46 protein-coding genes, 2 tRNA genes and 1 rRNA gene (1 of these 49 running past the window's edge) are annotated in these 57,671 nt (G+C 34.3%); 29 read left to right on the top strand and 20 right to left on the bottom strand.

All coding sequences use genetic code 11. From position 1 onward, the window contains the following. The 3 genes from H600_RS0110905 to H600_RS0110890 all read left to right on the top strand — a co-directional run. On the top strand, positions 1–1,282 hold the 3' end of the coding sequence (locus tag H600_RS0110905) for an amidohydrolase family protein (RefSeq protein WP_026728818.1). 1,718 nt of this gene lie to the left of the window's left edge; only the last 1,282 of its 3,000 coding nucleotides appear in the window; the start codon falls outside the window, past its left edge; the stop codon is at positions 1,280–1,282. Between the two features lie 37 nt (positions 1,283–1,319). Then, on the top strand, positions 1,320–2,627 hold the full coding sequence (locus tag H600_RS0110900) for an amidohydrolase family protein (protein WP_026728817.1): 1,308 nt from the start codon (positions 1,320–1,322) through the stop codon (positions 2,625–2,627). 338 nt (positions 2,628–2,965) lie between these two features. Further along, positions 2,966–4,291 (top strand): ammonium transporter, encoded by a 1,326-nt coding sequence (locus H600_RS0110890; protein ID WP_026728816.1) that lies wholly within the window; start codon positions 2,966–2,968, stop codon positions 4,289–4,291. Positions 4,292–4,397: 106 nt separating this feature from the next. Here the strand turns inward: H600_RS0110890 and H600_RS0110885 are convergent, their stop codons facing one another. The 4 genes from H600_RS0110885 to H600_RS0110870 all read right to left on the bottom strand — a co-directional run bounded on the left by H600_RS0110885 (position 4,398) and on the right by H600_RS0110870 (position 9,462). Beyond that, positions 4,398–4,622 carry a hypothetical protein gene (locus H600_RS0110885; protein ID WP_026728815.1) on the bottom strand — a complete coding sequence of 75 codons (225 nt, stop codon included), beginning with the start codon at positions 4,620–4,622 and terminating at the stop codon, positions 4,398–4,400. Positions 4,623–4,625: 3 nt separating this feature from the next. After that, on the bottom strand, positions 4,626–6,719 hold the full coding sequence (locus H600_RS0110880; RefSeq protein ID WP_051234404.1) for a protein-disulfide reductase DsbD family protein: 2,094 nt from the start codon (positions 6,717–6,719) through the stop codon (positions 4,626–4,628). Continuing rightward, on the bottom strand, positions 6,719–8,029 hold the full coding sequence (gene tilS / locus H600_RS0110875) for a tRNA lysidine(34) synthetase TilS (protein WP_026728813.1): 1,311 nt from the start codon (positions 8,027–8,029) through the stop codon (positions 6,719–6,721). The genes H600_RS0110880 and tilS overlap by 1 nt, the downstream gene beginning before the upstream one ends. A gap of 134 nt (positions 8,030–8,163) precedes the next feature. Beyond that, entirely contained in the window at positions 8,164–9,462 is a 1,299-nt protein-coding gene (locus H600_RS0110870) for an anthranilate synthase component I family protein (protein ID WP_026728812.1), read from the bottom strand. Between the two features lie 335 nt (positions 9,463–9,797). Between H600_RS0110870 and H600_RS0110865 the strand changes: the two genes are divergently transcribed. Continuing rightward, the gene (locus tag H600_RS0110865; RefSeq protein ID WP_026728811.1) at positions 9,798–10,691 is read left to right on the top strand and encodes a DUF4349 domain-containing protein; all 894 of its coding nucleotides are present in this window, start codon (positions 9,798–9,800) and stop codon (positions 10,689–10,691) included. Positions 10,692–10,899: 208 nt separating this feature from the next. Next, positions 10,900–11,277, top strand: coding sequence for a DoxX family membrane protein (locus H600_RS0110860; RefSeq protein ID WP_026728810.1), 378 nt, complete (start codon positions 10,900–10,902; stop codon positions 11,275–11,277). Between the two features lie 58 nt (positions 11,278–11,335). Here the strand turns inward: H600_RS0110860 and H600_RS0110855 are convergent, their stop codons facing one another. The 3 genes from H600_RS0110855 to H600_RS0110845 all read right to left on the bottom strand — a co-directional run bounded on the left by H600_RS0110855 (position 11,336) and on the right by H600_RS0110845 (position 14,302). Then, on the bottom strand, positions 11,336–11,878 hold the full coding sequence (locus H600_RS0110855) for a lipocalin family protein (RefSeq protein ID WP_026728809.1): 543 nt from the start codon (positions 11,876–11,878) through the stop codon (positions 11,336–11,338). Positions 11,879–12,047: 169 nt separating this feature from the next. Next, on the bottom strand, positions 12,048–13,451 hold the full coding sequence (gene lpdA / locus H600_RS0110850) for a dihydrolipoyl dehydrogenase (RefSeq protein ID WP_026728808.1): 1,404 nt from the start codon (positions 13,449–13,451) through the stop codon (positions 12,048–12,050). Between the two features lie 392 nt (positions 13,452–13,843). Beyond that, positions 13,844–14,302: an Lrp/AsnC family transcriptional regulator gene (locus H600_RS0110845; RefSeq protein WP_008462051.1), complete on the bottom strand. Its 459-nt coding sequence runs from the start codon at positions 14,300–14,302 to the stop codon at positions 13,844–13,846. Between the two features lie 351 nt (positions 14,303–14,653). Between H600_RS0110845 and H600_RS0110840 the strand changes: the two genes are divergently transcribed. Continuing rightward, complete coding sequence (locus tag H600_RS0110840; RefSeq protein ID WP_026728807.1) at positions 14,654–15,898, top strand: aminotransferase class I/II-fold pyridoxal phosphate-dependent enzyme; 1,245 nt, start codon at positions 14,654–14,656, stop codon at positions 15,896–15,898. Positions 15,899–16,092: 194 nt separating this feature from the next. Here the strand turns inward: H600_RS0110840 and H600_RS0110835 are convergent, their stop codons facing one another. From H600_RS0110835 to H600_RS0110805, 7 genes are all read right to left on the bottom strand, one after another. After that, positions 16,093–18,024: an amino acid permease gene (locus H600_RS0110835; RefSeq protein ID WP_026728806.1), complete on the bottom strand. Its 1,932-nt coding sequence runs from the start codon at positions 18,022–18,024 to the stop codon at positions 16,093–16,095. 301 nt (positions 18,025–18,325) lie between these two features. Further along, a complete protein-coding gene (locus H600_RS0110830; RefSeq protein WP_026728805.1) occupies positions 18,326–21,235 on the bottom strand; it encodes an FAD-binding and (Fe-S)-binding domain-containing protein in 2,910 nt (969 codons plus the stop codon). 185 nt (positions 21,236–21,420) lie between these two features. After that, complete coding sequence (locus H600_RS0110825; RefSeq protein ID WP_026728804.1) at positions 21,421–21,711, bottom strand: hypothetical protein; 291 nt, start codon at positions 21,709–21,711, stop codon at positions 21,421–21,423. A gap of 481 nt (positions 21,712–22,192) precedes the next feature. Further along, positions 22,193–22,771: a hypothetical protein gene (locus H600_RS0110820; RefSeq protein ID WP_026728803.1), complete on the bottom strand. Its 579-nt coding sequence runs from the start codon at positions 22,769–22,771 to the stop codon at positions 22,193–22,195. Between the two features lie 189 nt (positions 22,772–22,960). Beyond that, positions 22,961–23,617 carry a hypothetical protein gene (locus H600_RS0110815; RefSeq protein ID WP_026728802.1) on the bottom strand — a complete coding sequence of 219 codons (657 nt, stop codon included), beginning with the start codon at positions 23,615–23,617 and terminating at the stop codon, positions 22,961–22,963. Between the two features lie 35 nt (positions 23,618–23,652). Then, positions 23,653–24,159 (bottom strand): hypothetical protein, encoded by a 507-nt coding sequence (locus H600_RS0110810; RefSeq protein WP_026728801.1) that lies wholly within the window; start codon positions 24,157–24,159, stop codon positions 23,653–23,655. Then, positions 24,156–24,986 carry a DUF4747 family protein gene (locus tag H600_RS0110805; RefSeq protein WP_026728800.1) on the bottom strand — a complete coding sequence of 277 codons (831 nt, stop codon included), beginning with the start codon at positions 24,984–24,986 and terminating at the stop codon, positions 24,156–24,158. The genes H600_RS0110810 and H600_RS0110805 overlap by 4 nt, the downstream gene beginning before the upstream one ends. A gap of 235 nt (positions 24,987–25,221) precedes the next feature. On the opposite strand from H600_RS0110805, the gene H600_RS0110795 reads away from it, so the two are divergent. From H600_RS0110795 to H600_RS0110710, 18 genes are all read left to right on the top strand, one after another. Next, positions 25,222–26,430: an anhydro-N-acetylmuramic acid kinase gene (locus H600_RS0110795; protein WP_026728799.1), complete on the top strand. Its 1,209-nt coding sequence runs from the start codon at positions 25,222–25,224 to the stop codon at positions 26,428–26,430. Positions 26,431–26,646: 216 nt separating this feature from the next. Then, positions 26,647–28,221, top strand: coding sequence for a glycoside hydrolase family 10-like protein (locus H600_RS0110790; RefSeq protein WP_026728798.1), 1,575 nt, complete (start codon positions 26,647–26,649; stop codon positions 28,219–28,221). Continuing rightward, positions 28,208–29,530, top strand: a complete 1,323-nt coding sequence (locus tag H600_RS0110785) for an MFS transporter (RefSeq protein WP_026728797.1) — start codon at positions 28,208–28,210, stop codon at positions 29,528–29,530. Before H600_RS0110790 ends, H600_RS0110785 begins: the two co-directional genes overlap by 14 nt. Before the next feature lie 22 nt (positions 29,531–29,552). Continuing rightward, complete coding sequence (locus H600_RS0110780) at positions 29,553–29,894, top strand: hypothetical protein (protein ID WP_026728796.1); 342 nt, start codon at positions 29,553–29,555, stop codon at positions 29,892–29,894. 98 nt (positions 29,895–29,992) lie between these two features. After that, positions 29,993–30,439 carry a GNAT family N-acetyltransferase gene (locus H600_RS0110775; RefSeq protein ID WP_026728795.1) on the top strand — a complete coding sequence of 149 codons (447 nt, stop codon included), beginning with the start codon at positions 29,993–29,995 and terminating at the stop codon, positions 30,437–30,439. A gap of 2 nt (positions 30,440–30,441) precedes the next feature. Then, positions 30,442–32,055 carry a glycoside hydrolase family 3 protein gene (locus H600_RS0110770; RefSeq protein WP_026728794.1) on the top strand — a complete coding sequence of 538 codons (1,614 nt, stop codon included), beginning with the start codon at positions 30,442–30,444 and terminating at the stop codon, positions 32,053–32,055. A gap of 125 nt (positions 32,056–32,180) precedes the next feature. Beyond that, positions 32,181–32,819, top strand: a complete 639-nt coding sequence (locus H600_RS0110765; protein WP_012024184.1) for a peroxiredoxin — start codon at positions 32,181–32,183, stop codon at positions 32,817–32,819. Positions 32,820–33,036: 217 nt separating this feature from the next. Then, the gene (locus H600_RS0110760) at positions 33,037–33,345 is read left to right on the top strand and encodes a thioredoxin family protein (protein ID WP_008462030.1); all 309 of its coding nucleotides are present in this window, start codon (positions 33,037–33,039) and stop codon (positions 33,343–33,345) included. A 68-nt stretch (positions 33,346–33,413) separates the two neighbouring features. Beyond that, a complete protein-coding gene (locus H600_RS0110755; protein WP_008462029.1) occupies positions 33,414–33,671 on the top strand; it encodes a DUF6952 family protein in 258 nt (85 codons plus the stop codon). A gap of 402 nt (positions 33,672–34,073) precedes the next feature. Beyond that, positions 34,074–34,571, top strand: coding sequence for a thiol peroxidase (gene tpx, locus H600_RS0110750; RefSeq protein ID WP_026728793.1), 498 nt, complete (start codon positions 34,074–34,076; stop codon positions 34,569–34,571). Between the two features lie 13 nt (positions 34,572–34,584). After that, positions 34,585–34,959 (top strand): diacylglycerol kinase, encoded by a 375-nt coding sequence (locus tag H600_RS0110745; RefSeq protein ID WP_026728792.1) that lies wholly within the window; start codon positions 34,585–34,587, stop codon positions 34,957–34,959. 15 nt (positions 34,960–34,974) lie between these two features. Beyond that, complete coding sequence (locus H600_RS0110740; RefSeq protein WP_026728791.1) at positions 34,975–37,431, top strand: DNA translocase FtsK; 2,457 nt, start codon at positions 34,975–34,977, stop codon at positions 37,429–37,431. Positions 37,432–37,483: 52 nt separating this feature from the next. After that, positions 37,484–38,131 (top strand): outer membrane lipoprotein periplasmic chaperone LolA1, encoded by a 648-nt coding sequence (lolA1, locus tag H600_RS0110735; protein WP_026728790.1) that lies wholly within the window; start codon positions 37,484–37,486, stop codon positions 38,129–38,131. 8 nt (positions 38,132–38,139) lie between these two features. Then, the gene (locus H600_RS0110730; protein WP_026728789.1) at positions 38,140–39,591 is read left to right on the top strand and encodes an LptF/LptG family permease; all 1,452 of its coding nucleotides are present in this window, start codon (positions 38,140–38,142) and stop codon (positions 39,589–39,591) included. A 4-nt stretch (positions 39,592–39,595) separates the two neighbouring features. Next, the gene (gene ribB / locus H600_RS0110725; protein ID WP_157509902.1) at positions 39,596–40,726 is read left to right on the top strand and encodes a 3,4-dihydroxy-2-butanone-4-phosphate synthase; all 1,131 of its coding nucleotides are present in this window, start codon (positions 39,596–39,598) and stop codon (positions 40,724–40,726) included. Positions 40,727–40,729: 3 nt separating this feature from the next. Continuing rightward, on the top strand, positions 40,730–41,128 hold the full coding sequence (locus tag H600_RS0110720; protein WP_026728787.1) for an acyl-CoA thioesterase: 399 nt from the start codon (positions 40,730–40,732) through the stop codon (positions 41,126–41,128). A 151-nt stretch (positions 41,129–41,279) separates the two neighbouring features. Next, a tRNA-Ser gene (locus H600_RS0110715) sits at positions 41,280–41,367 on the top strand. Positions 41,368–41,628: 261 nt separating this feature from the next. Then, positions 41,629–42,852 (top strand): site-specific integrase, encoded by a 1,224-nt coding sequence (locus tag H600_RS0110710; protein WP_026728786.1) that lies wholly within the window; start codon positions 41,629–41,631, stop codon positions 42,850–42,852. A gap of 173 nt (positions 42,853–43,025) precedes the next feature. Here the strand turns inward: H600_RS0110710 and H600_RS22010 are convergent, their stop codons facing one another. Next, positions 43,026–45,074, bottom strand: a complete 2,049-nt coding sequence (locus H600_RS22010; protein ID WP_035108569.1) for a DUF4365 domain-containing protein — start codon at positions 45,072–45,074, stop codon at positions 43,026–43,028. A 304-nt stretch (positions 45,075–45,378) separates the two neighbouring features. Between H600_RS22010 and H600_RS0110700 the strand changes: the two genes are divergently transcribed. Further along, positions 45,379–48,321 (top strand): type I restriction enzyme HsdR N-terminal domain-containing protein, encoded by a 2,943-nt coding sequence (locus H600_RS0110700; protein ID WP_026728785.1) that lies wholly within the window; start codon positions 45,379–45,381, stop codon positions 48,319–48,321. Positions 48,322–48,437: 116 nt separating this feature from the next. On the opposite strand, the gene H600_RS0110695 is transcribed toward H600_RS0110700, so the two are convergent. Continuing rightward, the gene (locus H600_RS0110695; RefSeq protein ID WP_157509901.1) at positions 48,438–49,253 is read right to left on the bottom strand and encodes a hypothetical protein; all 816 of its coding nucleotides are present in this window, start codon (positions 49,251–49,253) and stop codon (positions 48,438–48,440) included. Positions 49,254–49,888: 635 nt separating this feature from the next. On the opposite strand from H600_RS0110695, the gene H600_RS0110685 reads away from it, so the two are divergent. Both H600_RS0110685 and H600_RS0110680 read left to right on the top strand, forming a co-directional pair. Beyond that, positions 49,889–51,169, top strand: coding sequence for a hypothetical protein (locus H600_RS0110685; protein ID WP_026728783.1), 1,281 nt, complete (start codon positions 49,889–49,891; stop codon positions 51,167–51,169). A gap of 680 nt (positions 51,170–51,849) precedes the next feature. Beyond that, positions 51,850–51,934, top strand: a tRNA-Ser gene (locus H600_RS0110680). 219 nt (positions 51,935–52,153) lie between these two features. Here the strand turns inward: H600_RS0110680 and H600_RS0110675 are convergent. Together H600_RS0110675 and H600_RS0110670 are read right to left on the bottom strand one after the other, a co-directional pair. Continuing rightward, positions 52,154–52,948, bottom strand: coding sequence for an SDR family NAD(P)-dependent oxidoreductase (locus tag H600_RS0110675; RefSeq protein WP_026728782.1), 795 nt, complete (start codon positions 52,946–52,948; stop codon positions 52,154–52,156). Position 52,949: 1 nt separating this feature from the next. Further along, positions 52,950–53,771, bottom strand: a complete 822-nt coding sequence (locus tag H600_RS0110670; protein WP_035108574.1) for a helix-turn-helix domain-containing protein — start codon at positions 53,769–53,771, stop codon at positions 52,950–52,952. Positions 53,772–54,131: 360 nt separating this feature from the next. On the opposite strand from H600_RS0110670, the gene H600_RS0110665 reads away from it, so the two are divergent. Continuing rightward, on the top strand, positions 54,132–54,896 hold the full coding sequence (locus H600_RS0110665) for a hypothetical protein (RefSeq protein ID WP_026728780.1): 765 nt from the start codon (positions 54,132–54,134) through the stop codon (positions 54,894–54,896). Positions 54,897–54,908: 12 nt separating this feature from the next. Here H600_RS0110665 and dcm read toward each other — a convergent pair whose 3' ends face one another. Beyond that, positions 54,909–55,871: a DNA (cytosine-5-)-methyltransferase gene (gene dcm / locus H600_RS0110660; protein WP_026728779.1), complete on the bottom strand. Its 963-nt coding sequence runs from the start codon at positions 55,869–55,871 to the stop codon at positions 54,909–54,911. 274 nt (positions 55,872–56,145) lie between these two features. On the opposite strand from dcm, the gene H600_RS0110655 reads away from it, so the two are divergent. Further along, positions 56,146–57,165, top strand: a complete 1,020-nt coding sequence (locus H600_RS0110655; protein WP_026728778.1) for a proline iminopeptidase-family hydrolase — start codon at positions 56,146–56,148, stop codon at positions 57,163–57,165. A gap of 225 nt (positions 57,166–57,390) precedes the next feature. Here the strand turns inward: H600_RS0110655 and rrf are convergent. Continuing rightward, positions 57,391–57,500 (bottom strand): 5S ribosomal RNA (gene rrf, locus H600_RS0110645). Positions 57,501–57,671 lie beyond the last annotated feature (171 nt).

Here is a 57,671-nt window from a genome sequence, read left to right as displayed (position 1 = left end):
AGTTTGGACAAATGAAAAAGAAGGGATTCTGACTGAAACTGACGTTTTGATCAAAAACGGAAAAATCGCTGCTGTCGGCAAAAATCTTTCTGACGCATCTGCAACTGTAATTGATGCAAAAGGAAAACACATTACAAGCGGTATTATTGATGAACACTCACACATCGCGATTTCTAAAGGTGTAAACGAAAGCGGGCACAACTCAACTGCAGAAGTTACCATTCAGGATGTTGTGAACTCTGAAGACATTAATATTTACAGAGATTTGGCTGGTGGTGTAACGATTTCACAATTATTGCACGGATCTGCAAACCCAATTGGCGGTCGTTCTGCAATCGTAAAATGGAAATGGGGTTCTGCCGCAGATGATATGTTGTACAAAAACCAACCGAAGTTTATCAAATTTGCTTTGGGTGAAAACGTAAAACAAGCTAACTGGGGAATTGACAATCCAACGCGTTTTCCTCAAACCAGAATGGGAGTTGAGCAAGTTTTTACAGATTATTTCCAATTAGCTAAAGAATACGACGAAAACTGGAAAAAATTCAACGCTGGAAATAAAAAAGGAAAAGCACCAAGAGTTGATTTAGAATTACAGACTCTTGCTGAAATTTTAAACAAAGAGCGTTTCATTACTTGTCACTCTTATGTAGAATCAGAAATTTTAAATTTGATGAATGTTGCTGAAAAATTCAATTTCAGAGTAAATACTTTCACTCATATTTTAGAAGGTTACAAAGTTGCCGATAAGATGAAAGAACATGGTGTTGGAGCTTCCACATTCTCTGACTGGTGGGCTTATAAATTTGAGGTAAACGATGCAATTCCATACAACGGACCAATTATGCACAACGAAGGTGTAGTAGTTGCTTACAACTCTGATGATGCTGAAATGTCGAGAAGATTAAACCAAGAAGCGGCAAAAGCGGTAAAATACGGAAATGTATCTGAAGAAGATGCTTGGAAATTTGTGACTTTAAACCCTGCAAAATTATTACACATTGATGATAAAGTAGGAAGCTTGAAAGTGGGCAAAGATGCTGATGTTGTTTTATGGAGCGAAAATCCATTGTCTATTTATGCTAAAGCTGAAAAAACAATTATTGAAGGTGTAGTTTATTTTGATATCGAAAAAGATGCTCAAAAACAATTGGCCATCACTAAAGAAAGAAACGAATTGATTGGACAAATGCTGCAAGAAAAAAACAAAGGAAACAGCACGCAGACGCCAACAAGAAAAGAAAAAAGAGAATATCACTGTGATACTTTAGAACAGTTATAATAGCTTTAGAAAATTCATAATGATAAAAAGAGACAACATGATAAATAAAAACATATATAAATTGCTGTTATTATTTTGTGCTTCTGTACAACTAAATGCACAGCAAATTCCAGCGCCAAAGCAATCAAAATCGGTTTTGATTTTAAACGCGACCGCACACTTGGGGAACGGAAAAGTGATTCAAAACAGCGCCATTGGATTTAAAGATGGAAAACTGACTTTAGTAGCCGATGCAACCACTATCAGACTTGCTGCTGATGCTTACGACACTACAATTGATGCCGCCGGAAAACACGTTTATCCAGGTTTTATTGCATCAAATACTACTTTAGGTTTAGTAGAGATTGATGCTGTAAAGGCATCAGATGATGAGGAAGAAATTGGAACTTTTAATCCGAATGTGCGAAGTATTGTTGCGTATAATTCAGAATCAAAAGTAGTCGAAACCGTTCGTCCTAACGGAATTTTAATGGCTCAGGTGACACCGCGTGGTGGAACAATTTCTGGAACTTCATCAATTGTACAATTAGACGCTTGGAGCTGGAAAGATGCTATTTTAAAAGAAAATGACGGAATTCATTTAAACTTTCCATCAAGTTTCAAAAGATCAGGATCTTGGTTTGAGCCTGGAGTTATTGAGCCAAACAAAGATTACGCAAAACAGTCTGAAGAAATAAATGCATTCTTGATTAATGCAAAAGCGTATAATCAAACAGCGCCAAAAGAAAGAAATATTGTTCTGGAAGCTACAAAAGGATTGTTTGACGGAACTCAAACACTTTACATCCACGCTGATGAAGAAAAACAAATTGTAGACGCCATTCAATTAGCAACCGATAATCAAATCAAAAAAATTGTGATCGTTGGCGGATTTGAAGCTTACAAAGCTACTGCTTCACTTTTAAAATATAATGTAGGCGTACTTTTAAGACGTGTACACGATATGCCAACAAGCGCCGATCAAGATGTAAACCTGCCTTATAAAATGGCAAAAATGCTAACCGATAAAGGTATTGTTGTAGGATTAGAAAACAGCGGTGATCACGAGCGTATGAGCGTGAGAAACTTACCTTTCTTGGCAGGAACTTGTGCTGCTTTTGGTTTAGACAAAGAAATTGCTGTGCAGTTAATTACCTTAAATACAGCGAAGTTATTAGGAATCGATGCAACTTGTGGCACGCTAGAAACGGGCAAAGATGCGACTTTATTTATCTCGGAAGGCGATGCTTTAGATATGCGTACAAATAAATTGACAACTGCTTTTATTCAAGGAAGAAATATCAATTTAGATACTTTCCAAAATAAATTGAACAGAAAATTTAAAGAAAAGTTCGGACAGAAATAATTCTTTTCTTCACTTAAAAAAGGCATCATTTGAAAATATTCATTTGATGCCTTTTTTATTTAAAACAAAACAATTTAAACATTCAATTGATTATTTGAGCAGAAAAAATCATTATTTTAAGAATAATATTATCTTTTTTTCAGCATAAACTGCACAAATGGCAAACTTTAGCCATTTCAAGTTTAATAAATTGTAAATTTTAAGTCTTTTTTAAGATATACACGCAAAATTTAGGGGGTCAAATTTTAAAATTAACAAAAATTAAACAATAGACTCTATTTTTTATAGGGGTGTCGAATGATTTTATACTTTTATAAAAAATTTAAAACTAAATAACTATGCGAAAAATTATTTTAAGTGTGATCCTCATCACGATTTTGTTACTATCTATTTTTTCTATCTCATTTGTTACTGAATCAAAAACATTAGGCGCTCATGTTGTTGAATTAAAATTAGACACGGGTGATACAGCATGGATGGTTGTTGCTACAGCATTTGTATTATTAATGACTCCGGGATTAGGATTTTTCTATGGCGGTATGGTAGGCAAGAAAAACGTAATCAGCACAATGCTTCAGAGTTTTATGGCAATGGTAATTGTTACAGTTCTTTGGGTAGTAATTGGTTTCGGTTTATGTTTTGGACCATCTATAGGCGGTTTCATCGGAGATCCTTCTTCAAATATATTTTTCCAAGGAGTAAGCGCAAACACAGCATGGGAATTAGCACCAACAATCCCGATGATTCTTTTTGCTTTATTTCAAGCAAAATTTGCGATCATTACTCCAGCCTTAATTACAGGAGCTTTCGCAGAGCGTGTACGTTTCTGGGCTTACTTATTATTCATGGTTTTATTTATCTTATTCATATATGCTCCATTATGCCACATGACTTGGCATCCTGATGGAATGTTCTTCAAATGGGGAGTTCTTGACTTCGCTGGTGGTACAGTAGTACACATGAGCGCTGGGTGGGCTGCTTTAGCCGGAGCAATCTTTTTAGGAAAACGTAAAGTTCAAAAGGTAAATCCTGCCAGAATCACTTATGTATTATTAGGTACCGGTTTATTATGGTTTGGATGGTTTGGTTTCAATGCAGGTTCTGCTGTAGGAGCTGGAAGTCTTGCTGCTCAAGCTTTAGGAACTACTACAATTGCTGCAGCTTCTGCTGCTATGGCTTGGGTTTTCCTTGACAAAATTTTAGGGCACAAATTATCTGCTATGGGAGCTTGTATTGGGGCTGTAGTTGGTTTAGTTGCCATCACTCCTGCTGCTGGTTTTGTAACTATGCCTCATGCTTTAGCAATCGGTATTATCGCTGCTGTAATCAGTAATATTGTAGTAAGCAAATTCCCTAAAGGAAAAATCGATGACGCTCTTGACGTATTTGCTTGCCACGGTGTTGGTGGAATGGTAGGAATGTTATTAACTGGAGTTTTTGCTTCTAAAAGCGTTAACTCAGTTGTTGGTGACAACGAAGGTTTAATCTATGGAGACGCAACTTTGTTCTTAACACAATTAAAAGCTTTAGTTCTTGTATCAATATTTGCTTTTGTAAGTTCTTACGTTTTATTCTTCATTGTAAACAAAATTACTCCACTAAGAGTTACTGAAGAAAAAGAAGAATTAGGATTAGATATTTCTCAACACGGAGAATACCTATAAGACTTTAATTTTCAAACTTTCCTTCTTGATAAAAAAATCCCTCTAAGCTAAAACTTAGAGGGATTTTCATTTGAATTAATATTAATCCTTATTTATTATGTTTTGATTAAAAAGTAAGCGATCCTATAAAAGAGAAAAAATACACCAGAGAAAATATAATAAAAAAGACAATCAATATCCAAGATTTAAAAATCTCAGACTTCGTACTCATTTCATCATCCCCTCTTTCTCGACGTGTTTTCACTTGGTCTTTTTTTGCCAAATACCATAAAAATGCCAGTAAGGCAAAAGCGCCACTTATTATAAAATCTAAAAAATCAGAAAACTTCATTTACTATTTAAAATTCGCAATTCCTTCTTTAAGCCATTGCAAATATTCTTCTGTTCCAACATAACTAATTGTTGGCTTAGATGTATGCAAATTATTACCGTCTAAATCAGTAATTACATATAATGGCTGTGTATTGGTTTTATATTTTGAAATCATAAAATCGGTCCATTTATCGCCTACAGTTATGATTTCATCACCAGCTTTTGTAACAAATTGTTCGTTTTTTGGAAGCTCTCTTTTGTCGTCAACATAAAGTGAAATCAAAACAACGTCTTTTTTTAATATTGACAAAACTGAAGGATCCGACCAAACATTATTTTCCATTTTTCGACAGTTTACGCACGCATATCCCGTAAAATCAAGCATAATTGGTTTGTTGATTTCTTTTGCGTAAGCTAATCCATCTTCATAATCATGGAAAACTATTATTCCGTGAGGGCCTAATTCTGCACCTGCCGGCAAACCTTTTGCTTCTGCAACATTCGAACTTGAAGAACCACCCACTCCAAAAGGACTTTCACTATATTGTGGCGGCGGTGGAAATGCGCTAATTAATTTCAAAGGCGCTCCCCAAAGTCCTGGTATCAAATAAATTGTAAATACTAAAGAAATTATCCCTAAATATAATCTTCCAACAGAAATATGCTGAATTGGGCTATCGTGAGGCAATGTGATTTTTCCAAATAAATATAAGGCCAAAGCTCCAAAAATCGCAATCCAAATAGCAAGGAAAACTTCTCTTTCTAAGAAATGCAGTTGCAATACTAAATCAGCATTTGATAAAAATTTGAATGCTAAAGCCAATTCTAAAAATCCTAATACAACTTTTACTGTATTCAACCATCCGCCCGATTTTGGCAATGAATTTAGCCATCCTGGAAACAATGCAAACAACATAAATGGAAGTGCCAATGCAGAAGAAAAACCTAACATTCCAACGATTGGAGCGATCCCTCCATTTGAAGCCGCCTCAACTAATAAGGTTCCAACGATTGGTCCTGTGCATGAAAACGACACAATTGCCAATGCCAATGCCATGAACAATATTCCAATTATACCGCCTTTGTCTGCCTGTTGATCGGCTTTGTTTGCCCATGAATTTGGAAGCATAATTTCGAAAGCTCCCAAAAATGAGGTAGCAAAAATGATTAAAATCACAAAGAATATTAAATTGAACCAAACATCTGTTGACAACGCATTTAAAGCATCGGCACCGAAAATCTTAGTTACAATTAATCCTAAAATCACATAAATAGCAATGATTGATAATCCGTAAATAATCGCATTTCTGATTCCTTTTGCTCTGCTTTTGCTTTGTTTTGTAAAAAAGCTAACCGTCATTGGAATCATTGGGAAAACGCAAGGTGTAAATAAAGCCGCAAAACCTCCTAAAAATGCAAAGAAAAAGATCGACCACAAGCTTCTTGGCGATGCTGGCGCAGGCATATCTTCCTTAGAAACTGGCTTTTCAATATTTGATTTTACTACTTGAGTTTTTGCTGTATCAGCTGGTTTTGCAATTGTATCAACCGCAATTCCAGACACTTTTGTCTCATCCACTTTAGCCTCTGTAATTGCAGGAACTTCTGCCATATTAAAACTCGACGGAATAGCAATTGAGAATTTTTTATTCGAATTGATGCAAACCTCTTTACAAACCTGAAAATCAAACTCTACCTCAACTGTTTTTAAATTTGGATTAACAATTTTGATTTCCTGCTCGATATGCGCTTTTCCTTCAAAGAAAGTTTCGTTAACACCAAAAACGTCATTAAAAGCCGTTCTGGTTTTTCCTTCCTTTGCCTTCCCCACTAATTCGTAGTTTCCTTTTTGATTTTTAAAAGCAATTTCCAACGCAAGCGGACCACCATCTGGTGTAAACTGCGAATACATATGCCAATCTTTTTCAATAGTTCCATCAAAAATCAACACGGCATTATTTCCGGATTTTTTTTCAATTTTTGAAGTCCATTTTACAGGCTCAACAATCTGAGCGTTGCTATTTGCAATAGAAAAAAGGAAAAAAAGCAAAAATAAAAGAGATTTGCTCCAGTAGTTTTTTAGCATTATCGCTTGACGGTATTGATTAAAGTTCATTATTGCAGTTCTATTTTAAGTATTTTATTTGTGGTATTTTCAATTTTAAAACGTTCGTCTTGCCGAATTCCAACAACCCATACGATCTGGTTGCCCGAACACAAAATCCATGTTTTTTCTTTTTCAATCAGAGACAATTTTTCGTCTTTAAAAAGCTTGCTCACTTTTTTTGACTTTCCCTGCATCCCAAAAGGATGAAAAACATCACCTTCAGCCCATTTACGTAGAATCAAAGGAAACTGGATTTTTTCAGCATCCACAAATATAGACTTATTTGATTCTATTGTTATGTGACCTACGTTACAAAGTCTCATTTTTAAGGGAAAATTAACTTCTGTCTCATTTTCATGAATTTCAAACTCATCATCTTTAGGCTCATATGAAATGGGACTCAAAATCAAAGTTTCTCTGTTTTTAAGCAACCTGAATTCTTCCGAAAGCACTTGTTTTCCCGATTGCCCGCTTACCAAATCGTAAATATCATTCCATGCTGAAAATCCAAATTCATTCAGCCATTGGTACAGATAAGATTTATAATTGGGTAATTTTTTAAGCTGGTTTAAATCAAAATGAATATCTTCTCCTTCTTCTTTTGCTACTTGCTGATAAACCATAATCGATGCATCCTCAGCCATTTCCTGAGATTCTTGCAAATAGGATTGCGTTTTCTGAAAAGCATTCAAAAAGTTGGGATTGATTTCTTTTAAAATCGGAACCAAATCATGGCGAATTTTATTCCGTAAATATTTATTCGAAGCATTGCTGCTGTCTTCACGCCATTGAATTTTACTCTCTTCGGCATATCTCAGAATTTCTTCTCTTGAAAAAGGCAAAAGCGGACGAATTATTTTCTCGTTTTGTTCTGGAATTCCAGTTAAGCCGTCCAACCCAGTTCCTCTTGTCAAATTGATGATAAAGGTTTCTAAATTATCATCGGCATGATGTGCCGTTAAAATATAGTCGAAGTTTTCTTCTTCTAAAAGTTCATAAAACCAACTGTAACGAAGTTCGCGCGCCGCAACTTGTGTCGACAATTTATAATCTTCGGCAAAAGCTTTGGTATCAAATTGAGTGGTAAAAAACGGAATATTGTTTTGCTTGCAGTAATTTTGAATGAATTCCTGATCGCCAAAACTTTCTAAACCGCGAAGCTGAAAATTACAGTGCAACACCGCAATTTCATAAGGCAGTTTTTTCAACAAATGCAACAAAACCATACTGTCTAATCCGCCGCTTACAGCCAGAAAAAGCTTTTTTTCTGCTAAAAATGGAAAGCGGGAAACGATATGATTTTGAAAGTTTGAAAACATTTGATAAATGTAAAAAATTAAATTCTATCTATTTTTAAACGAAATGTTAAGTATGTTTTTTTCGCCACGAATTCACGAATTATTTATGATCGAACCGTATTAAAATAAATTCGTGAATTCGTGGCGGAAAAAATTTATTGCAAAACTTCGTGCATTGCTTTGGCTTTCAGCAAACATTCTTCGTATTCTTTTTCTGGATCTGAAAGCGAAGTTATGGCACTTCCGACAGAAAATGAAACATATTTATTTTCCTGATTATACAAAATGCTTCGAATCACAACATTAAAGTCAAAATCACCTTCGGGATTAAAATATCCAATTGCTCCACTATACAGACCGCGTTTGGTTTCTTCCAGATTTTCGATAATTTTCATCACTGAAATTTTTGGTGCACCCGTCATACTTCCCATTGGGAAAGTTGTTCTTAAAACATCAACTGGCGAATATTGTTTGTCTAATTTTGATGTTATCGTTGAAATCATTTGATGCACTTGAAGAAAAGAATAAATTCCACAAAGTTCTTCTACCTCAACAGAGCCTTTTTGTGCAGTATGCGACAAATCATTTCGAACCAAATCGGTAATCATTATATTTTCGGCACGTTCTTTTGGGTCGTTTTCTAAAAAATGCTTTGATTTTTCGTCTTCCGAAGGATCCGCAGAGCGTTTTGAAGTTCCTTTTATAGGTTGCGAAATTATTTTATCTCCCACTTTTTTCAGATATCTTTCTGGTGAAGCTGAAAGCAAAAATTGTTTGTTATTTTTAAAGAAAACCGAAAAAGGCGCCTTCGAAATTTCATTCAGTTTCTGAAATTTTTCGAAGGGATAAATAGTTGCATTTTCAGCAAAAAATTCCATGCAAAAATTGCCTTCGTACATATCGCCTTTATGAATATGTTCTAGCATTTTTGTCACTTTTTCAACGTACAAATCTTTCGAAATTCGCTGTTGAATTTCTAAAGACGAAGCACTTTCGACTTTCGTCCCGAGGCTTCCAGATTCACTTTCGACTATTTCCTTAAAATCATCTTCAACTTCATCATCGCACAGAAATAAATACTCGATTTCGAGTTCATTTCCTTTCAACAAAAATATTTTTTTTGGTTGAAAGAAAAACAAATCCGGAAAATCTAGTCCATCAAAATTATCTGATTTTAAGTCTTCAATATCATTTTTTAAATCATAGGAAAGATAGCCAAAGAGCCAATCTTTTGTCGTTTGCTGATATTGTTTTAAATCTTCAAAAGCATTTTGAAAATCAGTTTTTATAGACGTAAAAGCGTCCACAGCCAGCAAACAATCAAAACTTGAATATTCTTGTGGATATGAATTGCTGTCCAAAAAAACAATCTCGCGAAATTGTTGCGACCAACTTAAAAGCTGCAATTTGAATTGTTCTGGGTTGGAAATATGTTTATGAATTGAAACTCTCAAAGAAGTATAAATTTTAAGCTTCAAAATTACGACAAAAAAATCCTTCATTAATTTTTTTTTACCATTAAGACATTAAGAAAATTAAGTTCTAAATCCTAAGCTTAATTCCCTTGTATGGTCAAGAAAATTAAGAACACCGCTTTATGAAGCTTAATGCCTTAATGGTTTAAAATAAATTAACAAAAAAATATTGGCACACTTTTTAGTATATCGATTTTAACACTAATTCATAAAAATCATGATTTGATTAAAAAACTACTCTTAAAAACCTTAAAAACAAAATCGTATTTACATCGTGTAACTATTTTATTTATTAATCAAATTTTTAAACTTTTATGAAAACAACTGCAAAATTAGGTTTGGCTACCTTAATTCTTATTCTTGTATTATTTTCCTGCAAAAAAGCAGATTATGCAACCGCTGAAGCTTCGGCAAATGTTGCAACTATGGATAGCACTGCAATTTCGTCATCGGCAGCAGTCGAGCAAAAAGACAGCAAACAGAAATTTATTCGAACTGCTGCTATAAAGTTTAAGGTTAAAAATGTCGTCAAATCTACTTATGCAATTGAGAATGCCACTCAAAAATTTGGAGGATTTGTGACTTATACAAATCTTCAAAGCAATATTCACGATCAGATTAAGACAAAAATCAGTCAAGACAGCACGTTGGAAACCACAAAATATTCGGTTGAAAATAATATCACCATCCGCGTTCCCAATACACAGCTTGACACTGTAATTAAAACGATTGCCAAGCAAATTGATTTTTTGGATTTCAGAGTCATCAAAGCCGATGATGTTTCTATAAAAATGCTAGCCAATCAGCTTTCGCAAAAAAGAAACAGTATTTCTGAAAAAAGAGTCGCAAATGCAATTGATTCAAAAGGCAAAAAAATCAATGATATTGTAGAAGCTGAAAATACATTAGCAAATAAAATTGCAGAAAAAGACAATAGCACCATTGAAAATCTCTCTTTGCAGGATCAAGTCAATTTTAGCACCATTACATTGCAACTTTATCAAAACGAAACCATCAGACAAGAGGTCATGGCAAGTGAGAAAGACAGTGCGGCCTACAAGCCTAACTTAGGAATTCAAATTATTGATGCTTTAAAAAGCGGTTGGTACATACTGCAATCCATCTTAATTTTCTTTATTAATCTGTGGCCAATTATTTTAATAAGCATTGGAGGATTTTTTCTTTACAAAAAATACATCAAGAAATAAGAAAAGTGTTAATAAAACTGCAATTTAATAATGAAAAAATCGTTATATTTGATATAGATTTCAATTAATCCCAAAACAAGGTAAGATCAATTGAAAAATCCTCAATTAAACAGAGTCAAAATACCAATTCTGTTTTTGAGAAATTTACATTAGACGATTTCCAAGCACATCATTTATATTTTTTAACTTTTTAAAAATCCTGAGTATTATGAAAATTGCTACTATTATTGTCCGTGTTTTAATTGGTCTTTTGCTGTTATTTGCTTCTATTAGTTTTTTCTTTCACTTAATGCCAGCAGAACCAGCAACCAATAATGATTTTAAAGCCTTTAATACAGGTTTGATGGCTTCTACTTATTTAATGCCCTTGGCTAAATCAATTGAATTGCTTTGCGGAATTGCATTTGTAACGGGACGTTATGTAACATTAGCTAATATTTTGATCTTGCCTATTACGGTAAATATCTTGTTCATCAACTATTTTTTAACGCCAGAAGGTCTGCCAATCGCCGGACTATTATTCCTAGGCAACTTATTTTTGATCTATAGATATTGGGATAATTACAAAAGTGTTTTTACAGCTTAATTTATTTTCAATTAAAAATAAAAAAACCCGACACAATTTTAAGTGTCGGGTTTCTTTTTTAATTTGTTTTGTCATGTTTTACCCAAACTAAATCAGAAATTTTATAACCAATTTCTTGGGCTTTAATCAGAAAATCAGCTTTAACACTTTCAGGAATTGTAGTTTCCCTTGAAAGTATCCACATATACTTCAAGCTTTCGCCAGCAACAAGAGCATATTTATAATCCTTATCTACTGCGACAACATTATACCCAGAATAAAAAGGACCAAAAAATGAGACCTTAAGCATACCAACATTGTCCTTTTTGACAAACTTGGCTTTCCCGATACTTTCCTCCCATTTGTCTTTTTTGACATCATAGCCCTTATTATCAACCTTTATAGTGCCATTGTCATTCAGCGAATATTCGGCGGTGACGTTATTTAAATCTTTTTCCCATTTATAATCTAACCTTGCGATTTCATACCATTTTCCCAGATATTTTGCCTTGTCAAAGTTGGTGACGGCAACAGCTTTGTCTGGAATAGTAGAACCGCAGGAATAAAGTACTGCTGCAATTCCTGCCCCTAGAAGAATTGGAGCTATATATCTATTTTTCATAATGTTATCTTTTTAAATTTAAGTAAAGATAGCATCTGAAATACACATCTAATTTACAAAATTTTTCTGAAACTTTATATTTTTTCAAATATTTTAAAACCGATTAAAACGAAAAAACCGTCCCGTCAAAACTGACGGGACGGTTTTTGAAATATGATTTACGTAAAAATTATACGTGTAAAGCTCTATTTTCAGTAGCTGCCAAAGCCGCTTCTTTTACCGCTTCCGCGAAAGTTGGGTGTGCGTGGCTCATTCTTGAAATATCTTCAGCAGAAGCTTTAAATTCCATTGCTGTAACTGCCTCAGCAATTAAATCTGCTGTACGAGCACCAATCATGTGAACTCCTAAAACCTCATCAGTTTTTTCGTCAGCAAGGATTTTTACGAATCCGTCTAAATCAGCACTTGCTCTAGCACGTCCTAACGCTTTGAATGGGAAACTTCCTGATTTGTATTTTACTCCAGCCGCTTTCAATTGCTCTTCAGTTTGTCCAACCGCAGCAACTTCTGGCCAAGTGTAAACTACACCAGGAATTAAGTTATAATCAATATGTGGTTTTTGACCTGCTAAGATTTCGGCAACCATTACTCCTTCTTCCTCTGCTTTGTGTGCTAACATCGCTCCACGAACAACGTCACCAATAGCGTAGATATTTGGAGTACTAGTTTGTAAATGATCGTTTACTTCAACTTGTCCTCTGTCTGAAATTTTAACTCCAGCTTTGTCAGCGTTTAATCCGTCTGTGTAAGGACGACGACCAACAGAAACTAATGAATAATCTCCTTCAAGAGTGATTGTTTCTCCTTTTGCATTTTCAGCCTGAACTGTAACAGCATCACCGTTTCTTTCTACTGATTTTACTTTGTGAGAAACGTAGAATTTCATTCCTTGTTTTTTCAATACTTTAGTCAATTCTTTCGAAAGCGCTCCGTCCATTCCTGGAATGATTCTGTCCATGAATTCAACTACAGAAACCTGAGCGCCTAAACGAAGGTAAACTTGTCCAAGCTCGATTCCGATAACTCCTCCACCAATAATTACTAAGTGTTTTGGAACTTCTTTTAAAGCTAAAGCTTCAGTAGAAGTGATGATTCTTTCTTTATCAATTTTGATGAATGGCAAAGAAGATGGTTTTGATCCTGTAGCAATTACAGTATATTTTGCTTCGATAGTTTCTGAAGTCCCATCAGCTTTTGCAACCGCAATGTGAGTTGCATCAACAAATGAACCTAAACCATTGAAAACAGTAATTTTATTTTTATCCATTAGGTAGTTGATTCCACCTACGGTTTGATCTACAACAGCTTGCTTGCGCGCGATCATTTTCTCTAAATTGATTTTTACATCTCCAGAAACTTCGATTCCGTGATCTGCAAAATGAGCAATTTCTGAATAATGGTGTGAAGATGATAATAATGCTTTTGAAGGAATACAACCTACGTTAAGGCAAGTTCCGCCCAATGAATTATATTTTTCTACAATTGCAGTTTTGAAACCTAATTGTGCGCAACGAATTGCTGATACATATCCTCCAGGACCTGAACCTATAATGACTACGTCAAATGAACTCATAGTATTTTGTTTTTATTTTAGCGGTTACAAAATTAAGGAATAAAGTTTTGTTTGAAGTTTAATTTTCAATGTTTTTTGTGTGAAATTTTGTTGTGAAGTTTTACCGCAAAGGGCGCTAAGAATTACGCGAAGGTTCGCAAAGTTTTTTCTTTTTTTTAGTCTCGCAAAGACGCAGAACCGCAAAGTTTTTGTTTTTATTAAGTTCACAAAGTATGTCATTTCCACTGAAAGGAGAAATCACACTAGTGAGTCGACAAAGATTGGAAATATACTTTGCGGAGTTTCGTGTGCGATTTCTCTTTTCAGAAATGACAAACTGGACGTTAGACGCACTGCTGTGCGCCTCTACAGAAAAAACCTTAGAACCTCAGCAACTTAGAATCTTAGTTCCTCTAAAAAGAAATCACCGTCGAATTCTTCACTTCACTAATCATAAACATACTTTGTGTACTTCCAATATGCTGTAACGAAGTTAGTTTTGTGACTAAAAACTCTCTGTACGCTTCCATATCTTTTACTAAGACTTTCAGAATATAATCGTAATCACCACTTACGTGATGGCATTCCAAAACTTCGTTTAATTTAATGACTTCACTTTCGAATTTGGTTAGAAATTCTTTAGTATGCTGAATCAATTTTAAATGGCAAAAAACCACAAATCCTTTTTCGATTTTAGATTTATCGACTAAGGCAACGTAGTTTTTAATTATTCCTTCTCTTTCTAATTTTTTGATTCGTTCGTATACTGCTGTAACCGAAAGATCCAATTTCAAGGATAATTCTTTGGTTGTTTTTTTACTATCGGTTTGAAGTAAAACCAGAAGTTTTTTATCTATAGCGTCTAAAGTCATTTTGGTTGATGGTTTTTAGTTGATAGTTGATGGCGTCTTTGTAAATGAAAGAAAATCTGTTCAACAATACTTTTAGATTCAAATTTAGATTAAAAATCAATATAAATACATTTTTATAGTTTTAAAATCTAAATATAAAATCACATGTTGATTATTTTTCTAATTCAATCTTACTTTGAATAGAATTTCTTTTGAAAACGAGTGCCCTAGCCCTGATAGAAGTGAAAATCCTTTTGTGTCTCGTTTCTTTAACGAGACACAAAAGATTGAAACGGATAGCAGGAAACAGCTCCTAATCTCTACAATAAGAACTTGAAACTTGAAACAAATAAAAACTTGAAACTCACTACTATGAAAAACTTCAATCCAGCAGATAAAATTCAGGATTTGCAATACTTTGGTGAATTTGGCGGTGTGAATCCGTCGATTTCTGATTCCTCGACTTATACTTTTCTTTCGGCTAAAACTATGTTTGATACTTTTGAGGGAAATATGGAAGGCTGTTATTTGTATTCGCGCCATTCTTCGCCAAGTAATTTGTATTTAGATCAGGCTTTGGCTGCGATGGAAGGAACAGAAACAGCAAATGTTTCGGCTTCGGGAATGGGAGCGATTACACCTACTCTATTGCAATTGTGCGGCGCGGGTGATCATATCGTATCAAGCAGAACAATTTACGGCGGAACTTATGCTTTTTTGAAGAATTTTACGCCAAGATTCGGAATTGAAACAAGTTTTGTTGACATTACAAAATTGGATGTTGTAGAAGCTGCAATTACACCAAAAACCAAAGTTTTGTATTGCGAAACTGTTAGCAATCCGTTATTAGAAGTTGCCGATATTCGTGGTTTGGCTAAAATTGCCAAGAAACATAATTTGAAACTAGTCGTCGATAATACGTTTTCGCCTTTATCGGTTTCTCCAGCAAAATTAGGTGCTGATATCGTCATTCACAGTTTGACGAAATACATTAACGGAAGCAGTGATACAGTTGGCGGCGTAACTTGTGCTTCGAAAGAATTTATCAACTCACTGAAAAATGTAAATTCGGGTGCGAGTATGCTTTTGGGACCTACAATGGACAGTTTGCGTTCGGCAAGTGTAATGAAAAACCTGAGAACGCTTCATATCCGAATTAAACAGCACAGTCATAATGCGCATTTTCTAGCCGATCAATTTGAAAAAGACGGTTTAAAAACGGTTTATCCGGGATTGAAAAGCCACCCGAGTCATGAATTGTACAAAACGATGATTAACCCTGAATATGGTTTTGGAGGAATGCTGACTATTGATGTTGGAAGTTTGGAAAAAGCCAATGAATTAATGGAATTGATGCAGGAACGAAACTTAGGATATCTGGCCGTAAGTTTAGGTTTTTACAAAACGTTATTCAGCGCGCCGGGAACCTCAACTTCTAGTGAAATTCCGTTAGAAGAACAAAAAGAAATGGGATTGACTGATGGCTTGATTCGTTTTTCGATTGGTTTGGATAATGATATTCAGCGCACTTATGAAATGATGAAAGCTTGTATGGTGGAGCTTGGGGTTTTAGATTCCGCAAAGATTCGCAAAGAAATTTACGCAGAGGTTCGCTAAGGTTTCCTCTCGCAGATTTGGCTGATTTAAACAGATTAAAATTTAATCTAAAATTAAAAATCCGTGTTTATCTGCTTAAATCTGCCAAATCTGCGTGAAAAATCATTTTAATCTTTATAATCTGTGGCAAAAATAAAAAGCCGTTCTGATTTAGTTTCAGAACGGCTTTTCCATTTATAATTTATAATTCACAATTAATAATTTCCTACGTTTAGTTTACTATTTTTTCTACTGTAAGTAAAATAAATTACTAATCCTATTATTAACCAAATCGTGAAATAAATCCAGTTCCAAACGCTTAATTCAGCCATCATGTAGAGACAGCAAATTAATCCTAAAAGCGGAATCAAAGAAAGGTTTTTTCTGAATGCCCAAACCGCTAATCCAAGTAAAACAAAAAGGAAAATCCACATTGGGATTTTGTGCTTGAATAATTGGAAACCTGATTCATATTTTAGAGAATCATCAATTGGCAATCCTTTTACCACCTCTGCATATTTAACCTCATCATCTTGATATTGGCTCAATAAATGTTCTAAATCCGAAGTTTCGGCCGTTTTATTATTTGCTTCAATACTTTCTAAATAAGTAAATACTTGTGCTGATTCTTCTTTGTTCAATGAAGTTACAATGGTTGTAGCATCATTTATCTGCGCTTCATTATTTACAAAAGCCATTGTCGCTTTATTGTTTATTGCAAAAGCATAATACAGCCCCGCAATAATTAAAACTGGCAAAATATATTTTGAATTGATATAAGGTGTTTTGAATTTTCCTCTCGGAATCTCAGGTTTATTTTGAAGGACCAAAACTCCCGCACAAACTAATACAAAGGCAAACAAAGTTCCGATACTGCATAAATCGGTTACCATTGTCAAGTTTAAAAATAATGCTGGAACTGCTACTACAAATCCTGTTACAATAGTTGCAAAAGATGGTGTTTTGAATCTTGGGTGAACAGTTGAGAATTTCTTTGGAAGCAATCCGTCACGGCTCATACTCATCCAGATACGAGGCTGTCCCATTTGAAAAACCAATAAAACGCTCGCCATTGCCACTACCGCACTCACGGCAATAATTCCCGACATCCATTTTAAGTCCAATTTATCGAAAACAAATGCAAGAGGATCTCCAACATTCAATTCGTGATATTTTACCATTCCGGTTAAAACCAAGGCAATTGCAATATACAAAAGGGTACAAATGATAATAGCCCACATCATACCTCGCGGTAAATCACGCTGTGGATTTTTACATTCTTCGGCAGTTGTAGAAATTGCATCGAAACCAATATAAGCAAAGAAAACTGCTGATACGCCTTTTAAAACACCACTAACCCCATTTGGTGCAAACGGATCCCAGTTTGCTGTATCCACATAAAATACTCCCACTGCAATTACCAAAAGAACCACACAAAGTTTTACAACAACCATTAAGTTACTTGCATTACGAGATTCTTTCATTCCTCTGTAAACCAAAGCTGTAATCAGAATAATAATAAATAAAGCAGGCAAATCAGTTACAAAATGAAAAGATCCTATTGTTGGTGCTGTTGTCCAAGCTGTATGAGCTTGCTGTAGCGCCGTACTTAAATTTTCGAATGTTTTTCCGCCTCGCATTAAAGCCTCGGCATCGTTAAATCCGTTTGAAGCGGTTAGATAATCCATCTGAATCCATTGTGGCAAATGAATTCCGCCACTCTGAAGCAGTCCGGTAAAATAATCACTCCACGATATCGCGACGGTTATGTTTCCGACGGCATATTCCATAATTAAAGCCCATCCTATTATCCAAGCGATAATTTCTCCAAAAGCCACATAAGAATAGGTATAAGCACTTCCTGAAACCGGAACCATTGAAGCAAATTCGGCGTAAGCAAAAGCAGCAAAACTACACGCAAGAGCGGTAAAAAGGAATAAAAATATTACAGCTGGCCCTCCGTCTGCACTCGCTTTTCCTATGGTGCTGAAAATACCCGCACCAACAATTGCAGCAATTCCGAAAGCAGTTAAATCTCTGGTTGTAAGATGCTTTCCTAATGCTTCATGTCCGTCTGCCTCATTTTTTGCAACCTGTTTCAGAATATCCTGCACCGTTTTCTTTCGGAATAAACTTGAAAATGCCATATATTTTTTGCTATTAAAAATTGATTTATTTCAGTCGTTCTGGTTTTATTTTGCAAATAATGCAAAAATTATCTTTATTTCAAATATAATAGAAGATTTTGTTTTCTAATGTTTTTTTTTGCCGCGAATTCACGAATTATTTTTTCTATCTGTGCCTATATTTTCTCTCGCAGATTTAGCAGATATAGCTGATTTTTATTCAGCGAAAAAATTACACCTATCTTTAATAAAAAACAAATCTGCTTAATCTGCCAAATCTGCGTGAAAAAAAATCTAAAATCTACATTCTAAAATCTAAAATTTAAAATTTAAGGCAGCTTTTCAAAATACTAACAGGATGCTGCGCTTCACGTTTTGTTCCATCATAAATTTGATGGCGACAGCTTGTTCCTGCAGCGGCGATTTTCACATTTTCGGCAGTGTTGCGTACTTTTGGGAAAAGCGTATCTTCTCCCATTTGCATACTCACTTGATAATGTTCTTTTTCATAACCAAAAGAACCCGCCATTCCGCAGCAACCCGAATTATAAATCGTAACCGTATTATTTTTTGGAAGATTCAGCATAGCAAAAGTCGCTTCAACAGAGCTTAAAGACTTTTGATGGCAATGTCCATGAATTTTGATTTCTTTTGTTTCTTCAGAAAAAGAATCTGGCGTTATTTTTCCGTCGATGATTTCTTTTTTGAAGAATTCTTCAATGGTGAAAGCGTTTTGCGAAATACGTTCAGCATTTTCTTTATCCGAGGCCAATCGTAAATATTCATCTCTAAAAGTCAAAATCGCCGAAGGTTCAATTCCTATTAATGGCGCTTTCGCGGAAATCAAATCTTTGAATATATTAATATTGATGTCAGTGATCTTTTTGGCTTCTTCCAAAAATCCTTTTGATAAATAAGTTCTTCCGCTTTCTTCGTGATTTACGATTAAAACTTCGTAGCCTAATTTAGTCAATAATTCGAAAGCATCAATCCCGATATTGACATCATAATAATTCGTGAATTCGTCAACAAACAAATACAATCTTCCATTCGGAAAATCTGTTTTTGTTGGTTTATTATTGACAAACCATTTTCTAAAAGTCTTTTTCGCTAACAATGGAACTTGTCTTTCAGGCGCAATTCCCATTGTTTTTTTTACCAAAGATTGATTCGAAATAAAATTCGTAATTGACGGGAATTTGCTTCCCATTTTGTTCAATTTTGCGTTGTTGGCGAAAATCTTGTTTCGGGTCGAAAATCCGTTTGCTTTTTGATATTGGTATAAAAATTCGGCTTTAAGAGTCGCAACGTCAACATTACTCGGACATTCGCTAGCGCAGGCTTTACAGCTTACACACAACTCAAAAACTTCGTATAATTCTTTCTGGTCAAATTTGTTTTCTTTTTCAGAATACGTCAAATATTCGCGTAAAGCATTGGCTCTTGCACGAGTCGTTTCTTTTTCATTTCGCGTCGCACGATAACTCGGACACATTGCTCCTCCTGCCGATGGCATTTTTCGACAATCGCCAGAACCATTGCATTTTTCAGCAGCACGCAAAATGCCTAAACTGTCTGAAAAATCCTGAAACGTTTTAATATCCGGTTCTACTCTGCCCGAAACCACACGATGGTTTTCATCCATTTTCAAAGCGTTGACAATTTTCCCGATATTGAAAACCGAATTCGGGTCAAACGCTAATTTGATTCTTTTCAGCAATTCGTAATTCTTATCGCCAATCATAAACGGAATAAATTCCCCGCGCACGATTCCATCGCCATGTTCACCGCTCAACGAACCTCTGTATTTTTTCACCAAATGCGCCACATCGGTCGCAATGGTTCTGAATAATTTTAGATCTTCCGTTTTCTTCAAATTCAAAACCGGACGCAAATGCAATTCTCCAGCACCGGCATGAGCGTAATAAATCGCTTCCTGTCCGTGGCTTAACATCATCGCAGAAAACTCCGCAATATAAGCTGGCAAATCACTTAATTCTACCGCTGTATCTTCAATAGAATCTGCGGCTTTGTTGTCGCCAACAATACTTCCTAAAAGTCCGAGTCCGGCTTTTCTAAGTTCGTTGGCTTTATCAATATCAGAACCGTAAATTTTTACTAAAGCATAACCAAAATTGTGTTTTTCTAAATCGGCAATTAAAGCATTCGCTTGATTTTCGGCATCTTCTAAAGTGTGCGAAGCCACTTCAAACAGCATAATCGCTTTGGGTTCTCCAACCAAAAAGAAACGGTTTTTAATGTGTTCGCGATTTGTTTTGGTGCAATCCAAAATCGTGTCGTCGATCATTTCGCAAGTATACAAATGATGTTTCATCGCCACCACAACAGATTCCAAAGATTCCTGAATCGTATGATAATGCCCAACGACCATTATACTGTGCGCTGGCGGTAAATCGTCAACTTTTAAAGTGATTTCGGTTGTAAAAGCCAAAGTTCCCTCGCTTCCGCAAAGTAGTTTCCCTAAATTTATTGTCGGTTCTGTTCCGCCAAAGATTTCTGATTTTAGCAGAATATCAACCGCGTAACCTGTATTTCGTCTGTGAATTTCTGGTTTCGGGAACTCTTTTATAATTTCTTCCTGATTTTCTTTTACCGAAAGTTCGTCGTAAACGCTTTTGTAAATTTTATTTTCTAAAGAATCGCCTTTGGTTTTCTCGATAAATTCCGCCGATGTCAATTCGCCAAAAACTACTTCTGTTCCATCGCTCAAAATCGCTTTTACTTCAGCAATTTTATCGCGCGTAACGCCATACCGAATCGAAGTGGTTCCAGAAGAATTATTTCCCACCATGCCGCCAATCATCGCACGATTTGAAGTCGAAGTAATTGGCGCGAAAAATACACCGAAAGGTTTTAAATATAAATTCAGTTCATCGCGAATAACACCGGGTTGAACCGTAACTGTTTTTTTCTCGGCATCATAACCTAATATTTTGGTAAAATGCTTCGAAACATCAATCACAAGTCCGTCGCCAACGGCTTGTCCGGCAAGTGAAGTTCCAGCCGTTCTTGGTGTAACCGAAATATTGTGTTCTCTCGCAAAGCGAATCAACCTACTAATATCAGCCACAGATTTAGGCAAAGCCACTGCATTTGGCCGAATCCGGTACACCGATGCATCTGTCGAATAAAGTGTTTTATGAAGATCATCGTATAAAAGTGTGCCCTCGAGTTCGCCGGCTAATTGCTCTAAATCTTTAAGTAGTGACATTTTTTCTGAAATATGATTTCACAAAAATACTTATTTTTTTAGGTTCTGAGGTTCTAAGATGCTAAGGTTCTAAGGTTTTTTTGTGATTGTTTTTGACATTAGAATTGAAGTTTTAACTCGCTTGTCATCCTGAGCGTTCCCGATGGCTATCGGGAGAAGGCATATGAAAACGCAAATTTTCTCTTTTACTCAATAAGTCCTTCCGTAAACTTTACAGCAATACTACCAAAAGTCGGTTTCATGAAATCTTGGAAAGCATTTGCCTCTTCAAGAGTTTTAAAAGATATCGAATGTTCCTCAACCAATGCATTTAATGTAAAGTTTAGGTGCATGATGTAATCTTGAAAACCATCAAGATAGTGAGATTTTGCATCTACTAGTTCCATGCCTGATAATTTCTCAAACGGCTGGCGCTTTGCGTTTATATACGCTTCCGCACTTTTAATAAATTCTTCTTTGATTTTTTCGTAACTCATGCCTTGAAGATTTATGTATGATACTATTTTGCCATCTGTTTGAAAATCCCGTATAGATAATTTCCCGAATAACTCTAACGGACAACATGAGTGTGTGACTTTCTATTTTGAGTATTTCATTTACTCAAATTTAAAAAAAATTAGCGAGTATAACAAGATTTTGAAATGTCCTAAGCTTCAAAAACGTATTTGGAATTTTAAATTTAATTAGGAGCTATTTCCTGCTGTCCTCTATATCTTTTACGCCGAACCCCGGCGCAAAAGGATGTCGCTTCCATCAGGGCTAGGGTGTTTAGGTTTCAAAAGGCAATTTATTGAATAAAAAACGATTCTTGAATAATTCAGTCGCTAGCGCGAGCATCTTGCTCGTGAACGCAAAGTGCAAAATTCTATAGCAAGAATTAAAACAATTATATCTAGGTAAACTTTTCATGCGGGCACGAGAGGAACACTCACTAGCATGGCAGTTTCGAAGAAAATATTAATTCACTTCCACCAAACTAATAATTTTTTCTTCAAATGCCCCTACAGGATTTAAATTTTGCCACACATTTGAAATGTTTTTACATTGGTATTGCTTTTGTTTAATCCAACGACCATGAAGCTTAACGTATAAAGTTAATTTTACATTAAATTTAACTGGTATCATTTCCTGATTTATTTTTGGAATAGCTTGAAAACCATATCTCTTTAATGTATTGCTTTTCCCATTAACTATGATAGGCAATATCTCTGTAGATTGTGCATTATTGTTGTAGATATCCGTAAATTCCCTAGCTGTTATAAATTCGTGCTCATAGGTCGCAACACCATTTCCATTAATTTCTACTAATAATTTAGTATCTTCAATTGAATCAGTTTTTCCACCATTATTAATAAATGTTACATTCGCCATTATAAGAGGGTAAATCTTACCATCAGTTCCAATTAAACCTAACTTTGCGTGCTTGCCTAAAACAGTGTCGAGTTTAAAAACATAGTTACTTTCCCAATATACAAGTCCCGATACTAACAAAGCTAAGCTTGATATTACTAATGTTATAAAGTCGTTTGCTTCCATCTTTTGTTATTTATTAAATTGAATCTACTAAATTCTTAAATAAGTTTCAATTGGTATTCTATTTTTTTTGGATTTCATTCTTGATAGTTTGAACATCTTCATTTTTGTTTAACTTATTATCATAATTTTTATTGAAGTAGTTTCCCTATCTGAACCCCTTTAAATTCTTTAACTTTCCGATTATAAAAACTACTTCTGATTTTCTTTTGTAATATGAAAAGTTGCCCAAGAAGTAATAAATTCTGTTTTACTTAAAGTAATCCTCAATTTTCTCTTCCCAACTAAATAAGTGAAAGTTTTTCCAACTTTTACATTCTTAAAACTTTCATTCTTTTTATTTCCTACACTCAATATTAAATCACATTCTCGCGAAACATTAACATCATTAACTGCTATCACAATTTGTTCTTTATCATTAATATAAGTATCACCTTTATAAATTTTTGCATCTATTGGAAAAATCTCTTTAGCGACTATAGTGTCATATGTTTTCGGAATAGAATCTTCAGAAGAAGAATTTAAAGCTATTGAATTTTGATATTTTTGCTTTAAACTAGCCATTTCCTCAAATTTCGTTTTATAAAAAAGATTAGGGTTTTGGCTTTTAGAATTCCAATCTTCAAATTCTTTTATAACTACTTCAAGACTTGAATTCTTTTTTTCTAGAAATTCAATCCTTGATTGTAGCTGTGACAACTCAACTTGTTTAGATTCTATTTGAGCTTTATAAAGTTCTAATTTACTTTCTTCGTACATATACTTATAACAAGCCCAAGTAGAAGCTGAAATTATTAGAGTATACAATATAACCGATTTTGTTTGATTATTTTCAAACCAATTTTTCATAATGTAAATTTTTGTTACTATTTTTCCCTATTGCTTTATTCTTTTTTTTCTTTATTTTGAGATAAATATCTAGAGCGATATTTCGAAAATTGCAACGTATCCATGATACAGAGCCAAGTTGCTAGCATACTGTATAAAAATAAAAACTCTAAGAATAAAAGAAATGTTTTGCCTTGCAGCCATATGGTTTTATTTTCATCAAAAGTTTCCAACCAATATGATGTGCCGCTATATAAAATAATTGACAAAATTAAACTCATAAAAAGACACAATAGGGTTATTTTAAACGACCATAGTAACTCTGTAAATATTTTATCTTTCTCTAGAAATTCAATAAAGTCATTATCTGAAGATGACATAATAATTGCCATTGCTGTAAAGAATAATGAAAAAATTATAGACAAAACAGTCATTGCGACATTATAAAATGATAATGCGAATTTCATATTTATATAATCCGGAAGTAAATAGTAAGTCAAAAACACTACCATAAAGGAAGTTCCAAAATCCCAACATAATATCACTGATTTTATACGTCTCATTCTTGATGGCTTGTTCTTTGTTTAATCTTTTCAAAAGTAACGTTAAGATATTGAATAATTTTATCCATTCCGCTTTTTTCAACATTATCTGGCAAAATTTGAGTAATTTCTTGATTTCTTTTTGCTGTACTTATAGTAACTGTATTTCCTTCTACATCACATCCAATGGCTTCTGCGAAACCATATCCATCCTCAGACATAGCCATTTTCGCTATTGTCTCATCATCTAATGAAATACCATTCTTCTCAGTAGACTCTTGAACTTCTTTATATTTAGTTATTCCATTTTGTTGCATTTTTTCATCGGTAGTTCGCCATAAATCTGCATTATTAGGATTTGATGGAACCAATCTTATAGATACACGTTTAATATGTTTTAAATTACGAGCTTTCTCGATAAATGAATACTTCTCACTAATACTAGAAATAGAAAATTCAAAATTTTGACCTTTTTGATTATTATTAAAAAGATTTGTGAACATTCTAGCAAACATAGTCTTAGAAATTACATTCTTAATTTCTTCAAATGCAATAACCATTTCATCTATATTAATTAAAAAAAGTGATTTTGCTACTATATTGTTTACAGTTCCACCTTGCTTTACAGTATCAGTAGATTCATCTAAAACTTCCCCTCGTCCATATGGATCATATTTTATAAGATATCCTTTTATATAAGATCCTTTTGTCTCAACTTCAACTATTTTATAAGAATAATTATTAAATCCTTCAGAAGCAGCACTTTTAATTCCATCAATTAAAAATGGCTTTTTTGCTCGGTTATCAACAATATTCAGATGTAACCTATTGAAAAACATTTTTGACATTTTATTTATTATTTTGGTTAAATTAAAATCAAAATTAAACTACTGATTTTTAGTTTTTTTACGGAAAACCTTTTTTCAAGAATTTAAATCATATATTTCAAAAATATCAATTACCCAATCCAAACCAACAAGTACAAATACCCGTTTTTTCCAAACCAAAAAAATCCCCAACTTTCCCTAAATTTATCCCCAAATAAATCCCATTTTAGCATTATCAAAAAAGTCTTCCATCAAAATGAATAAAAATATAACCGCACTTTACAAAATAGCTCAAAAAGAAACCCGAAAAATAATCGGTTTAATGTCTGGAACTTCGCTTGACGGACTTGACTTGGCGCTTTGTGAAGTTTCGGGCGAAGGCGAAAATACAATCGTAAAAATCGAGCAGTTTGAAACCATCGATTACAACGAAGACATTAAAACCGAAATCAGAAAAGTGTTTGCTAAAAAAACGATCGATTTTCAGCATTTGGTTTTGCTAAACGAATGGATTGCTGATTTACATGCCGGAATGATCAACGATTGTCTTTCAAAATGGAATATTCCCGCAAGCGAAGTTGATTTAATTGCATCGCACGGACAAACGGTTTTGCATGCGCCGAAGTTTTTGCATCAACAGGAAAAATTTCCAAATGCGACTTTGCAAATTGGCGATGGCGATCATATTGCGGTAAAAACCGGAATTATCACGTTATCTGATTTCAGGCAAAAACACGTTGCGGGTGGCGGTGAAGGTGCGCCTTTGGCGGTTTATGGCGATTATTTGTTATTCAGCAAAAAAGGCGAAAACCGAATCATGCTCAACATGGGCGGAATTGCAAATTTCACTTATTTGCCAGCCTCACAAAACGACGAAGAAGTTTTTGTAACCGATACTGGAACCGCAAATACTTTAATTGATATTTTCACCAAACAGTTTTTCCCTGAAAAAAGTTTTGATAAAGATGCTGAAATTGCTAAAAGCGGAACCGTAAATCAAGCACTTTTAAGCGAATTAAAAAGCGATGCATTCTTCCAGAAAAGCTTTCCAAAAACTATCGGTCAGGAATTATTCAATCATGAATTTGTGAATTCTGCTTTGGTAAAATTAGGTTTGCAGAATATTTCGGCACCAGATTTGCTGGCCACTTTAACGCGCCTAACTGCTGAGACAATTGCCGAAGCGGTTTTGTTTGTTGTCCAAAATACTAAAACACCAATCGGAGAGTTTACAGTTTATATGTCGGGCGGTGGCGCAAGGAATCCGTTATTGGTGAGTTGGTTACAGGAATTATTATCTTGTAAATTTGAAAAAAGTGACGTTCTCGGAATTTCAGGCGATGCTAAAGAAGCGGTTTTGTTTGCAGTTTTGGCGAATGAAACTGTGGCTGGAGGAAATTATAACTTTGGTTCAAAAAAAGGAATTCCATCGGTAACAATGGGAAAGATTTCTTTTCCAAGCTAAATATTTTTAGCCACGAATTACACGAATTTTCACGAATTATTTTTTTAATACTTTGAGAATAAAATTAGTGCAATTCGTGTAATTCGTGGCAGAAAAAAAACTTACTAAATTGCAGTATTTTTTGCTCATTATTATTCCTTTAAAAAATAATTTGTGAAAATTCGTGTAATTCGTGGCAAAAGAAACTATTTTTGGTTTTTGTTAAAAAAGATTGAAATGCATAAAAATCAGCACTTACTATACTCTATTCTATTTTTGTTTTTCTTTGGATGGAAATCCATTGCACAGGAAAATGTACAACATCCTAAAAACGAATTCAGAGGTGTATGGATTGCAACCGTTGTGAATATTGACTGGCCAAAAACAAGTCTAGACAACGTTGAAAAAGAAAAAGCGGATTATCTTGAAATTCTAGAAACTTATAAAAAACTAAATTATAACGCTGTAATTGTTCAGGTTCGAAGCGTTGGCGATGCTATTTATCCTTCTGAATTTGCACCTTGGTCACGTTTCCTGACTGGGAAAGAAGGTTTGGCTCCAAATCCATATTATGATGCATTGGCTTGGATGATCGAGCAAGCGCACAATCGCGGTTTTGAGTTTCACGCTTGGCTGAATCCATATCGTGCGACTTTTGATTTGAATAAAAATCTTTTAAGCCCTGGACATGATCTTTTCAAACATCCGGAATGGATGATCGAATACGGAGGAAAATACTATTACAATCCTGCTTTACCTGAAGTTCAGGAACATTTGACCAAAGTTGTAAAAGAAGTTGTTGATAAATACGACATCGATGCGATTCACTTTGATGATTATTTTTACCCGTATACCATTCCCGGAAAAACATTTAACGATTCGGCTTCATACAAAAAATACGGCGCGGGTTTAAGTCTTTCAGACTGGCGTCGTGCGAATGTGAGCAACTTTGTACACACGATTTCTACGACAATTAAAGCAAGCAAACCTTGGGTTCAATTCGGAATTAGTCCGTTTGGGGTTTGGCGAAACAAATCTCAGGATCCGCGAGGTTCTGAAACACAATCTACATCAAATTACGACGATTTATATGCAGATCCAATGCTTTGGATGGATCAAAAATGGATCGATTATATTCTGCCACAATTGTATTGGAGCATGAATAATACTAGAGCATCTTATTCTAAACTTGTAAAATGGTGGTCAGAAAACACTAATGCAAATACTGCAATTTATATTGGTCACGCGTCGTATAAAATTAGAGGCGACGGCGATAAAAGCTGGAATTTCATTACCGAAATCCCAACGCAAATTGATTTTCTAAGAACATTTAAAAACGTTTCCGGAAGTGCTTATTTCAGTTCTAAATGGTTTATGGACAAAAATTTAGATGTTGTTCGTCATCTTGAGGAAAATCAATATAAATATCCGGCACTTATTGCTGCAGTTCCAAATTTGAAACATGTTATTATTGACACGCCACAAGTTCTTGAATATGCAAAAGACAGCATTAAATATACGTTTACAATCAAAAGTCCACTGAATACGAAAGTGCGTTATATGGTTGTTTATGGAGGCGAACATACTGCAAAAATAGATATTAACGACGCTACAAAAATCGTTGAAAAAGTTACCGTAAAAGAAGTTGACGGAAATATCACTTTTTCGATTGCTGGCGGAAAACTGAATCTTTACAAAGCTTGCGCTGTGACTTTTATTGATTATTATGCCAATGAAAGCACGCCAACAGCAATAGACCTTAAAAAACCATTTAAAAACTATACACCAAATCAACCTAATGAAAATAGATAATAAACCTTGGTTCTGGATTCCGCTTCTAAATTTTGCCTCTGGACTGCCGTATGCCGTCATTATTTCGGTATCGGTAATTATGTACAAAAATCTCGGAATCAGTAATGATGACATCGGTCTTTATACCAGTTTATTATATCTACCTTGGGTTGTAAAACCACTTTGGAGTCCGTTTATTGAATTGACAGGAACTAAAAGAAAATGGTTTTTATCAATGCAATTGCTTATTTCGATTGCTTTCCTATTAGTCGGATTCACAATTCCAACGAACGGATTTTTTATGATGACATTAGCAATCTTCTGGGTTGCCGCTTTTGCTTCTGCTTCAAATGATATCGCGAGTGATGGTTTTTATTTATTAGTTTTACCAAAAGAACAGCAATCTTTTTTCCTCGGAATCAGAAGTACTTTCTATAGATTATCGATGTTGGCCGGAAACGGATTAATTGTACTTTTTGCTGGTTATTTGGAACATAAATATGGCGACAACACAAAAGCATGGTCGTACACGATGATTTGTGTTGGGTTGTTAATGACTTTTATTACGCTTTACAATTTTATTTTTACACCAAAAAATGAAATCAATCCCACTGAAAATAAAGAAGCGCATCAAAATCAAAACTTCGGAACTATATTTATCAGTTTCTTCAAGAAAAAACAAATCGGTTTAATTTTAGCTTTTGTTCTAGTCTTTAGATTAGGAGAATCGCAGTTGCTTAAAATGTTAAGCCCGTTTTTATTAGATCCAAAAGAATCTGGCGGAATGGGATTAGACACCGAAGCCGTTGGAATCATTTATGGAACCCTAGGAATTTTTGCTCTTACTGTGGGAGGCATTTTAGGCGGTATTGCAATTTCTAAACACGGACTTACAAAATGGATGTTTCCAATGTTTTTGGCGATGCATCTTCCTATTCTTGGATTTATCGGATTAGCTCATTTCCAACCGCAAGAGCTTTTTCATCTACATATAAATTTATATTTTTTCGAAATAAATTCTCCATTAAATCTTTATACTTGCCTAACGGTTGTTCTTGAACAGTTTGGTTATGGATTTGGATTTACAGGTTTTATGATGTATCTAATTCATGTTGCCGAAGGCGAATCAAAAACGGCTCACTACGCACTTGCAACTGGTTTTATGGCATTAGGAATGATGCTTCCAGGAATGCTTAGCGGTTTTATACAAAAATATTTAGGTTACGAAAACTTCTTCGTTTGGGTTTTCATAGCTACAATTCCAGGTCTTATTTTATCACGTTTTTTAATTTTCCCGAAGGATTTCGGAAAAAAATCAGAAGAAGTTTAAACCCCAAATCAAACTTTTACCTATGGAAATCAATGAAAATTTGCAGGCCGAACGCAACTTGAAAGGAGCTGAGTTCGAAAAAACCGGAAATCTTGAAAAAGCAATTGAATTGTATGAGGAAAATGTCGCGGAAAGCTTTAAAGGAAATCATCCTTACGATCGTTTAGCTACGATCTACAAAAACCAACTTGATCTAGAAAACGAAATCAGGGTTTTAGAAAAAGCAATTTTGGTTTACGAAGAAATCACACTCGTAGACCGATTAGAAGGATTGCCAAAACTTTTCCGTTTCAAAAACCGATTGGAAAAGGCAATTGAAACCAAAAAGCAATTGGCTAAGCAGAAAAAGGCAAAATTAAAGTAAGTGAATTTAAAGGAAGCTTAATTTTCTTTAACCATTAAGAAATTAAGTAATTTAAGTCAAGCTTTATGAACTTTATATCTTAATGTTAAAAAATCGAAATGAGCATAAAACGAACTAATTCAGACGATATCGATTTTATAAATCTCGTTGCTTTATTAGATAAAGATTTAGCAATTAGAGACGGAGATGATCATGCTTTTTACAATCAGTTTAATAAAACCGATAAAATAAAACATGCGGTCGTTTATTACGAAAATGGTATTCCCGTTGCTTGTGGCGCTTTTCGCGAAAAAGAAAGTGACAAAACCGAAATAAAAAGAATGTATGTTCATCCTGACTTTCGCAACAAAGGAATTGCTTCTAAAATTTTAGCCGAACTAGAAATCTGGGCAAAAGAAGTTGGTTATACCTACACCATTTTGGAAACTGGCAAAAATCAGCCGGAAGCCATCAACTTATATCAAAAATTAAATTATACCATCATTCCCAATTATCCGCCTTATGAGGAAATGGATAATAGTGTCTGCATGAAAAAGACTTTATAATAATGAAAATCACTGCCGAAGCATTACGACAAAGAATAGGACAATTTTTTTTTCCAGCCGTTTTTATCAACGACACTGAAGAAAACATTCAAGAAACCGAACGCCTCATAAAAGAACATAATATTGGCGGACTGACTTTTTTCCACAGTCGTGCGAGCGCTGCAACGAACTACGAAAGCAAGAAAAAAGTAGTTTTCAATGATGACAGCTACGAAAAAATCAAAGCTTTAATTGTTCGTTATCAAAAAGTGGCTTCTACTCCACTTTTAATCAGTATTGATGCAGAATGGGGATTAGCAATGCGAATTGAAAAAACACCGCAATATCCGTATGCGATTACGCTTGGCGCTTTACCAAAAAACAAAGCTGATTTGGTTTATGAAGTTGGAAAACAAATTGGATTGGATTTAAAAGCGGCCGGAATTCAGTATAATTTATCGCCTTTGGCAGACATCAATAATAATCCAAATAATCCGGTTATTGGTTATCGCTCTTTTGGTGAAAACAAAGAAAAAGTAGCCGATTTTGCTGTTGAATACTTAAAAGGAATGTCGGAAGTTGGCGTTTTAGGATGTTTGAAGCACTTCCCTGGACACGGAAATACGAATGTCGATTCGCATTTAGGATTACCCGTTCTAAAGGAAACTTTAGAAGAATTGATGGAAAACGAATTGCATCCATTCATCAAAGGAATCGAAAACAATGTCGATTCGATTATGATTGGGCATTTGGCTGTTCCTAGTTTGAATGAAGGAAAAGACACATCGGCAACTTTATCAAAAGCCGTTATTCAGGATCTTTTGCGCGATAAACTAGGTTACGATGGTTTAGTAATTTCCGATGCTTTGAACATGCACAGCGTTTCTAAATTATATGAAACCAAAGGTCAACTAGAATGGGAAGCTTTCAACGCTGGAAATGATGTTTTATGTTTCGCCGAAAATGTTCCGGAAGGAATTGAAGCGATTCTGAAAAATGCTTCCCCAGAAAGAATCGAAGAAAGTTTCAACAGAATCATGAAAGCCAAAGAAAAAGCTGGAATTCTTTCTGGAAATACTGCTCTTTCAGGCGAATTAAACTTCGAAAAAACATCTCAATTAAATCTTGAAATTGCTCAAAATGCTATTACTACTATTATTGACAATTCAAATTCAGAATTAGCTTTTGAAGCGCAGAAAAACAAAAAACTTGCTAAACTGAGTTTATATAAAAATACTGAAAACACTTTCTTTAAAACTTTAAATTCAAAACTTGATTCTCCAGAATTTGCTTTTGAAAATCTAGAAGTTTCGGATATTTCATCAATCAAAAATGAATTAGAAAATTTCGAAATAATCTTAATTTCATTATTTGTTCCAAAGGCAAAACCGCTAAATAATTTCGAAATTGATAATGAAGTTTTTGAACTGCTTTCAGATTTACTTCAAACCAAAAAATGTATCGTTTACGTTTTCGGAAATCCGTACGTTTTACCACTTATTCCAAATCTGAAAAAGGCTTCAGGATTGATTCAGGCGTATCAAGATTTTGAAGAATTTCAAAAAACTGCGGGAATTCAATTTTTAGAAAAAATTTCTTCAAACGGAATTCTTCCAGTAAATATTGATATCCAATAAGTTAAAACACCTAATAACCAAAACTTATCAACTTATAAATATTTATAATCACATCTTATTGTAAGTACCTGTAGTTATGCCCTACTTTTGCAGCAGAAATAAACATTTAACGTAAAACAAAAATTATGTCTTTAGTAGGAAAAAAATTCCCAAGTATTGCAGTAGATGCTATCTCAGAAATGGGTGACAATTTAAAAATCAACATTTTTGAAGAAGCAGTAAACAACAATAAAAAAGTACTTTTATTTTGGTACCCAAAAGATTTTACTTTTGTATGTCCAACTGAATTACACGCCTTTCAAGCTGCATTACCAGAATTCGAAAAAAGAAATACTATCGTAATTGGTGCTTCTTGTGATACAAACGAAGTTCACTTTGCTTGGTTAAATACTCCAAAAAACAATGGTGGAATCGAAGGTGTTACTTACCCAATCTTAGCAGATACAAACCGTAACTTAGCTAACATTTTAGGTATTCTTGATATCGAATCTACAAGCTACAGCGAAGATACTGATTCAGTTATCATCGAAGGTTCAAACGTAACTTACAGAGCTACTTACCTAATCGACGAAACTGGAAAAATTTTCCACGAAAGCGTAAACGATATGCCATTAGGACGTAACGTAAACGAATACTTAAGAATGGTTGACGCTTACACACACATTCAAACTAAAGGTGAAGTTTGTCCTGCTAACTGGGAAGCTGGTAAAGAAGCAATGTCTGCTGACAGAATCAGTACTGCTGAATACTTAAGCGCTAACTAAGCTGCTGAGATACTAAGATGCTAAGTTTTTAACTTAACTTTTGAATCTTAAATACATTCTACAATAAAAGTCAAGAGATTCTAAGATCAAACTTAGATCTTAGAATCTCAACGACTTAAAAAAATCTATTAAATAAATCCACACAAAGTTATTCGGTTCGAGAGCAAACTTAGCATCTCAGAACCTTAGCAACTTAGTGTCTAAAAAAATAAAAACTATGTTAATCGACTTAAACGAAGATACGTTAGCAGATTTAGTTGCTAAAAACGAAAAGGTAGTAGTACAATATTCAGCTTCATGGTGTGGAAATTGCCGTATTATGAAACCAAAATTCAAAAAATTAGCCACAGAAAATGAAGCTATCACTTTTGTTTTGGTTGATGCAGAGAATTCTCCCGAATCAAGAAAATTAGCTAATGTGAGCAACCTGCCAACATTTGCCACTTTTGTAAACGGACAATTAGTGGGCGAAACGCAAACTAATAAACAAGAAGTTTTAATCGACTTAGTAAACGCAATTGTTTAATTGGTTATTTGTTTATTCGTTTAATCGATTAAACAAATAAACGATTTAACGCTTAAACAAAAAAAATCATGAAACTACCAGTAATAAAACATTTAACGCAATTCATCGAAGAAAACGATCAGGATTATATCATTGAAACGATCGAAGTTCTAGAAGCGATGACTGAAATTCCTTCTCTTAAAGATGAAGAATTAGACGTTATCGGCGAATTGATTTCAAATATGTATGGTGCTCTTGAAGTGCAAAAATTGGTTGCACAAGGAACAGATAAAAAAGAAGCTTTAAATACGTTTATGAAACGTGTTTTAGGGTCAATCGATAAATAATATCGGCCTCTTTTTCAAATAAAAAACAAAAAACAAGACTGAGAAAGCGTTTCTATTTGGAGACGCTTTTTTTTGTTTACAGTTTTCAGTCGCAGTTTTCAGTCACAGTTTTCACGCAATCTTGTCATCTCGACGAAGGAGACCCGAGCGATAGCGAATTGGCGAAGCAGATCACACAAGAAGCTCCGCAATCAGAATCGTCAATCTTTGTCGAATCACTAGTGCGATTTCTCCTTCGTCGAAATGACATACTTTGTGGCAAATCTAAAGTTATTTAAACAAATTCGTGAATTCGTGGCGATCAAAACCGCACCCTTAATCTCTCCTTAAACCCATAACAAATACTTTTAGATTCAAATATTAATCCTTACTTTTGAACCTCATTAATTTTAAACAAAAATCATGGCTACAATAACTTTAGGAGGAAATCCAGTTCATACATCAGGCGAATTGCCAGCAGTTGGATCACAATTAGCTGACTTCAAATTAGTACAAAATGACTTATCAGTTGCTTCATTGAGTACTTTCGCTGGTAAAAAATTAGTTTTAAATATCTTCCCAAGTGTTGATACAGGAACTTGTGCAACATCTGTTAGAACTTTCAATGCAAGCGCAAGCGGATTAGAAAACACAACAGTTTTATGTATTTCTAGAGATTTACCTTTCGCTCAAAAACGTTTTTGTGGTGCCGAAGGTTTAGAAAATGTAGTAAACTTATCCGATTTTCAAACTGGTGCTTTTGGTAAAGCAAACGGTTTAGAAATCGTTGATGGGCCTTTAGCTGGCTTACACTCAAGAGCAATTATTGTTGTTGATGCAAATGGAAAAGTTCTTCATACAGAACAAGTAGCAGAAATTGCAAACGAACCAAATTACGAAGCAGCTTTAGCCGCACTATAATATATTACTCTAAATGGAGTTTCAAAAAGACAATACTTTTGTTACAGGTCGGTTAAAAAGCGTTACTTACGCTTTTAAAGGAGCTGTAAAACTAATCAAAACAGAACACAGCGTAATGGTTCAATTCTCATTGGGAATTATCATGACCATTGCCGGGTTCTATTTTCATATTTCACAAACCGAATGGCTATGTCAAACCTTAGCCATTGGTTTAGTTTTAGCTGTTGAAGGACTCAACACAGCTGTTGAAAAAATTGCTGATTTTATCCATCCTGATTACAGCAAACGAATAGGATTTATTAAAGATATTGCTGCCGGAGCGGTATTTTTTGCCGCAATGACCGCAATAGCGATTGGCTTAATTATTTACATCCCAAAATTTACATAGGCAAGGAACGCAAGAATGGCAAAAGCAAAAAAAGAAACCGCAGACAAAAAAACTGAATCAAAAGTAGAGAGCATTAGGTCTTGGAAATTAACCAAACAACAAAAGTTTGTTTTGGGATGCCTTTTGATACTCTTTTCCATCGCATTGTTGGTCGCATTTATTTCGTTTTATGTTAACGGACAATGGCAAACTGACCAAAGTGCTGTTAGCAGTATTGGAGATCGAGGCGAGGTGGTACAAAACTGGCTTGGCAAATTCGGGGCATATCTCGCTGACTTAATTGTTTACAGAGGTTTCGGAATCGCTTCTTTTATTTTTGTCCGTTTATTTTTCCTTACCGGATTGTTTTTGGCATTAGAACTTTCTACCAAAAAACTAAAAAACACTTGGTTTTGGGATTTATTTGCTATAATTGTAGTTTCAGTCCTGTTTGGTTTTTTCGCTACATCGGCACCAGAATTAGGAGGGACAATTGGTTTTGAACTTAATCTTTTCCTTCAGGATTACATTGGAAAAACAGGAACTTTATTGACCTTGCTTTTCGGATTGATTGTTTATCTGATTTTCAAAATAAAAGTATCACCTGAAAAGATTCAATCTTATTTTGATTCAACCAAAAAGGAATTCAACTCCGAATTAGAATCGATAAAACCAATTCAGCCACAACAACCGCAACAGCCTGAAAGCGCTTATAACTTAGAAGAATTTGCCATTGAGGAAGAAGATCCTGAATTGGACAATATTCATCTAAAAACCGTTGACAGTCAATTCGAAATCAACAAAGAAGCCTTAAAACCTACTATTTCACATTCATCCGAAATTGATCTGAGTCCGGTTTTAAAACCTATTACACCGCCTACTCCACAAGTCATTCAAACGCATGACGAAGCATTTGTAATCGAAAAAGCGGAGGAAGAAGATATTATTGAAGAAAATCTAGCTTCTCGCTTAGTTGCTGATTTTGGTTTATTTGACCCAACTTTAGATCTTTCAAATTACAAATTCCCAACAATTGATTTATTAAAAGAATATTCGACTGGCGGGATTACTATTAATCAAGAAGAATTAGAAGAAAATAAAAATAAAATTGTAGATACATTGCGTAACTACAAAATTGAAATTGCTCAAATTAAAGCAACAGTTGGACCATCGGTAACTTTATACGAAATTGTTCCAGAAGCCGGAATTAGAATTTCTAAAATCAAGAGTTTAGAAGATGATATTGCTTTGTCATTATCAGCATTAGGAATTCGTATCATTGCGCCAATTCCAGGAAAAGGAACTATCGGTATTGAGGTTCCGAACAAAAATCCAACTATGGTTTCGATGAAAAGCGTTATTGGAGCAGCTAAGTTCCAAGAAGCAGAAATGGAATTGCCAATTGCTTTAGGAAAAACCATTTCAAACGAAACTTTTGTTGTCGATTTAGCTAAAATGCCTCACTTATTGATGGCTGGAGCAACTGGACAAGGAAAATCGGTTGGATTAAATGCTGTATTGACTTCGCTTTTATACAAAAAACATCCAGCAGAAGTAAAATTCGTTTTGGTCGATCCTAAAAAAGTAGAGCTTACGCTTTTCAATAAAATAGAAAGACATTATTTAGCCAAACTTCCTGACACGGAAGACGCTATTATTACTGATAACGCAAAAGTTGTCAATACTTTAAACTCACTTTGTACCGAAATGGACAATCGTTATTCTTTATTAAAAGATGCGATGGTTCGTAACATCAAAGAATACAACGATAAATTCAAGGCAAGAAAATTAAATCCAGAAGCCGGCCACCGATTTTTGCCTTACATTGTTTTGGTTGTCGATGAGTTTGCCGATTTGATTATGACAGCCGGAAAAGAAGTCGAAATCCCGATTGCTCGTTTGGCTCAGCTTGCTCGTGCTATTGGTATTCACTTAATTATTGCGACACAAAGACCATCTGTAAATGTTATTACAGGTTTAATTAAAGCGAATTTCCCTGCCAGAATTGCCTTTAGAGTAACATCTAAAATTGACTCTAGAACAATTTTGGACACTCAAGGTGCTGATCAATTGATTGGACGAGGAGATTTATTATACACAAATGGAAACGATGTTGTGCGTGTACAATGCGCCTTTATTGACACTCCTGAAGTTGAAAAAATTACAGATTTTATTGGCGGACAAAAAGCGTATGCCACAGCATATTTGCTTCCGGAGTTCATTGGAGAAGAAAGTGGCATCAATCTTGATATAGATATTTCCGAAAGAGACTCCTTGTTTAGAGAAGCTGCAGAGATTATTGTCAACGCACAGCAAGGTTCTGCTTCATTGCTGCAAAGAAAATTAAAATTAGGCTACAACAGAGCTGGACGATTGATTGATCAATTAGAAGCAGCCGGAATTGTGGGCCCTTTTGAAGGCAGTAAAGCACGAAGTGTGAACATTCTAGATTTAAGTGCTCTTGATCAATTTTTTAATAATGAACAAAATTAACCCCATCATGAAAACGAAAATTCAGGAAATCAGAAACAATTCTATCACTAACATGACTAAAAAGTGTTTTCAAATTGCAGCATTATTGCTTTTGAGCTTCACTTCTATTCAGGCTCAGGATAAAAAAGCCAAAGATTTATTGAACGAAGTGACAGCTAAAATAAAAAGCTACGACAATATTGTTATCGATTTTAAATATTCTTTGAATAATACCAAAGAAAACATTAATCAAGATAGCAAAGGAAATGTAACCATGAAAGGAAATCAATACGTATTGAATTTTATGGGTGTTACTAAAATTTTCGACGGACAAAAAACATACACGATTGTTCCTGAAGATGAAGAAGTTACTATTTCTAAAGTAAATGAAAAAGATGACAATGCAATTACGCCTTCAAAAATGCTCACTTTCTTTAATTCTGGATACAAATACAACATGGATATTGTCCAAAACGTAAAAGGAAGAAAAATTCAATATATCAAATTAGTTCCAACAAGCGGAAAAGACCAAAGAAAAGAAATTCTTTTAGGTGTTGACGTTCAAACAAAACACATCTATAATTTGATTGAAACAGGAAAAAACGGAACAAAAACAACTTTAACCGTTAATTCTTTTAAAACCAATCAGCCTTTATCAAAAAATCAATTTACCTTTGTAGCGAGCAAATATCCAAAATACTACATCAACAAATTAGATTAATTACAAGGTTGAAAATTTTAGACAAATACTTACTAAAAACATTCCTGATTACATTTGCTACGGTATTTGTAATCCTTTTTTTTATATTCATACTTCAAACAGTCTGGCTTTTTATCTCAGAACTTGCAGGTAAAGACTTGGACTTGATTTTGATTGTAAAATTCTTATTATTCTCAATGCCAAGGATTATTCCGCTGGTTTTACCTCTTTCGGTTTTATTGGCTTCGATTATGACTTTCGGAAATTTGGCTGAGAATTATGAATTTGCAGCTATGAAATCATCTGGAATATCGCTTCAAAGAGCAATGCGCATTTTGATTGTATTCATCTTTGTTTTAAGCATTGTTGCTTTTTGGTTTGCCAACAATGTAATCCCATATGCAGAATATAAATTCGTTAATTTCAGAAAAAACATTGCTCAAGCAAAGCCTGCAATGGCAATTGCTGAAGGTCAATTCAACGACGTCGGAACTTACAATATTAAGGTAAATAAAAAATCAGGCGAAAACGGAAATATCTTGACCGGCGTAACGATTCACGAAAAAAGCAATAATATTGGCGAAAACAAAACAGTTATCAAAGCCAAAAACGGCAAGTTGATCAGTAATGAAAAATCAAGTATTTTGAAACTGGTTCTAAATGATGGCTATTATTATCAGGATGTTACTCCAAAAAAATACGAAGATCGGGCCAAATTGCCTTTTGTAAAGGCAGCTTTTAAAAAACAGATAATCAACATTGATTTGTCTGAGCTGAACAAAGTTGATACAGACAAGGAAAGCGTAAACAGTACGAACGGAATGTTGAATGTTAGTGAATTGCGCTATACACTTGACTCGCTAAACAAAAATTTAGACAACGAAATAATTTCTTTTTCAGAAAATATCAATCAGCGTGTAGGAATTAAAAAAATTCCAATTCCGGTGAAAACAGACATAAAGAAAAAACAAATGCCTACAGATCTTTTGTCTTTGTATACGAATAAACAAAAATTAGATATTCTAAAAATGGCCAGCAGCAATGTAACCAGCAATATCTATTCAATCGAAACAACCCAAAAAGATTTAAAAGACAAACAACGAGACATCAACAAACATTTAAGCGCATTATATGAGAAATTTGTGATTGCTTTTGCTTGTTTTTTAATGTTTTTTATTGGAGCACCACTAGGCGCAATCATCCGTAAAGGCGGATTAGGACTGCCTATTGTTTTTGCAGTATTGATCTTTATTACTTTTCATTTCATCAATACTTTTGGAAAAAGACTTTCGCAAGAAGGCGGTATGACTCCGTTTATGGGATCATGGATGTCATCTTTCATATTATCACCATTGGCAATTTTATTAACTTATCGTGCAACAAACGACAATGGATTAATAAATTTTGATGCCATCACAACGCCAATATCACTAGCATTTCAAAAAATTTCTGAGCGATTTTTCCCTGCTCAAAACAAATAATATTATGTCAGCAAAAATACAACTAAATACCATTGAAGAAGCTATAGAAGATATTCGTCAAGGTAAAGTAATCATTGTAGTCGATGATGAAGATCGTGAAAATGAAGGTGATTTTTTGGCAGCAGCCGAAAAAGTTACACCGGAAATGATCAATTTCATGGCTACGCACGGACGTGGATTGATTTGTACTCCACTTACAGAAAATCGTTGCAAAGAACTTGATTTGCGTGCCATGGTTACTAACAACACCGATCATATGGAAACTGCCTTTACAGTTTCTGTGGATTTAAAAGGACATGGCGTTACAACTGGAATTTCTGCTGCAGACAGATCAAAAACAGTTCAATCTTTAGTTGATCCAAATACAAAACCACATGACCTGGCTCGTCCTGGCCATATTTTCCCATTGATTGCAAAACAAGGCGGAGTCTTAAGAAGAACTGGGCATACAGAAGCCGCGATCGATTTTGCTAGATTGGCAGGATTCAAGCCTGCAGGTGTTATTTGCGAAATTTTAAATGAAGACGGAACGATGTCTCGCCTGCCTGAACTTATTGAAGTAGCGAAAAAATTCGATTTAAAATTAGTTTCGATTGAAGATTTAGTTGCATATAGAATGCAACATGACAGCCTGATTGTTAAAAAAGAGGATTTTGATATTGAAACTCGTTTTGGAACATTCAGATTGAGAGCTTACGAGCAGACTACAAACAAGCAAATTCATATTGCGCTGACTAAAGGAACTTGGAATTTAGGCGAGCCAATCTTGACTAGAATCCACTCTTCACAAGTGAATAATGATTTACTTGGTACTTTAACAAACAACGCTGAACAGCAATTAGACGATATGTTTAAAGTCATCAATGAAAATGGCAAAGGTGCTATTATCTTCATTAATCAAGACATGACTGCTGTTAACCTTTTAAATAGAATTTCTGAGCTGAAAGCTTTACAATCAAAAGGCACATTAAAAGCCCCAAAAGTGATTATTGACAGCAAAGATTACGGAATTGGAGCTCAAATTCTTCATGACATTGATATCTCAAAAATTAGATTAGTTTCAAATACACAGCAAACAAAACGTGTTGGGATGATTGGTTACGGCCTTGAAATTACAGAGTACGTAAACTACTAATTTATGGGAACAATTGAAGAACGAATTATAAAGTCAGAAACACGAATTTTTAAAGCCGTTTTCCCGAGCACAACGAATCATTATGACACTTTATTTGGAGGAACCGCGCTTCATCTTATGGATGAAGTTGCTTTTATTTGTGCGACGCGTTTCAGCCGGAAAAAAGTAGTAACGATTTCAACTGGTCAAATCGACTTTAAAAAAGCTATTCCCGCTGGAACTTTAATCGAATTAGTGGCAAAAGTTGTAAATGTTGGAAATACCAGTTGTAAAATTCACGTTGATATTTTCATGGAGCAAATGTATTCAGAACTTCGAGAAACGGTAGTTTCAGGAACATTTTCGTTTGTTGCGGTTGATGAAAACAAAAAATCAGTTCCTATTTTAGATAATTTAGAATAACTTTTTGAAAAACCTCATTTTCGGAAATATTGATAATTAGACACTTGGAAATTATTTTAAAAAACTTTAAAAATAATCCCGAAAAAAGTTTTGATAACCGAAAAACCGTCTTATATTTGCACCCGCAATCAGACAATGAGAGCAACATACTGGAGAAATGGCAGAGCGGTCGAATGCGGCAGTCTTGAAAACTGTTGACTGTAACAGGTCCGGGGGTTCGAATCCCTCTTTCTCCGCCAGATGAAGTTTCAGAAGAAACTTTAAAAGTCAAAAGCCTTTAAACACTAGTGTTTAAAGGCTTTTTCGTTTTTACACACTTTTCAAAAAGCACATGTTTTATCAAAGAATGGTTACCCTATTAGTTACCCAGTCTTTTTTTGAATCTTTTTTCTCAAAAATGGGTAACTAAAACAAAAGAATTCCCCGGGAATTCCCTGCTGTCAATGGGCTCTCTTAAAATTTTTAATTCAATTTGATTATTAATTTTAAAACTAGATAACATGTTAAAAGTAATTTTTTACCAGAAATCCGACAGAGTAAATAAGAACGGTGAATCTCCAATCTATGCCCGTTTGAGCTACAATGACAAACAAATTTCAATGTCAACTGGACAAGCCATTTTAAAAGAAAGATGGGCCAGCACTAATAACCTTAGAAACCAGCTTAAAATTGAAAAGGAAATCATAATCAAAAATCTGCTTGATCTTTTCCAGCTTAATGCGGCCAAAAAATTTACTGAACTCTTCAGAATAGATCCTGAGGTTAACCTTCAATTATTAAAAGCTGAACTTACAGGAAAAGTCAAAATCGGCCAGCCTGAAGGCCCAACCATAATTGAAATTATGGACACTTACAACTTATTTTTTACCAAAAGAGTTAACTCAGGAGAACGCGCGCCGGCTTCACTGCAGAAGTACAAAAGAGCAAAAGACCTGCTTTTGAGTTTCATCAATAGCAATTATAAAAAGGAAGACATGCAGGCATCTGAGCTATCAAGCTCGTTTGTCTTTAAACTTGAACAGTTTCTTAAATATGAGAGCAGTTTTAAAGAGCAGACAGGCATCAAAAACAATTCGGTGGTAAAATATATGAAGATGTATAAAACTGCCTGCAATTACGCCATTAAGATGGATTTGATCATAAAAAATCCATTTAACATCTATGACGGCAGGTTGAGTGTCAAAGATGCTGTTTTCCTCACCCAGCAGGAACTGAATACAATTGAAAATAAAATATTTCCGACGCTCCGCTTGGAAAAGGTTAAGGATATATTTCTTTTCAGCTGCTATACAGGCTATGCACCTGTCGATGCCCTAGTGCTGACTGAAAGAAACTTATCCGAAGATTCAAATGGAAATTTATGGATCATGACCAGCAGAGCCAAAACCGCCATTAGGGCCAATGTTCCTATACTGCCAAGTGTTGAGAAAATTATTTCTAAATACAAAAATCAGCAAAAGGGACTCATTCCCAAAATTTCAAATCAGAAAATGAATGCCTACCTTAAGGAAATTGCTGATGTCTGCGGTATAAACAAACATCTTACATGGTATGTTGCCAGACATACCTTTGCCACCACTGTGACCTTAGGAAACGGAGTACGACTCGAGAATGTTTCTGCAATGATGGGACATACCAATACCAAGCAGACACAGCACTATGCAAAGGTTTTGGATGTAAATATAATGGAAGATATGGAAAAACTGAAATCCAAGTTTAGGTGATATCCATTTATAAGAGGCTTCAAAATTTGGAGCCTCTTTTGCAGTTATAGTCTTTGGCATATTATTTATTTTTAAAATGAAGTTTCTATTAGCAAACTATGCAGGTCTTGTATAGTTATCTATTTAATAAAAGTCATCTAAAAAATTATAGTTTATGTACCTCTTTAAAAAAATTATACTCTGGTGCGATAAAACTTACTTTCATAAAAATATTTTCTAATTCTATAAATATTCTGCCAGCTTGTAATTCCCTTATCATCCGCTTTTCCATTTGCAAAGCCTTCACCTTGCACTGTCTCATTGTAAATATTCACAACAGGTGTTATCATTCCAAATAATTGCCTTAAACTTTCTTTACCATCTTCTTCCACATTCAGCACTTTTAAAACATCTTCAACTTTTATCTTTGGAAACTTGAAATAGCCGATAGGAAATAAGTGAATCCTAAATACCTCCTTGTGCCCCATATCTAACTCCTGAACTTCATCTTCGTCCATCTTTTTCATTTCTTCCATATATTCTTTTATCATTTCAGTGTTTCTCTTCCCTCGTTCTGTGCTTTCCGAAATGAAATCCCTAAAATTTTCGTGCTGTGTTCCCCTGTTCTTTAAAAGCTCTAATTTATTTTTGAGTTCTTTACTTTCATAGATATCGATAATTCTTTCTAATTCATTCAATGATTTTTCTGCCTGAATAAAATCATCAGAAAAATGGAGGATCTCATATTGAAGCGAAATAGAGGCAGCCTGATTTTCAACGTGGCCTACTTCTGTAAAATACAGCACAGCATTATTGATCTTTTCCAGCAAAATTTCGATTTGTTCTTTCATTTCTGCAGTAAACTCGCTGATCGACCTTTCCTGGGTATCAAAAAGAATTTTGAAATTGCTCAAAAAATGGTATCTGATTTTCACCTCAACCAAAATAGAATTATAGAATGAAAAATAATCCTCTTTAGTTATCGCCTCATTGTGCAAATCTGTCATCTTCTTTAGCCAGTTTGTATGCACCTGAACATTCTCGTTTACAAGTCCAATTCGTATCGATTTATTTAAAGTGACATCCTCCAGAGCGAAAACCACACTGCATTGTCTTACAAATTCCATATTGTTGTGAACACCTTCATAAAAAAGAATTTCGCGTCTGGCATTAATTACAATATGCTCATCCGATTGAGAACTTTCTATAATCTCGTTAACTGCATGCTTAAAAATTATTAAGGCATCTTTACCGCTGTTCTTTAGATATTCGTTTTTCGCGTTTTCAAGCTTAACATAAAGTCCAATATTCATTTCTGCTTCCAGCCTATCCATTATTTTATTGAATTCGTCCTCTAGAATTATTCCAAAGAAATATCTTACAGCAGCATAAAAGTATTGCAGGTGATTATTCATATCGATTGATAACTCGCCCTTCACTCTATCAGCATCCTTAAAATATTTGAGTGCGTCAAACATATTTCCATCATAGTAGTGCGCCATCCCAAGAATCAAGTTGTATAGAGCAGATGATGCCACATTTCCTGAAGCTTTTTTATGATATGCTATTATACTCTTCCATTTCGCTTTATTTATTAAAATGAGACCAACTGATTCAATTGCATTTCTAATATCGGCATCGTCTGTAATATTTAAATTCACATCAAATGAAATTTTATCCTCTACGTGTGGCGCGCTTGGGCGTAAGGTCATTTTTTCATTGATAAGCCTTTGAAACTTTCCTTTTTTTAATACTTCTTCATAAATTTTATCTATAGCTTCGTTATCGAGAAGCTTTTCAAATCGAAGTGAATAGCTCTGTTGCTTGTTATCGGTCCTTTCCCTGCTTTCGATATTAATCAGAAAATTGTTAACATTTTCATAGTAAAAGGTTTTGGACGGCATGTGATAAAACACGTAATAAGCAGGCATGCCAGTATTTAAAAGATAGTTAACATTAGACAAATCTATCTGCTTACTAAAACTGCCGTCCACATTTTTTACGATATTATCCGTAGCTTTCAACTGCACTGCAAATCTGAAATTAGTATGGACTGATCTTCCGTCAGATTTTTGCAATTTTAGCTCAATATGAAAATCAATTCCCTTGTCCTTTTCAATCTCTGACCTGATCTCAAATTTTTTTATATCAAATAGTGGTTTAAAGGCATTATTAGAGATAGTCTCAAGCTCTTCATTTGCATTGGCAAAAGGAAGCTGCATTTCACTAAAAAAATCTTCCATATTTTAATTTATTTTTACAGGGAAAGTGTTACACTCAGAAAGAAATCGGCTTTGAATACGAGATGCAGCGCTTCTTCAATTTGAATTTTGTGAATCTTATTATTTTAAAAAGCTTAAAACTATAAATATAACGAGAAAAAGAAATGATAGTTCTAATTAATTTTACAAATTTGAAAAATCTCAAGACAAAAAAAGTATACTTATTTTAGATAATCGTCAATAGCAAAAGACTTTGAACTAAATCAAAATTCTTTAAATTTACATCTCATTTAGCTAGCTTCCAACAAAACATATTATCCTATCGATGAGTGAATTTGATATTACCGGTAAAATATTACTGCCTTACTTAAAGGATCTAGGGATAGATGCTTCAGAAATATCTTTTGAAAATTCTTTTTCCATACGCCTTGGGAGAAAAAAACATGCAATTGGCAGATCTGATATGCTCTGTACAAGGCATGGTAAGAACCTATTTGTCATCGAAGTAAAAAATGAGTCGAAACAAATAACTGCAGAAGACAGAGATCAGGGAATCTCCTATGCAAGACTTCTGGATGAAATAGCTCCATTTACCATAATATCAAATGGGATTTCAACAAAAATTTATGATACTGTAACAAAAGCAGAACTTTCGGGCAATATAGCTGAAAAATCTGCCTTCTGGAAAAATGGACACGTTTTATCGACGGAAGATGAATTAAAAATCAGATACGAGGCATTGAGGAACTTCATTGCCATGTCTCCTGAAAACTTAAGATTCTTCTGTGAGTCTCAGGTCAATGACCGCATGGGGCAAATAGTTGGCGATACTGAAAGTCCTTACGCTAAGTTCGTAAAAAAACTATTTGTGCAGCGAAAAGATCTTACGGACAATTTTGAAAGCTTTTTAGCTTCTGAAGATCCTGTTTTTGGCATGGTCGGAGCGGCTGGAGTTGGTAAAACAAACGCACTATGCTCTTTAGCTTTGCAAAAATTAGAAAACTCCTTCGTGTTCTTTTACAATGCAGCAATTATTAGTTCACCGCTGGAAGCTATTTCACAAGACCTCAATATTGCCTTTTCCAGCAGGACAGAAACAGATGTTGTATTAAAAAAACTTAATGAAATTGGAAGATTTGCAGACAAGACTGTACTAATTTTTATTGATGCCATTGACGAATGCACTAACCCAAAAATTGCACAGGAATTAAGTGATATGGCTCTGCTGGCCAAGAATGCGGATAAAATAAAAATCATAGTCAGTTGTAAAACAAATATATGGAACAGCATCATAAAAATTCAAAATACTCCCACCCATCTTTATGATGAGCTGAATCATTTTCATCAGAATAGTGGTAGTCTGGATAATCCGGGCTATGAACTGACTGATTTTAATGATCAGGAATTATTTAATATTCTTCCTTTATACCAGAAAGAGTTTGGTTTGAAAGGCACAATTTCACCTGATCTTCTGCCTGAACTGAGAAATGGTTTCTTTTTAAAAATATTCAGTGAGGTCTATAGCGGCAAACAAATGCCTGAAAAAATCAATGACAAGGATTTGATTCTAAAATATTTAAAAAAGACCCTCGAGAAAACTAAAATGGGATTTACTACGGGTTTAAGGACTCTTGCCGCGATTGGGAATTTAATTATGAATTATGAATATAATGATATTGAAATTCATAAAAAAGAAGGTATTGACGTGAATTACATCCTTGAAAAATTGGAATATGCGCTGGATGCTAATCTGCCGGAAGATCTTTTCACCCGAAATGTTCTGATCAGATCAAACAGTGAAGATTCCTACACTGTATCTTTCTACTATTCAAAAATCAGGGATTACATCATCAGTTTCCAGAGCCATAAACTTGATAAGAAAAGTGATAATGAGTTTTATAATATCCTTTGTGATTTTTATCAAAATCATATCAGCAAGAGTGCTTTAGATTTTTATATCGAGAACTCATGTTCTTCACATAAAAACACTCTGATTCAATTCAAGCAAGATAAAGCGCTTAACTATACAGTAGCTTATGATGCTTATATTGAAGAAAACTTTGCTGCTTTTAAAGAAAAATTCACACCCCATACAAGAGGTGAGATCGGCATCATTCTTCCGAAAGACCTTATAAAGGGAGACGGATACGCTCTTTATCCAATAGGAAAAAAAATAAACAATAAAATTATACATCTTGATCTCCGTGATCCCTTTGATGGACCTTACGAAAATAATCCCTTTTTTAAGACAGGCGCAAAATCGTATTACACCAGCAACGTCTCCCTTTTTGTGAAAGACCAGACTAAAGTAATTAGGCAGGACATTGTAAAGCAGCTAAGAGAAATAATCAAAAAAGGAAAAATTTCATCTTTCAGCTCCGATATTCTGCTTTTGGAACAACTTGCCGTAATCCTATATTTCAATCATAAGAAATTGAACTACAATTATAACCTAAAGGATTACAGCCTTCCACGATATGAAGGTCTTTATCCAATCAACCTGCTAGATTTAAAGAACAGAGTTGAAAGATTTAAAATTATCGAGCATTACAGATTTAAGAATATTGCAGCAGAAGAACTGGAAAAGATCATTGAAAACACTTTAAAGAACAACCTCCCAATACCTGAATACAATGCTATTGGTGATGCGCCTCCTTTTCAAGCACTTTCTAAAATTGTGAATATACTGCTTGAAAAAGGTTACGAACAGATTACGGAACACTACATGCCTGTTGCAGATGTTACTTTAGATAAAACCAAGCAACTTTACGAACAGCATTTAAAAGTCCACAGTAATAACTTCCGTACTGTTCAATACAGCGAAATAAAAGCAAAAGAATATACGATAACCTTTTTTAAGCATTTAGAAACCTCTTACAAAGAATTTGTAGAATATAATTTCCCAACATTTAAAAATTCCTTTAATTTCTACAATACAATGCCTCATGAGTACTTTGTATATTTGAAAGATTCTGATATCCTGCAATGGGGCAGTTTTGGCTATCGTTCCTCCCAAACAGATTCCTTTAATGTTTATTTCAAAGACTGGGATGATAAAAAAGAAGCTTATATTGAAGAGCACATTGAGTACCAGCGATTATTTTCAATGGAAACGATCCTTCGAATTAATGATTACATCCGCTATCCGATACCGACCTTCGATGGAATTAGAAGTTCACAGGTAGATGAGAACAGTATTATTAGAAATTGGCTTTATAAGATACTCGAAAGTGACATGAAAGACGTCTTTAAAAAACTTGAATGTTAGGATGAATACCCAAACACATCCACTGAAGAAGTGCTGAAGTACATGGTAACTAATTTAAACTAAAATGAACATATCTCAAATTCACAAATGTTCTAATTTTATTTGTCATAAGTAATTTATCTAACTCTGACAATTTTGGACTCTGGAAAATTGACATCAAGAAACTTCTTTATCATACCTGTAACAACATCAATGCGCGTTCCAATAACTATATTTTTGTTTTTAGTGGACCAGTCGGTCATTATAGCCGTTAATTTAGGTTTTATAATTCCAGCTTTCAAATCTGAGGGATCGGTGAACCATAAGCCGCACCCGCTGATGCCATAAAGATCCGGCCCTGTGCTGAAAATGCCCTTCCTGCCATCATACACCTGTTTTTTATTGTACGACACTACAACATTTACATAAGGATTTCGTCCAAACTCTGCATAGTACTCGGCTTCTATAGGAGCTGTGAAATGAAACAATGTAGTGATATCGAAAATATCGGTTTTATATTTGATTTTTGCTCTGCTGGCGGGATACCCTAAAAAAGTGTAATATTCCCAAGGCTGGAAGATATGATTGATGGCCAGGTCCTCGGCCTGTAGAAAACTATATGACCTCTTAATATGTGGCAGACAGTCGTCATCCAATCTCAGTACTGCAATATCAAGTTCATCCTTTTCCCGATTCTCTGTTCGATTGATGTATGTATCGCCGCCTGGTTTTATTATCTCCTTCTCTCGAGACAGGAAAATGAAAAACTCTCCGTGCTTATCCATAACATGGGCGGCTGATACAAGGAAATAGTGCTCCTGAATCTGAATAAACACACCAGTTCCATAAGCTTTATAAGTGGTTGTATCCAGCATGATGATACTCGTACAGCTCCTCATGGTCCCCAAACTTGCAAACTGCAGGTTTCTGTAGGCTTCGGCTGGTGTTTCCATAAAAATTATATTAGAATTTACATTTACTTCTGACAGTATTTCCTACAAACAAAAAATCTAAATAACAGACATTTAACGAACACAATATATAGTTTCGGTATTTCAAAATAATTAAGCAACTTGCAAATATGGAAACTTTTTCGTACATTTGCAATAATAAAACATGAGCTGTAAAACGCAGCCTGGACGTTCATCATCTTATTGTACTCTTAGCGGCATTCTCTTATTTTAATCTGGGAATCGTATACGCATATAAATTTTTAAATCCCGACGGTCATAACGCACCAACGGAGCAATATCAGGCTGAGGCCACAAAAATGCATAATGACACTTTAAAACCTGAAATGAAAATGGAAAAAAAAGTTTTAAAAGAAGACACTGCTGCAGGTCAGTCAAAACCGGCAAAAAAATCTTTAGCTAAGAGTACAACGAAAGTTCATGCATAGTTTTCAAAATATATTAAAGGCTGCCAATTGGCAGCCTTTTCCTTTTTAAACTTCTATTTAAACTGCCTAAAAAATATCGGAGAATTAAGAAATAGGATTTGATCCAGAATTATTCTGAACCCCCTAAAAAATATTACTTGTAACTTTTATCTTTGCCTTTATGCAGAATTATATAAATAGTGTCGATATATGAGTGATAAGGGATTATTAGGAGAAGAATTTGTAAATGAATTAGCATATAACTCATTTTTGAAATTCTGGTGTTATCCGGGACCAAAACTTGAAAATGGAGACAAGAAAGAGATAAGCGACCTCTTAATAATATTTGATGATACGCTAATAGTTGTTTCAGTTAAAAACTATGAATTTAAGGGCAACTATTCCAGATATTTTAATAGAACTATAAATAAAGCCTTAAATCAAATTCACGGCGCTTGCCGAATTTTATTCAGCGGGAATGATGTTTATATAAAACATCCTGACAGGAATGTCGAGCTATTTCCTCGAGAGCAGATAAAAAAAATTTTTAGAATAATCGTAAATTTGGGTGAAGGCACTAAATTCTATCCTTTTAATGGGCTTACCAAAAATAATGATTATGTAACTTTCTTTGACAAATCTTCATTTGAAACGGTGATTAACGAACTGGATACCATAGCTGATTTTACCGAGTATCTACAAAAAAGAGAACAAATTTTTAAGAATAAAAACACTACTATTTTATCTGGTGCGGACTTTGATTTTTTAAAAAATCAAACAGATAGCAACTTCGGAATAGAATTCGACCAAAATAAATCCAGTATTTTAATCGCGGGAACCGAAAAAGATTTGTTAGCAATCTATTTTAGAGAAGGCCATAATTTTCCTAATAGTCTAAATAAAGATGAAAAGCAAATCTTCTTGATAATTGATGGAGCATGGGAGGAATTTGCAGCAACAGAACGTAAAATAAACAAAGAAAAAGCTGACAAAGTAAGTTATTTTATAGATGAGATTATTAGAAATGCGTTGTCTAAAAACGAGCTTCAAAATCTATCAGAATTGAGGCTTACTCTGGCCAAATCACTGCTTTCTTTTAGTCGTTTAAAAAGAAGAAGAATTGTTTTAAGTTATTTCGAATTTCAGCAAAAACATAATGAATACACCGGTTGTAATTTACCCAGCATGTTTATTGAAATAGACGGCGTGGGGGTATTATTCGTATTCATCACAGACCAAATCAACTCAGATAGGCTGTACATGCTTAAAGAATATGCTATTATAAATTATTATATTGAAACAAATTTTGAGATTGAAAGTTTACTTTTAATCTCAACAAACAGCAGACATGAGATTGAACTGATACATAAAGATAAACTTGAGATATCTTCTGCTGCAAAAGAAAAAGACGCAATAAAATTAATTCAAGAACGCAAGCTGCACGCAAAGCAGAATATGACAATCATATCAGACGAGGAATTTCCCGCGTAGTTTAAATTACTTTTTTAGTTAAAGAGAAACAATTTTTCCTCTGCATTTGATACTTTTTCTGCCACAAAAAACTAAGGTGAATTTACAACTAATTAGCCATTTTTAAATTTTGTTGCTGAACCGTGACTTATAACTTTATTTCAAATTTAATTCATCAAACCCTTCTATACATTAAGATAGAATGGAACAGCGACCACAGCCATGTGGTCGTTAACTTGCCGTATCGTTAACTCCAATTTTGAGCCAGATTTTATAATAACAACAATTTTGATGATTTAAATGTCTAAATGCTAATTATAAATAATTCTGTGCGCAGTAGTTCAATGGTTTTTAATATTAATGCAGGGATAATACTTTTCAAAGTTAATTATCAAGTTTACAAACCTATTACAATTGTGTCCGCACTGCGGACACAATTGTAATAGGCACAAAAAAAATTAAAGATCGATATTTTTCTTCAAATGATTTTGTCACAATATAAATGGCTTACCAAATTAATGCTTTTTTTCAGGAGCTAATTATGAAATTTAAAAACTCTGTATCACAAATAGTTAACATCCAAAACTAACTAATAGACAGAGATAAAAATTATTTCCTTTATAAAATTATCAAAAAAATTTCTAGAATTGAAAAAACATTTTATCTTTGCACCCGCAATCAGAAAATGATTGTGTTATACTGGAGGAATGGCAGAGCGGTCGAATGCGGCAGTCTTGAAAACTGTTGACTGTAACAGGTCCGGGGGTTCGAATCCCTCTTCCTCCGCTGAGAGCTTAAAAAGAGACTTTTCAAAGTTTACAAAAAAGGCTAAAATTCACGGAAAACCCTGCAGATCTTAAGATCAGCAGGGTTTTGTCTTTCAGGTGCATTTTCATTATTTTCAAAACCGCACAGAAGTTTCGTGTCAGAATCGTGGCACGGGTTTCCAAATTAAAACCTTAAAGTAATTATATCCCATTATCTTAAATACAACAACACGGCTTATCAGCATTTAATTGTTCCGCCATCTACCCTAATAATAGCGCCACTAATGTAGTCAGCATATGAACTGCAAAGATAAGCGACAGCTCCTGCAATTTCTTTAGGCTCACCAAACCTTCCGATATCATTTGGAATTAGTTCCTGCACAGCCTTATATTTTATTTCCTCCAGATCATTTCCCCAATTAAATTTAGGGGCAGAATTCACAAGCCATTCCTCAACCATTGGATTGATAATTGCTCCAGGAGAAACTACATTAGAAGTTATTCCCGTTTCTTTTAAAGCTCTTGCAAGTGAGATTGAAAGGTTATGCCTCGCAGCTAGCGTTGCATTATAATGCGGTTGCTCTTTGATAGGCTGTATCGCAAGACCACCCCCGATATTAACAACCCTTCCCCAACCTAATGTCTTCATTTGGGGCACTAACCTTTGTATCATTCTTACATACGAAACAACATTCAAATTATATATTTCTGCCCACTCGTCTGCAGTTGCTTCACCCCATGATTTATGTGATGTCGCTCCCGCATTATTTATTAAAATATCTATTTGACCATTTCTAAGCGCTGCTGAAGCAACCTTATCAGCACCAAAATCTGTACTGAGATCTCCAATCGCTATTTCTGCAATTCCACCATTACTAACAATCTCTTCGCATACAGCTTTTGCACGATCTTCATTTCGTCCATGAATTATAACGACAGCGCCTTCGTTAGCAAGCATTTTTGCAATTGCTTCCCCGAGTCCAGAACTAGAACCTGATACAAAGGCTCGTTTTCCCTTTAATTTTAAATCCATTTTATTCATTTTTATTAATTAGTGCTTTTTCTAAGGGTGTTGTACCAAATTCTTTTTTGTATGCATATGTAAAATGAGAAATGTTAACAAAACCTAAGTCTAAATAAATTTCACTTGGTCGTCGCATGCTATTTTCTAATAAATATTTTGCTTCTGAAAGACGTTGACGAGTAAGCCATCTCCTCGGTGTAATCCCAAACATCATTGCAAAATCTCTTTTAAATGCCGACAAACTGCGTCCTGTGAGAAAAGCAAATTTTTCCAGAGGGACATTGTGCCTAAAGTTACCATTCATAAACGCTTCTAAATCTAGTTTTCCGGGATCACTAAACTCGAATAACATTTGGTTAATTTCGGGATCAATATCAGCAAGTATTAAAATCAACTCCTTAATTTTACTTCGCAAAACTTTCGCATCTAAACTTTTATTTAGTGCAAATTCACTTAGTTCTTCCACAGATTTTTCCAGTAAAGAATTAGGCTCAACCATCTTTACACCTTCGTCATAAAGCCTCTCCGACTTGAAACCGTACTCATTAGCAAGCTCCATAAGAGTTCGTTGGTCAAAATGAACAGCAACCGATTTAAATCCATCACTTTCAGTATTTTTAATAGATTTCGTCAATTGATTCCTTCTAAAAAAACGATAATCTCCGGCAATAAAAGAATATTTTTTATGCCCCACCCAAACTTCATGACTGCCTTTGATAATATAACTGAAAATATGATCAGAAACAAAAGTTTCATTTTCAACATTATTTCCAAAATAAACATTTTGTAAAAGCTTCGGCTCTGAAATGGTTTTATTTCTAACAAGTTGCATTTTCGTCATTTTTAAGTAATACAAATTTACTGCTTGTTTTCGTTCAAAAATTTGTTCAAACGTCCAATTTCATTTCAATAGTGTTTCCTATAGAAAAAAGCCTTGAAGACAACTTCAAAGACTTTTTCATTTCTCAATAAACCAAAAAGTTTCCAATTAGAAACTCACTTAAAAGCGACACACATTATCGCATTAGTTCCCACTCAACAAATAATTAATAAACCTACTTCAAATCTTATATTTTATAGATAAATTCGTACTTTTATTTCGACATGTTTCTCAATTAAAAGAAGCTGAATGAAATTAATTGTTTTATCAACATAAAGAAAACAGTAATATAATTGCGGAAATAAGAAAATTATGAAACTGACTCATGAAAAGAAAACTGATGGGGATTATTATTTTGTAAACAATCCGAGGCCCTTTAATGGTAATGCCATAAACAAAAGTGATATTGAAAAAGTTCTAAATTTTGCCTATTCAATGTGTTTTGGAGAAGGCCATCATCGATTAACGCGAAGTGGAGGCCAATACAGTCGGAAAAATGGTGAAAAATTTTGCAATACTTTTCAAGGAAAATTAGCCGAAGTTGTCCTTTACAATCATTTTAAGGTAAATTCAATTGAATGCAACGAGCCCGATTTTGGAGTTTATAGCGAAGGTATTTGGGATGATTCTGATTTAGAAATTCAAAATAAAAAAATCAATATAAAATCGGCTTCTTCGCAATCCAATCTTTTACTTCTTGAAACAAAAGATTGGACTCAAGATGGAATATATATCCCAAATCTTACCAATAGGTTAACACATAGATATGATTATTTTATTTTGGTCCGAATCAATCCTGATGCAAAAAAAATATTCCGAAATCAAAGATTAATGTTCAGCAATGAAATATCGAAAACAGTAATTGAAGAACTTATTTTCTCATCAACTTGGACTTACGATATTGCTGGATATTGCAATAACGAAGATTTTAAAAAAGCTATTTCAAATAAAAATATATTGCCTCAAAATTCCTTCTTAAATAAATACACAAAAATGGACGCAGAAAACTACTATATTCAGTGCGGAAGTATGAACAATATTGAAGAATTCATTAAAATATACTGCCACAGTTCTTAATCATAATAAAATCTATTTAACAGATTTCAAAACCTTCATTATATTTTTTGAAACAGCTTCAATAACAGGTACACTAACCGAATTTCCAGCTTGTTTATATAAGTGTGAATTGGCAATTTTTGGAATTTTAAATCCGTCAGGAAAACCTTGAAATCGCAAACATTCTCTTGGAGTCAATTTTCTAAAGCCAAAATCAGTTTTTACCAAAGGCACATTATGCCCGCCAGTTCCCATATTTGCAGTCAATGTCGGGCAAACATTTGATTTATTTTCTCTAACATATTGTCTTCTGAATTGATAAACGGTTCTATCAGAAGTCATTTCCTGCTGAAGCATTTTATACATATAACGGTCTTCGTTATAATAAAATTCGTCTTCGACTTTTTCCTTCATAACAAGATCCTTGATAGTTTTAGTCAATTTATCTTCTTTCGGAAATTCAAAAACTGCCTCCGCGTTTCCAACAACATCTTTATCAAATGCAACAATAAAAATACGCTCTCTGTTATGCGGAATATTCCCATAATCTTTAGTATTTAAAACTTTAGATTGAAAAGAATAATTTCTGTCACGCAATGATTTTTCGATTACCTTCATTGTATTTCCATGATCATGTGTTACTAGATTTTTTACGTTTTCTAAAAACACCACTTTTGGCCTCATAGTATCAACAAAATCTAATATTCTAAAAAAATGATTTCCTCTATTGTCGTTAAAACCTTTTCTATAGCCCGCAACAGAAAATGGCTGGCATGGAAAACCGGCAGTTAGCACATCAATTTTAGGAATTCCATCAACATCTAATTGCAATACATCGCCCTCAATTAAATCATGTTTAAAGTTTTCTTTGTACGTAATGCAGGCATTTTTATCATATTCGTTTGCCCAAAGCAAATCAAAACCTGATTTTTTAAATCCTAAACAAATTCCTCCAATACCTGCATATAGACTTCCAACAGTAAATTTATTGCTCATTTTATATATCACTAATTATACTATGCGACTTTAATTGAATTTTGTCGTTTTTGCAAAGATAGTTATTCAAAATCGAATTAAATATTGCTTTTAAAATATCAAAAAATAAATTTAATTCAAATTTATTTCACATTCAGCTAAAAAAAAAATAACCAACTACAATTCAGCAATTTAAAACCACACACATCATCATCCAATAATAAAGAAAGACTAATTTTTAATTCGTAATTTAGTTTTAGTAAATATTTAAAATATAACTTTAAAACTTTAAAATATGCGTCGCATTCTATTTCTTTCAGTTTTAATTCTAGCTTTTTCATGTAAAAAAGGAAATCAATCGCAAAATCTAAAAGACTATTTTACCTACGAAAAAAACAATAATATCGAAGGTGCAGGAGTAAGAATGATTTCTATAAAAACACCTGTTGGAGATTTCAAAGTCTGGACAAAACGTTTTGGAAGCAACCCCAAAATAAAAATACTTTTATTACATGGCGGCCCAGCAATGACACACGAATATATGGAATGTTTTGAGACCTTTTTTCAACGTGAAGGATTTGAATTTTACGAATATGATCAGCTTGGTTCGTATTATAGCGACCAACCAAAAGACAGCAGCTTATGGACCACAGAACGATTTGTTGAAGAAGTTGAACAAGTACGAAAAGCAATTGACGCAGATAATAGTAATTTTTATATTTTAGGAAATTCATGGGGTGGAATTCTCGCAACTGAATATGCATTAAAATATCAAAAAAATATGAAAGCATTATTAGTTTCAAACATGGTTGCCAGTGCGCCAGAATATAAAAAATATGCTGAAGAGGTTTTAGCTAAGCAAATGAAACCAGAAATATTAGCTGAAATACGCGCATTAGAAACTAAAAAAGATTTCAATAATCCGAGATATATGGAACTATTAATTCCAAATTTCTACCAAGAGCATTTATGCCGATTGAAAGAATGGCCTGATGGACTAAATAGATCAGGAAAACATATTAATAATGAAATCTATACTATAATGCAAGGCCCGAGTGAATTTGGAATAAGTGGCAGATTAGCAAAGTGGGATGTTAAAAATCGTTTGCACGAAATAGAAATTCCAACTTTAATGATTGGTGCTAAATACGACACAATGGATCCAAAAGCAATGGAAGAGCAAAGCAAATTAGTCAAAAATGGCCACTATCTATACTGCCCTAACGGAAGTCATCTCGCAATGTGGGACGATCAGCAAGTGTACATGAATGGCGTTATTGAATTTATTCATAATGTAGATTTGAAAAAAATCTAGTTACAAACAATCATTATGCATTTCTTTTGGAGCCGTTCTGTCCGCTTTATTTTTTGCGTAAAATGTGCTTTGGATAAAAAAACTTTGGTTTCCCGCAAAAGGATGCAGCTTCCATCTTTGGCGCATCCTGACAAGATTTATGCCCTTTCATTGGGACAAGATTCCTAAAACATCAAATACCCCAAAAACAAAAAACCCCGTCCGATACGGACAGGGTTTTCAAAAGAAAGGCGACGACATACTCTCCCACAATGATGCAGTACCATCTGCGCAGGCGGGCTTAACTTCTCTGTTCGGGATGGGAAGAGGTGAGCCCCGCCGCAATAACCACCTTAAGGTCGTTCGTTGCTTGGGCAACTTTTTAATTAATAATTGATAATTGACAATTGATAATTAAAACAATATCTTAACATACTGAGATAAAGAAAAGTAAATATATTTTAGAAAGTTCTCTCCCTCCGATTGCTCGGAGGGAAAAGTTTGTACATAAGCTTACGGATTATTAG

It is taken from the genome of Flavobacterium denitrificans DSM 15936 (assembly GCF_000425445.1).
Classification (GTDB): Bacteria; Bacteroidota; Bacteroidia; order Flavobacteriales; family Flavobacteriaceae; genus Flavobacterium; species Flavobacterium denitrificans.
This window is presented reverse-complemented; position numbering and strand designations above follow the sequence as displayed.

Excerpts from the sequence above, each read along its gene's own strand:
- H600_RS0110900 (WP_026728817.1), top strand. The coding sequence starts at position 1,320 with ATGATAAATAAAAACATATATAAATTGCTGTTATTATTTTGTGCTTCT.
- H600_RS0110890 (WP_026728816.1), top strand. The coding sequence starts at position 2,966 with ATGCGAAAAATTATTTTAAGTGTGATCCTCATCACGATTTTGTTACTA.
- H600_RS0110885 (WP_026728815.1), bottom strand. The coding sequence starts at position 4,622 with ATGAAGTTTTCTGATTTTTTAGATTTTATAATAAGTGGCGCTTTTGCC.
- H600_RS0110880 (WP_051234404.1), bottom strand. The coding sequence starts at position 6,719 with ATGAACTTTAATCAATACCGTCAAGCGATAATGCTAAAAAACTACTGG.
- tilS (WP_026728813.1), bottom strand. The coding sequence starts at position 8,029 with ATGTTTTCAAACTTTCAAAATCATATCGTTTCCCGCTTTCCATTTTTA.
- H600_RS0110865 (WP_026728811.1), top strand. The coding sequence starts at position 9,798 with ATGAAAACAACTGCAAAATTAGGTTTGGCTACCTTAATTCTTATTCTT.
- H600_RS0110860 (WP_026728810.1), top strand. The coding sequence starts at position 10,900 with ATGAAAATTGCTACTATTATTGTCCGTGTTTTAATTGGTCTTTTGCTG.
- H600_RS0110855 (WP_026728809.1), bottom strand. The coding sequence starts at position 11,878 with ATGAAAAATAGATATATAGCTCCAATTCTTCTAGGGGCAGGAATTGCA.
- lpdA (WP_026728808.1), bottom strand. The coding sequence starts at position 13,451 with ATGAGTTCATTTGACGTAGTCATTATAGGTTCAGGTCCTGGAGGATAT.
- H600_RS0110845 (WP_008462051.1), bottom strand. The coding sequence starts at position 14,302 with ATGACTTTAGACGCTATAGATAAAAAACTTCTGGTTTTACTTCAAACC.
- H600_RS0110840 (WP_026728807.1), top strand. The coding sequence starts at position 14,654 with ATGAAAAACTTCAATCCAGCAGATAAAATTCAGGATTTGCAATACTTT.
- H600_RS0110835 (WP_026728806.1), bottom strand. The coding sequence starts at position 18,024 with ATGGCATTTTCAAGTTTATTCCGAAAGAAAACGGTGCAGGATATTCTG.
- H600_RS0110830 (WP_026728805.1), bottom strand. The coding sequence starts at position 21,235 with ATGTCACTACTTAAAGATTTAGAGCAATTAGCCGGCGAACTCGAGGGC.
- H600_RS0110825 (WP_026728804.1), bottom strand. The coding sequence starts at position 21,711 with ATGAGTTACGAAAAAATCAAAGAAGAATTTATTAAAAGTGCGGAAGCG.
- H600_RS0110820 (WP_026728803.1), bottom strand. The coding sequence starts at position 22,771 with ATGGAAGCAAACGACTTTATAACATTAGTAATATCAAGCTTAGCTTTG.
- H600_RS0110815 (WP_026728802.1), bottom strand. The coding sequence starts at position 23,617 with ATGAAAAATTGGTTTGAAAATAATCAAACAAAATCGGTTATATTGTAT.
- H600_RS0110810 (WP_026728801.1), bottom strand. The coding sequence starts at position 24,159 with ATGAGACGTATAAAATCAGTGATATTATGTTGGGATTTTGGAACTTCC.
- H600_RS0110805 (WP_026728800.1), bottom strand. The coding sequence starts at position 24,986 with ATGTCAAAAATGTTTTTCAATAGGTTACATCTGAATATTGTTGATAAC.
- H600_RS0110795 (WP_026728799.1), top strand. The coding sequence starts at position 25,222 with ATGAATAAAAATATAACCGCACTTTACAAAATAGCTCAAAAAGAAACC.
- H600_RS0110790 (WP_026728798.1), top strand. The coding sequence starts at position 26,647 with ATGCATAAAAATCAGCACTTACTATACTCTATTCTATTTTTGTTTTTC.
- H600_RS0110785 (WP_026728797.1), top strand. The coding sequence starts at position 28,208 with ATGAAAATAGATAATAAACCTTGGTTCTGGATTCCGCTTCTAAATTTT.
- H600_RS0110780 (WP_026728796.1), top strand. The coding sequence starts at position 29,553 with ATGGAAATCAATGAAAATTTGCAGGCCGAACGCAACTTGAAAGGAGCT.
- H600_RS0110775 (WP_026728795.1), top strand. The coding sequence starts at position 29,993 with ATGAGCATAAAACGAACTAATTCAGACGATATCGATTTTATAAATCTC.
- H600_RS0110770 (WP_026728794.1), top strand. The coding sequence starts at position 30,442 with ATGAAAATCACTGCCGAAGCATTACGACAAAGAATAGGACAATTTTTT.
- H600_RS0110765 (WP_012024184.1), top strand. The coding sequence starts at position 32,181 with ATGTCTTTAGTAGGAAAAAAATTCCCAAGTATTGCAGTAGATGCTATC.
- H600_RS0110760 (WP_008462030.1), top strand. The coding sequence starts at position 33,037 with ATGTTAATCGACTTAAACGAAGATACGTTAGCAGATTTAGTTGCTAAA.
- H600_RS0110755 (WP_008462029.1), top strand. The coding sequence starts at position 33,414 with ATGAAACTACCAGTAATAAAACATTTAACGCAATTCATCGAAGAAAAC.
- tpx (WP_026728793.1), top strand. The coding sequence starts at position 34,074 with ATGGCTACAATAACTTTAGGAGGAAATCCAGTTCATACATCAGGCGAA.
- H600_RS0110745 (WP_026728792.1), top strand. The coding sequence starts at position 34,585 with ATGGAGTTTCAAAAAGACAATACTTTTGTTACAGGTCGGTTAAAAAGC.
- H600_RS0110740 (WP_026728791.1), top strand. The coding sequence starts at position 34,975 with ATGGCAAAAGCAAAAAAAGAAACCGCAGACAAAAAAACTGAATCAAAA.
- lolA1 (WP_026728790.1), top strand. The coding sequence starts at position 37,484 with ATGACTAAAAAGTGTTTTCAAATTGCAGCATTATTGCTTTTGAGCTTC.
- ribB (WP_157509902.1), top strand. The coding sequence starts at position 39,596 with ATGTCAGCAAAAATACAACTAAATACCATTGAAGAAGCTATAGAAGAT.
- H600_RS0110720 (WP_026728787.1), top strand. The coding sequence starts at position 40,730 with ATGGGAACAATTGAAGAACGAATTATAAAGTCAGAAACACGAATTTTT.
- H600_RS0110710 (WP_026728786.1), top strand. The coding sequence starts at position 41,629 with ATGTTAAAAGTAATTTTTTACCAGAAATCCGACAGAGTAAATAAGAAC.
- H600_RS22010 (WP_035108569.1), bottom strand. The coding sequence starts at position 45,074 with ATGGAAGATTTTTTTAGTGAAATGCAGCTTCCTTTTGCCAATGCAAAT.
- H600_RS0110700 (WP_026728785.1), top strand. The coding sequence starts at position 45,379 with ATGAGTGAATTTGATATTACCGGTAAAATATTACTGCCTTACTTAAAG.
- H600_RS0110695 (WP_157509901.1), bottom strand. The coding sequence starts at position 49,253 with ATGGAAACACCAGCCGAAGCCTACAGAAACCTGCAGTTTGCAAGTTTG.
- H600_RS0110685 (WP_026728783.1), top strand. The coding sequence starts at position 49,889 with ATGAGTGATAAGGGATTATTAGGAGAAGAATTTGTAAATGAATTAGCA.
- H600_RS0110675 (WP_026728782.1), bottom strand. The coding sequence starts at position 52,948 with ATGGATTTAAAATTAAAGGGAAAACGAGCCTTTGTATCAGGTTCTAGT.
- H600_RS0110670 (WP_035108574.1), bottom strand. The coding sequence starts at position 53,771 with ATGCAACTTGTTAGAAATAAAACCATTTCAGAGCCGAAGCTTTTACAA.
- H600_RS0110665 (WP_026728780.1), top strand. The coding sequence starts at position 54,132 with ATGAAACTGACTCATGAAAAGAAAACTGATGGGGATTATTATTTTGTA.
- dcm (WP_026728779.1), bottom strand. The coding sequence starts at position 55,871 with ATGAGCAATAAATTTACTGTTGGAAGTCTATATGCAGGTATTGGAGGA.
- H600_RS0110655 (WP_026728778.1), top strand. The coding sequence starts at position 56,146 with ATGCGTCGCATTCTATTTCTTTCAGTTTTAATTCTAGCTTTTTCATGT.